45 protein-coding genes and 1 pseudogene (2 of these 46 only partly in view) are annotated in these 57,671 nt (G+C 61.5%); 16 read left to right on the top strand and 30 right to left on the bottom strand.

The window, feature by feature from the left end; translation table 11 throughout:
• Positions 1–2,654, top strand: partial view of an AAA family ATPase gene (locus HU806_RS05010; protein ID WP_186610322.1) — the 3' portion only. The gene continues 382 nt to the left of window position 1, outside the view; only the last 2,654 of its 3,036 coding nucleotides appear in the window; its start codon lies beyond the left edge, outside the window; its stop codon occupies positions 2,652–2,654.
• 613 nt (positions 2,655–3,267) lie between these two features.
• Here HU806_RS05010 and HU806_RS05005 read toward each other — a convergent pair.
• Positions 3,268–4,161, bottom strand: a complete 894-nt coding sequence (locus HU806_RS05005) for a LysR family transcriptional regulator (RefSeq protein ID WP_186610321.1) — start codon at positions 4,159–4,161, stop codon at positions 3,268–3,270.
• A gap of 94 nt (positions 4,162–4,255) precedes the next feature.
• Here HU806_RS05005 and HU806_RS05000 point away from each other — a divergent pair, with 94 nt between their 5' ends.
• Complete coding sequence (locus HU806_RS05000) at positions 4,256–5,422, top strand: MFS transporter (RefSeq protein WP_186610320.1); 1,167 nt, start codon at positions 4,256–4,258, stop codon at positions 5,420–5,422.
• A gap of 71 nt (positions 5,423–5,493) precedes the next feature.
• On the opposite strand, the gene HU806_RS04995 is transcribed toward HU806_RS05000, so the two are convergent.
• Entirely contained in the window at positions 5,494–7,347 is a 1,854-nt protein-coding gene (locus HU806_RS04995; protein WP_186610319.1) for an ABC transporter ATP-binding protein, read from the bottom strand.
• A gap of 74 nt (positions 7,348–7,421) precedes the next feature.
• Positions 7,422–7,553 (bottom strand): annotated as a pseudogene (locus HU806_RS04990) (N-acetyltransferase); the annotation flags it as partial.
• A 332-nt stretch (positions 7,554–7,885) separates the two neighbouring features.
• On the opposite strand from HU806_RS04990, the gene HU806_RS04985 reads away from it, so the two are divergent.
• Complete coding sequence (locus tag HU806_RS04985) at positions 7,886–8,632, top strand: molybdopterin-dependent oxidoreductase (RefSeq protein ID WP_186610318.1); 747 nt, start codon at positions 7,886–7,888, stop codon at positions 8,630–8,632.
• A 48-nt stretch (positions 8,633–8,680) separates the two neighbouring features.
• Here the strand turns inward: HU806_RS04985 and HU806_RS04980 are convergent, their stop codons facing one another.
• The 7 genes from HU806_RS04980 to HU806_RS04950 form a co-directional block, all read right to left on the bottom strand.
• Positions 8,681–9,820, bottom strand: coding sequence for an alkene reductase (locus HU806_RS04980; protein ID WP_186610317.1), 1,140 nt, complete (start codon positions 9,818–9,820; stop codon positions 8,681–8,683).
• Positions 9,821–9,942: 122 nt separating this feature from the next.
• Positions 9,943–10,626 (bottom strand): type 1 glutamine amidotransferase domain-containing protein, encoded by a 684-nt coding sequence (locus tag HU806_RS04975; protein ID WP_186610316.1) that lies wholly within the window; start codon positions 10,624–10,626, stop codon positions 9,943–9,945.
• Positions 10,627–10,838: 212 nt separating this feature from the next.
• Positions 10,839–11,441, bottom strand: coding sequence for a TetR/AcrR family transcriptional regulator (locus tag HU806_RS04970; protein WP_186610315.1), 603 nt, complete (start codon positions 11,439–11,441; stop codon positions 10,839–10,841).
• Positions 11,442–11,521: 80 nt separating this feature from the next.
• Positions 11,522–11,836: an antibiotic biosynthesis monooxygenase family protein gene (locus tag HU806_RS04965; protein ID WP_186610314.1), complete on the bottom strand. Its 315-nt coding sequence runs from the start codon at positions 11,834–11,836 to the stop codon at positions 11,522–11,524.
• Positions 11,837–11,870: 34 nt separating this feature from the next.
• The gene (locus HU806_RS04960) at positions 11,871–12,845 is read right to left on the bottom strand and encodes a zinc-dependent alcohol dehydrogenase family protein (RefSeq protein ID WP_186610313.1); all 975 of its coding nucleotides are present in this window, start codon (positions 12,843–12,845) and stop codon (positions 11,871–11,873) included.
• A 62-nt stretch (positions 12,846–12,907) separates the two neighbouring features.
• Positions 12,908–13,210 (bottom strand): ArsR/SmtB family transcription factor, encoded by a 303-nt coding sequence (locus tag HU806_RS04955; protein ID WP_186610312.1) that lies wholly within the window; start codon positions 13,208–13,210, stop codon positions 12,908–12,910.
• A 30-nt stretch (positions 13,211–13,240) separates the two neighbouring features.
• Complete coding sequence (locus HU806_RS04950; protein WP_186610311.1) at positions 13,241–14,248, bottom strand: NAD(P)-dependent oxidoreductase; 1,008 nt, start codon at positions 14,246–14,248, stop codon at positions 13,241–13,243.
• 110 nt (positions 14,249–14,358) lie between these two features.
• On the opposite strand from HU806_RS04950, the gene HU806_RS04945 reads away from it, so the two are divergent.
• Together HU806_RS04945 and HU806_RS04940 are read left to right on the top strand one after the other, a co-directional pair.
• Positions 14,359–14,970, top strand: coding sequence for a TetR/AcrR family transcriptional regulator (locus HU806_RS04945; RefSeq protein WP_346657149.1), 612 nt, complete (start codon positions 14,359–14,361; stop codon positions 14,968–14,970).
• 52 nt (positions 14,971–15,022) lie between these two features.
• Positions 15,023–16,234: an MFS transporter gene (locus HU806_RS04940; protein ID WP_186610310.1), complete on the top strand. Its 1,212-nt coding sequence runs from the start codon at positions 15,023–15,025 to the stop codon at positions 16,232–16,234.
• Between the two features lie 138 nt (positions 16,235–16,372).
• Here the strand turns inward: HU806_RS04940 and HU806_RS04935 are convergent, their stop codons facing one another.
• From HU806_RS04935 to HU806_RS04915, 5 genes are all read right to left on the bottom strand, one after another.
• Positions 16,373–17,695 (bottom strand): NTP/NDP exchange transporter, encoded by a 1,323-nt coding sequence (locus tag HU806_RS04935; protein ID WP_186610309.1) that lies wholly within the window; start codon positions 17,693–17,695, stop codon positions 16,373–16,375.
• A gap of 67 nt (positions 17,696–17,762) precedes the next feature.
• Positions 17,763–18,821 (bottom strand): oxidoreductase, encoded by a 1,059-nt coding sequence (locus HU806_RS04930; RefSeq protein WP_186610308.1) that lies wholly within the window; start codon positions 18,819–18,821, stop codon positions 17,763–17,765.
• Between the two features lie 45 nt (positions 18,822–18,866).
• On the bottom strand, positions 18,867–19,127 hold the full coding sequence (locus HU806_RS04925; RefSeq protein WP_186610307.1) for a DUF2790 domain-containing protein: 261 nt from the start codon (positions 19,125–19,127) through the stop codon (positions 18,867–18,869).
• A 162-nt stretch (positions 19,128–19,289) separates the two neighbouring features.
• Positions 19,290–20,663: a heavy metal sensor histidine kinase gene (locus HU806_RS04920; RefSeq protein WP_186610306.1), complete on the bottom strand. Its 1,374-nt coding sequence runs from the start codon at positions 20,661–20,663 to the stop codon at positions 19,290–19,292.
• Positions 20,663–21,364 carry a heavy metal response regulator transcription factor gene (locus HU806_RS04915; protein WP_186610305.1) on the bottom strand — a complete coding sequence of 234 codons (702 nt, stop codon included), beginning with the start codon at positions 21,362–21,364 and terminating at the stop codon, positions 20,663–20,665. Before HU806_RS04915 ends, HU806_RS04920 begins: the two co-directional genes overlap by 1 nt.
• 363 nt (positions 21,365–21,727) lie before the next feature.
• Between HU806_RS04915 and HU806_RS04910 the strand changes: the two genes are divergently transcribed.
• Positions 21,728–22,528 (top strand): SDR family oxidoreductase, encoded by an 801-nt coding sequence (locus HU806_RS04910; protein ID WP_186610304.1) that lies wholly within the window; start codon positions 21,728–21,730, stop codon positions 22,526–22,528.
• Here the strand turns inward: HU806_RS04910 and HU806_RS04905 are convergent.
• Genes HU806_RS04905 through HU806_RS04895 form a run of 3 tightly spaced genes read right to left on the bottom strand, consistent with a single transcriptional unit; the run spans position 22,504 to position 28,009 of the window.
• Positions 22,504–23,670: an alpha/beta hydrolase gene (locus HU806_RS04905; protein WP_186610303.1), complete on the bottom strand. Its 1,167-nt coding sequence runs from the start codon at positions 23,668–23,670 to the stop codon at positions 22,504–22,506. The genes HU806_RS04910 and HU806_RS04905 overlap by 25 nt on opposite strands.
• A gap of 47 nt (positions 23,671–23,717) precedes the next feature.
• Complete coding sequence (locus tag HU806_RS04900) at positions 23,718–26,849, bottom strand: efflux RND transporter permease subunit (RefSeq protein WP_186610302.1); 3,132 nt, start codon at positions 26,847–26,849, stop codon at positions 23,718–23,720.
• Positions 26,846–28,009, bottom strand: a complete 1,164-nt coding sequence (locus tag HU806_RS04895; protein WP_186610301.1) for an efflux RND transporter periplasmic adaptor subunit — start codon at positions 28,007–28,009, stop codon at positions 26,846–26,848. The genes HU806_RS04900 and HU806_RS04895 overlap by 4 nt, the downstream gene beginning before the upstream one ends.
• Before the next feature lie 179 nt (positions 28,010–28,188).
• On the opposite strand from HU806_RS04895, the gene HU806_RS04890 reads away from it, so the two are divergent.
• Genes HU806_RS04890 through HU806_RS04880 form a run of 3 tightly spaced genes read left to right on the top strand, consistent with a single transcriptional unit; the run spans position 28,189 to position 31,038 of the window.
• Complete coding sequence (locus HU806_RS04890) at positions 28,189–28,998, top strand: MipA/OmpV family protein (protein WP_238350114.1); 810 nt, start codon at positions 28,189–28,191, stop codon at positions 28,996–28,998.
• A complete protein-coding gene (locus tag HU806_RS04885) occupies positions 28,998–29,684 on the top strand; it encodes a response regulator transcription factor (protein WP_186610300.1) in 687 nt (228 codons plus the stop codon). The genes HU806_RS04890 and HU806_RS04885 overlap by 1 nt, the downstream gene beginning before the upstream one ends.
• The gene (locus HU806_RS04880; RefSeq protein WP_186610299.1) at positions 29,653–31,038 is read left to right on the top strand and encodes a sensor histidine kinase; all 1,386 of its coding nucleotides are present in this window, start codon (positions 29,653–29,655) and stop codon (positions 31,036–31,038) included. Before HU806_RS04885 ends, HU806_RS04880 begins: the two co-directional genes overlap by 32 nt.
• Positions 31,039–31,058: 20 nt before the next feature.
• On the opposite strand, the gene mgtA is transcribed toward HU806_RS04880, so the two are convergent.
• Together mgtA and HU806_RS04870 are read right to left on the bottom strand one after the other, a co-directional pair.
• On the bottom strand, positions 31,059–33,764 hold the full coding sequence (mgtA, locus tag HU806_RS04875; RefSeq protein ID WP_186610298.1) for a magnesium-translocating P-type ATPase: 2,706 nt from the start codon (positions 33,762–33,764) through the stop codon (positions 31,059–31,061).
• Positions 33,765–34,275: 511 nt separating this feature from the next.
• Positions 34,276–35,211: an MBL fold metallo-hydrolase gene (locus HU806_RS04870; RefSeq protein ID WP_186610297.1), complete on the bottom strand. Its 936-nt coding sequence runs from the start codon at positions 35,209–35,211 to the stop codon at positions 34,276–34,278.
• A gap of 265 nt (positions 35,212–35,476) precedes the next feature.
• Between HU806_RS04870 and HU806_RS04865 the strand changes: the two genes are divergently transcribed.
• Together HU806_RS04865 and HU806_RS04860 are read left to right on the top strand one after the other, a co-directional pair.
• The gene (locus HU806_RS04865; RefSeq protein WP_186610296.1) at positions 35,477–35,950 is read left to right on the top strand and encodes a (2Fe-2S)-binding protein; all 474 of its coding nucleotides are present in this window, start codon (positions 35,477–35,479) and stop codon (positions 35,948–35,950) included.
• 13 nt (positions 35,951–35,963) lie between these two features.
• Positions 35,964–38,204 (top strand): xanthine dehydrogenase family protein molybdopterin-binding subunit, encoded by a 2,241-nt coding sequence (locus HU806_RS04860; RefSeq protein WP_186610295.1) that lies wholly within the window; start codon positions 35,964–35,966, stop codon positions 38,202–38,204.
• An 87-nt stretch (positions 38,205–38,291) separates the two neighbouring features.
• On the opposite strand, the gene HU806_RS04855 is transcribed toward HU806_RS04860, so the two are convergent.
• Positions 38,292–39,812 carry a methyl-accepting chemotaxis protein gene (locus HU806_RS04855; RefSeq protein WP_186610294.1) on the bottom strand — a complete coding sequence of 507 codons (1,521 nt, stop codon included), beginning with the start codon at positions 39,810–39,812 and terminating at the stop codon, positions 38,292–38,294.
• A 167-nt stretch (positions 39,813–39,979) separates the two neighbouring features.
• Here HU806_RS04855 and HU806_RS04850 point away from each other — a divergent pair, with 167 nt between their 5' ends.
• The gene (locus HU806_RS04850; protein ID WP_186610293.1) at positions 39,980–41,128 is read left to right on the top strand and encodes a MalY/PatB family protein; all 1,149 of its coding nucleotides are present in this window, start codon (positions 39,980–39,982) and stop codon (positions 41,126–41,128) included.
• A gap of 129 nt (positions 41,129–41,257) precedes the next feature.
• On the opposite strand, the gene HU806_RS04845 is transcribed toward HU806_RS04850, so the two are convergent.
• Entirely contained in the window at positions 41,258–41,662 is a 405-nt protein-coding gene (locus HU806_RS04845; protein ID WP_186610292.1) for a VOC family protein, read from the bottom strand.
• A gap of 184 nt (positions 41,663–41,846) precedes the next feature.
• Between HU806_RS04845 and HU806_RS04840 the strand changes: the two genes are divergently transcribed.
• A complete protein-coding gene (locus HU806_RS04840) occupies positions 41,847–42,704 on the top strand; it encodes an SDR family oxidoreductase (RefSeq protein WP_186610291.1) in 858 nt (285 codons plus the stop codon).
• A gap of 58 nt (positions 42,705–42,762) precedes the next feature.
• On the opposite strand, the gene HU806_RS04835 is transcribed toward HU806_RS04840, so the two are convergent.
• The 3 genes from HU806_RS04835 to HU806_RS04825 are packed head-to-tail and all read right to left on the bottom strand — an operon-like array spanning position 42,763 to position 44,248.
• Complete coding sequence (locus HU806_RS04835) at positions 42,763–43,209, bottom strand: DUF421 domain-containing protein (protein WP_186610290.1); 447 nt, start codon at positions 43,207–43,209, stop codon at positions 42,763–42,765.
• A 7-nt stretch (positions 43,210–43,216) separates the two neighbouring features.
• Positions 43,217–43,735, bottom strand: coding sequence for a hypothetical protein (locus tag HU806_RS04830; protein ID WP_186610289.1), 519 nt, complete (start codon positions 43,733–43,735; stop codon positions 43,217–43,219).
• A 12-nt stretch (positions 43,736–43,747) separates the two neighbouring features.
• The gene (locus HU806_RS04825; protein WP_186610288.1) at positions 43,748–44,248 is read right to left on the bottom strand and encodes a CinA family protein; all 501 of its coding nucleotides are present in this window, start codon (positions 44,246–44,248) and stop codon (positions 43,748–43,750) included.
• Positions 44,249–44,416: 168 nt separating this feature from the next.
• Between HU806_RS04825 and HU806_RS04820 the strand changes: the two genes are divergently transcribed.
• Both HU806_RS04820 and HU806_RS04815 read left to right on the top strand, forming a co-directional pair.
• Positions 44,417–45,028 carry a Yip1 family protein gene (locus HU806_RS04820; protein WP_186610287.1) on the top strand — a complete coding sequence of 204 codons (612 nt, stop codon included), beginning with the start codon at positions 44,417–44,419 and terminating at the stop codon, positions 45,026–45,028.
• A gap of 154 nt (positions 45,029–45,182) precedes the next feature.
• Positions 45,183–49,325, top strand: a complete 4,143-nt coding sequence (locus HU806_RS04815; RefSeq protein ID WP_186610286.1) for a CheR family methyltransferase — start codon at positions 45,183–45,185, stop codon at positions 49,323–49,325.
• 182 nt (positions 49,326–49,507) lie between these two features.
• Here HU806_RS04815 and ligD read toward each other — a convergent pair whose 3' ends face one another.
• Genes ligD through HU806_RS04795 form a run of 4 tightly spaced genes read right to left on the bottom strand, consistent with a single transcriptional unit; the run spans position 49,508 to position 55,657 of the window.
• Complete coding sequence (gene ligD / locus HU806_RS04810) at positions 49,508–52,129, bottom strand: DNA ligase D (protein WP_186610285.1); 2,622 nt, start codon at positions 52,127–52,129, stop codon at positions 49,508–49,510.
• Positions 52,126–53,289: a carboxylate-amine ligase gene (locus tag HU806_RS04805; protein ID WP_186610284.1), complete on the bottom strand. Its 1,164-nt coding sequence runs from the start codon at positions 53,287–53,289 to the stop codon at positions 52,126–52,128. The genes ligD and HU806_RS04805 overlap by 4 nt, the downstream gene beginning before the upstream one ends.
• Positions 53,261–54,262: a N5-glutamine methyltransferase family protein gene (locus HU806_RS04800; RefSeq protein ID WP_186610283.1), complete on the bottom strand. Its 1,002-nt coding sequence runs from the start codon at positions 54,260–54,262 to the stop codon at positions 53,261–53,263. The genes HU806_RS04805 and HU806_RS04800 overlap by 29 nt, the downstream gene beginning before the upstream one ends.
• Before the next feature lie 9 nt (positions 54,263–54,271).
• Entirely contained in the window at positions 54,272–55,657 is a 1,386-nt protein-coding gene (locus tag HU806_RS04795; protein WP_186610282.1) for an iron-containing redox enzyme family protein, read from the bottom strand.
• Between the two features lie 256 nt (positions 55,658–55,913).
• On the opposite strand from HU806_RS04795, the gene HU806_RS04790 reads away from it, so the two are divergent.
• Positions 55,914–57,257 carry a cation:proton antiporter gene (locus tag HU806_RS04790; RefSeq protein WP_186610281.1) on the top strand — a complete coding sequence of 448 codons (1,344 nt, stop codon included), beginning with the start codon at positions 55,914–55,916 and terminating at the stop codon, positions 57,255–57,257.
• On the opposite strand, the gene HU806_RS04785 is transcribed toward HU806_RS04790, so the two are convergent.
• A protein-coding gene (locus tag HU806_RS04785; protein ID WP_186610280.1) for a hypothetical protein crosses the window boundary here: on the bottom strand, positions 57,254–57,671 show its 3' portion. It continues 119 nt past the right edge of the window; 418 of the gene's 537 nt are visible here — the last part of the coding sequence; its start codon lies off the right edge, out of view; its stop codon occupies positions 57,254–57,256. The genes HU806_RS04790 and HU806_RS04785 overlap by 4 nt on opposite strands.

Genomic DNA, 57,671 nt, shown 5'->3' with positions numbered 1-57,671 from the left:
TAGTCAAGGCAGATCCAAAGGTCGCGGGCTCCCAGTTGGAACGGTTGCCTATTGGTAAGGACGGCAGCCAGGTAAGCTCTGCTCTCGGTAGCATCCGGCGAGCGCTCACAGAGCAGCTCAAGCAAGCGAGAGCGTCGCTGGATTCGCTGGAAGCCGAGTTTGCCGAATGGCAAAGCCTGAGCCTTGACCGAGACCAAGCGGCTGTTCAAACCCAAGGGGCGCTTCGCAGCAGGGAAAGCATTGCCGAGTCGATATCGGACATTGCCCAACAGGCGCAAAGCTTCGACCAATTGCCTTCCGGCCTGCTCGTACCGCCACTGGGCCAAGATGGGTTGGAGACGGTGCATGATGCGCTGGAGCAACTGGTTCAAAACAAGCTCGAGCGATTTCGTGAACAGATCAAGGAATTGGCTGAGGTCGACGGGCTCATAGGCCGGTTTGCGTCTGAACAAGCTCGTTCAGAGCAGCTCAGTGCCGAGTTCATCTCCGCGACGCAGGAACTGAACCAGAAGAAAGAACATCGCTCGGCGGCCGTGGCAGCCCTTGAGCAGCTTCAACGAGATTTGGTCACCGCAGAAACTGAACGCGACACGATTGCTCAGCAACTCAATCGATACGTGAATGAGACCAACGCCAAGGAGACGGTTGAACAACGCCAGCAAATGCTGGAGACAACCGACGACGCCCTCACCGTCGCTGACTCGCACGCCTCTACGGCCCGCAGAGTGCACGAAGGACACGAGCAGCTCGGTGTTCAACATGACCTGATCAATGGACAGCGCAAGACGCTGCTGCAAATAGATGCCGACCTCCTCACGGCTCAAGAACTCCTGGGTCGCTGGGAGCTGACCCTTCAGCACGTTGCAGAAGTTACCGGCACCATCAGCGGCGAGGAAGCACATGAAGAGCGCCTTAGCGAACAGCTTAGTGTTGCGCTATCAGCCAGAGCGACCGCTGAGGAAGAAGATCAGGCAGCCAAGAGTCATCATGAAAGTCTGACATCTGCGGCTGACTCAATACGCCAAGCAGTTGCAGCCATCGCGGCCCACTTGCCTCCCGACCGCGGTGATTGCCCGCTGTGTGGCGAAGAGCATGGCGCGGTCGGATTACATGAGCGTGTCGCCAAGGCACTAGCGGCTATCGACCCAAATGTCGTCGAAGCCGAACGACGTGTAAAAAAGGCCGCTGATGTTCTGCGTGACTGTACAGAGGCAGTGACGAATGCTGAGGCCGAACTCAGAGCACGCAAGCACGGGATTACTCAACTGGAGTCACAGCAGGAATACCTGACAGCGGATATCGTCGAGATCAGCTCGAACAATCTGCTCGGCGGCGATACGGTTCCCTTGGCGAAAGAGTCCATCCGGCTTCGCGTTGATGCCAATGTCGCTTCGAAACTGCAACTGGACGAGAAACAACGCAACCTCGCGCCGCGGGTAAGCTCAGAAGTCTTTGAGCAAACCAGGAACGAATACGACTCCGCTATTCGTGCAGTTGACGCTGCGCGGCAGGCCCGCTCAGAAGCCAGTAGCAGGCTGGAGCAAGCGACTGCGGCATTGGCAGCGATCACCGCCGACGCCCCGCCAGCTCAATCCTTGGAAGATCTGTCCACCGCGCAGAACCAGAACGCCAATCAGCTCGTTGAGCTAGGTGCCAAGTTGATTGCCGAGCAGTCCGCCTTGGATCGTCAGCAGGCTCAGCTGACAGATGCCACAACCGCCGCAGCTGGTTTGGAAACACAGCTGTCTGAAGTGCAAGCCCGACTGGCTACGATCAGAGCGTCCTGGCGTCAGTTCTCATTTGCTGGCGATCCCACTGCCGCGGTTGCGAGCAGCCATGAGGCTCAGTTGCAGTCCATCAGTACTGAGCTTACCAGGCACTCGGAGACGCTTCAGACCATCAAGATCGAGATTGGCGCGTGGAGCAAGATAGAGCAGGCCCGTCTCGCTCAGGGCCTTCTCGATCGAAGGCGCGGCGAGCGGACGGAAAATGAGTTCTCGACTCACCTCAACCAACAGGTCGAGTCGAAGCGAACGGGCATGCAGCGCCTATCGCAATTGTCTGCAGCAATGGAGTCACTTAACCAGTCCCTTTCCTCGGAAATCGCGAACGTCCAGAAAAACGTTCAGGCAGTGATGCCTCGGTGGCAAGCACTGCTAAAACGCGTGGTCAGGGAGCAAAGGTTCACCGGGACGAACCTGAGTTTCCGAAGCTCCTATCAGAAGGCGCGTGCTGAAGTATCTGTGCCGCTCCACGGAGGGTTAGCCCCGGTACCCTCGATAGCCAGTGAGGCTCAACTGACGGATCTGCAACTGACGTTCCTGCTGTCAATGGCCTTGGAACATCAGTGGTCTCCGTGGCGCGGACTCCTCCTTGATGACCCCACACAGCATCACGACCTAGTGCATGCCGCGTCCGTCTTTGATGTGCTTCGCGACTACATCATCGATCATGGCTTCCAGGTGGTCATCGCCACCCACGATGCCCTTCAGGCCCGTTACTTCATGCGCAAACTGCAAAATGATGGGATCGAAGCACGCATATGGTCACTTGCTCCCACCCCTGAGGGCGTAACTGCGGTGGAAACCCCTTGGCCGGGTAGAAGCCAGATCACAATTGATGAGCAGTCACCACCAGCGCTCGACGATGTGTGAGCAGTAAAGAGGATCTGAATGCTGAAGCGGCCGTGCCGGGTGTTGATCCGGCACGGTCAAATACTCCCCACGCCGCCGGCGGCAATTCAGACTCGCTGCGGCCCAATCACTGCCTCCCAGCCTCCAAACTCATCAGCTACTACATCACAACATCGCGCAAAGTTCGCTCTGCCTTAACTAAATAATCTTTTCAAATCGATTGCTCCGGCTTCCGCTCCATAGGCATCATGGGATGAAACAACAATAAAAGAACGATATCCATGTCAGGCAAGCTTTGCTCCCGTCAAATCCAAAAAGGGTGATCATGAGGTGGCTAGCCATGTCATCGGTAAGGCGGAAAGTCGGCTGCTCAGTAAATTTCAGTCGTTTGGTTACTCTTGTGCTGGGTAGATGCTATGGCCAAGGATGGGTCTGACAACGGACGATCCACCACCGCTCTTTTGTCGTTCGATGCTGAGGTGGCTGCGTCAGGATTTGACCTGTATGACCCGGTGCGCATATTTGACGGCTCCCAGCTGGAAGATACGTATGTACATAGCCTGGCGTGTGCTGGGTAGCGTAGAACGTACCATTGCTGCGCAACTCGATTTTACTTACAACACTGGGCTACCGCTCACATCCGATGATGCTCCAGCAGAAAGTCAACAAACACCCGCACCCGCGCAGGCATTGCTGCGCCTCCAACGAAGACTGCATGAATCGGCTCACGATCTCCGGGATTCCAGCTATCCAGTAGCTGCACCAAATCGCCGCGCCGCAGATCCTCGGCCACGCTGAACTCGCCGATACGTGCGATGCCGGCGCCTACGCGTGCGAATTGCGCCAGCGCCTCTCCGCTGCTGCATTCAATGTTGCCGCTGACCTTCAGGGAAAATTCTTTGCCGTCGCGGGTGAACGGCCAGTTCGGTTCAGCGCGACGGAAATTGAAGCGCAAGCAGTTGTGCCGCAGCAGGTCTTCCGGTTCCATGGGTGTGCCATGGCGCTCTAAATACTCTGGCGACGCTACCACCACCTGGCCGGTGTCGCCGATCCTGCGCGCTGTCAGCGGGCTGTCGGGTAGATAGCCGAACCGCACCGCCACGTCGGCCTGGCCACCGAGAATATCGACCACTTCATCGCCTAGGGTAAGGTCGACGACGATGTTCGGATAGCGAGCGCTGAATGCTGCCACCAAGGGAACGATCGCCTGGCGCCCGTGGCCGAGGGCTGCACTGACCCGCAGACGGCCCTTTGGCACGCCCTGGTCGGCGATGGCGTCTTCGACCTCGGCCATGTCGGCCAGGATACGCCGGGCACCGCGCAGGTAAGCCTCGCCCTCGGCGGTGAAAGTGATCGCTCGAGTGGTGCGCAACAGCAACCGGGTGCCAAGACGATGTTCGGTACGCGCAATGATCCGACTGACCGCCGAAGGTGTCAGGCCCAATGCTCGGGCGGCGGCCGACAAGCTGCCCTCCTGCGCCACCGTGGCGAAAATCGTCATTTCACCTGATCTACCGTTGAAGTCCATTTGTGCTCCGTAGGCAAAGGTCTTTGCCAGAAATGCTATCTACCGCCTGAAAAGGCCGCATCGTAGCATTTGCTGCACAGATGAGGAGACTTCCATGCGTATCAATCCACCACTTGTCGCACTCGCCATCGGTGCCTTTGGCATCGGCGTGACCGAGTTTGCCCCCATGGGCATGTTGCCGGGCATCGCTGCGGATCTCGGCGTTTCCATTCCCGCCGCGGGTCTGTTGGTCAGTGCTTACGCCTTGGGCGTACTGCTCGGCGCGCCGCTGATGACCCTGACCACCGGGAGGATTCCGCGGCGCTACCTGCTGATCGGACTCATGGCGATTTTCACCGTGGGAAATCTGATGTCAGCCCTGGCGACCGATTACTACAGCCTGATGTTCGCCAGGGTGGTGACCTCACTGAACCACGGTGCCTTCTTTGGCGTTGGCTCTATCGTCGCTGCCAGCGTGGTCGCCCCACAGAAACGTGCCGGGGCGGTCGCGGCCATGTTCATGGGCCTGACCCTGGCGACCATCGGCGGTGTGCCGCTTGCCGCCTGGTTTGGCGAATTGTTTGGCTGGCGCAGCGCATTCTGGGGGATTACCGGCCTGGGCGTAGTGACTATGGCCGCGTTGTGGTTCGCCCTGCCCAACCTGCCGGCACCGCAAGGAAAAGGTGTGCTGGCCGAAATCCGGGTGCTGGGCCGTGGGCCGGTACTGGGAGCGTTGGCCCTGACCGTAGTCGGTTCAGGTGCGATGTTCACCGTTTTCACTTATATCGCCCCGATCCTGACCAGTGAGACTCATGCATCCACTACCTTTATCACTGCCATGCTGGTGCTGTTCGGTGTGGGGCTGACGCTGGGCAATATGTGGGGCGGCAAGGCCGCGGATCGCTCGATAGACCGCACCCTGATCGTTTCGCTGAGCGTGCTGATTCTCGTGCTGCTGGCGTTCACCGTGCTGATGCGCTGGCCACTGCCGGCCGCAGTTGCCATCTTGATCTGGGGCATCGCCAGTTTTGCCTTGGTGCCTCCATTGCAAATGCGCGTGATGGAAGCCGCCAAGGACGCACCGAATCTGGCCTCGGCAGTGAATATCGGTGCCTTCAACTTCGGCAACGCGATCGGTGCAGCGCTCGGCGGCGCGGTGATCAACGCGGGGTTGGGTTATCCAGCAATTTCGCTGGCCGGAGCGGCAATGGCGGGTCTGGGGTTGCTGATGGTGTTGGCTTTTGCCTGGCGTTCCAGGGTTGTTGCGGCTGAGGCGGTGTGACGAAACCAGCCCCCCTGCTCTGCTCTCTGCACAACACTTGGAGCGCGCGCTGAAGGTCGCTCCAGGCTGGGCTAATCCAAGCACTCAACCACCCCCTGATCCTCCCCCAGAAACCCGCCGCTCTGGTGGTGCCACAATCGCGCATAGGTGCCGTTCTTGCCGAGCAATTCGGCGTGGGTGCCTTGCTCGATGATCCGCCCTTCATCCATGACGATGAGCCTGTCCATCGCCGCGATCGTGGACAGCCGATGAGCGATGGCGATCACCGTCTTGCCCTTCATCATTTCATCCAGGCTTTCCTGGATGGCTACCTCGACTTCCGAATCCAGCGCGCTGGTGGCCTCGTCCAGCAGCAGGATCGGGGCATTTTTCAGCATCACTCGGGCAATGGCGATGCGCTGACGCTGGCCGCCCGAAAGCTTGATGCCACGCTCGCCCACCAGGGTGTCGTAACCGCTATGGCCTTGCTTGTCGCTCAGTTGATTGATGAAACCATCCGCCTGGGCGCTGGCCGCGGCACTGCGTATTTCCTCATCCGTGGCGTCGGGGCGACCGTAGGCAATGTTGTCGCGGATGGACCGGTGCAACAGGGACGTGTCCTGAGTGACCATACCGATGGCGCTGCGCAGACTGTCTTGGGTGACCTGCGCGATGTTTTGCCCGTCGATTCGAATCTCACCGCTGTCCACGTCGTAGAAGCGCAGCAGCAGGTTGATCAGCGTGGATTTGCCGGCACCGGAGCGACCTACCAGGCCGATCTTTTCACCTGCTCGGATGCTCAGGCTCAGGCCATCAAGCACCTGGCGTTCGCCGTTGTAATTGAAGCTGACGTGGTCGAAGGTCACCGCACCGCCGGTGGTCACCAGCACACCGGCGTCCGGCGCATCCTGAACCTTGGGGCCGCGCGTCAAGGTCTCCATGCCATCCTGCAGCGTGCCGATGTTTTCAAACAGCGAAGTCATCTGCCACATGATCCAGTGCGACATGCCATTGATGCGCAACGCCATGGCCGTAATCGCCGCCACGGCACCGGTTCCGACTTCGCCTTGATGCCATAGCCACAGCGCATAACCGCCCGAACCCATGATCAATGCGACGACCAAGGCTTGATTGACGATCTCGAACTGGCTGACCAAGCGCATCTGGCGAAAACCGGTTTGCTTGAAATCTTCCATGGCAGCGCGAGCGAAGTGTGCTTCGCGTTTGGAGTGGGAGAACAGCTTCACCGTGGTGATGTTGGTATAGGCGTCCGAGACCCGCCCGGTCATTGATGACCGCGCGTTGGCCTGCTCCTGCCCCACCTTCTCGAGGCGCGGCACGAAGTACCGCATGGCCAGGCCGAACAACGCCACCCAGGCAATGAAAGGCAGCATCAGCTTCAGGTCAAAGCCGCCGGCCAGGGCGATGATCGCGATGAAATACACGCCGATCCCGGGAACGATCTCGATGAGGGTGAACAGCACCTCGCGCACCGACAGCGCCGTTTGCATGACCTTGGTGGTGACCCGGCCGGAGAATTCATCCGAGAAGAACGAAAGGCTCTGCCGCAGCATCAGCCGATGAAAATCCCAGCGCAGCCGCAGCGGCAAATTGATCGCCAATACCTGGTGCTGCACCATCGTGCGCAACGCGACCAGCCCGATGCTGGTCACCAGCATGATGCCGATGCCCCACAACACCCGGCTCTCCTGCCCCGCCGCATCGCCGCCAGCCTGCCAGGTCGAAAGCAGGTCGACGACCTGTCCGAGAAACGAAAAAAGCCAGGCTTCGTAGATCGACACACCGGCACTGAGCAGCGCGAAGGCAAGGATATAACCGCGGGCGCCCCGCGTGCAGGCCCACAGGAACCGCGCCAGACCATCCGGTGGTGGCGGCACCTCGTCGGGCGGAAAAGGGTCGAGCCGTTGTTCAAATGCGTGAAGCATGGTGTCTCCATGACGATCCAATAAGGAGATTGGCAGCTAGAGATTGCTTTGAAGGGTTTGGATGGAGGGCAAGATTATCCGTTCAAAGATTTTTCCATGACGACTGTGCGCTCCGCGCCGTGAAACGCGTCGCGAACCTTGCGAAAACCCAGGGAGCAATAAAACGCTTCTGCCGTGATCGAGGAAGGGACTCGCAACCATTCAACGGAGTAGACCATGAAATATCTATCGTTTGGCAAGACTGGGCTCAGGGTTTCCCAAGTCGCCCTCGGCATCGGCAATTTTGGCACGGGCTGGAGACACCCAGGTGGTTGCATAATTCAGCCATCATCGATGGGCGTCTTCTCGCCCATTTAAGGCGGCGGTATTGGGCGGCGCATATGTCTCGCCTGCGCGTTTGACATGTTCCTGTCAGCCGACCGTCACCCTGAGGTCAGATCCTCTCCCCTAAAGTACTTCCTGGCAGCCCCTGCGGTGCCGCGACCAGGCCCCGTCGCTTTAGCTGAAACTCTTGCCATCAGCCGGAAGGAGAAACGCAATGAGCCATCCTGATGCGCACGTCAGCGCTCTCGAGCAATTTACCTGGCAATCGACACTCGACAGCAATCTGGACAGGAAAGGCCTGTTGCTCCGGCTGTTCGCCGAACAGCGATTCATGGCCGCGCAAGTGCGCGCCTGCAAGCTTGATCACAAGGATTACCTGCTTTCGCTGATTGATCCGGCATCGACGACGAACGACGACACTTGGCACTCATCAAGCGTCGATAGCCACCGAATGCGGAGCGTTATCACCGAAGCGGCAAGGAAAGCTCATTGGGGCACGCTCCCAAGACATGGTCGGGCGCAAGGCATCGCCGCCCACTATGACGCGCAAACCTGCATGGCGGTCGTACTCGATATCGAGGTGAGCGACGAAGGCCGCTTGATCATTCATGACGCGGTCGTGGTTGCGGACTTGGGTTGCTTGGCAAATTCTGGTCGCGTGCGCTCGCAGCTCGAAGGCGCTTGTCTGATGGGAATAGCGTTTGTAACGTCCTGCGATTTTGATCCGACCACCGGAGACGCCCGGGCTAAACCTGCCTATCGTACCCGCTGGCCACTGGTCTCTTGGCTGCCAGGACAGATCGCGGTGCACCTGATCAATCCCACCGGGGCTCGCGAAGCCGGCCAGCCCAGCCAGACCAGTTACGCACCTGTTGCCCGGGCCCTGTGCAATGCTATTTTGAGGGCTACGGGTAACGGGGCGGTCCGGATCCAGTCACTCGAAAGATCGAACGTAAATTAACTCGCAGTTCCGCCGGGCTTGATAGTCGGCCATGCGAAAAACCTTCGCTCAAACGGCTGCTTTGGCCGGGAAATATCGCGGGTAATCCGTGAACCCTTGTTCATCTCCGCCGTACAGCCCCGTGGTGTTCAGGGCATTCAACGGCCAGCCATTGGCGATGCGCCGTGGCAGGTCGGGGTTGGCGATAAATGGCCGACCGAACGCAACCAGATCGGCCATGCCTGACTCGATCAGGCGCGCCGCGCGGGGGGCGGTGTACAACCCGGCATAGATAATCCGTCCGGTGAAGGTACTTCTTACCTCACGGCGAAATGCTTCGGGCAGGTCCGGAGCGTTCGGCCAATCGGCTTCGGCGATGGACAGGTAGGCTACGCCCTCTTGCTCAAGCAACTTGATGGCTTCGATGTACGTCTGATGCGGGTCGTCCTCGACGAAGCCAATGTAGACGCGGTCTTCTTCGGTACTTGAGAACAGCGGCGAGAAGCGCACACCCAGGCGATCGGGGCCGACCACCGCGCTGACAGCTTGCACGACCTCACGCAAGAAACGCAGGCGATTGTGCAGCGAACCGCCGTATTCATCGGTGCGCAGGTTGGCATGGGCGGAAATGAACTGGTTGACCAGATAGCCGTTGGCCGAGTGGATTTCGACGCCATCGAACCCGGCGCTCAAGGCGTTGCGCGCGGCCTGGGCGTAGAGTTCGACCAGCGCCTTGATTTCGGCAACGCTCAGCTCCCGGGGGATGGACGGCTCGACCAGCGTGCCGAGGCCTGGACCGGTTTCGATAAACGCCTTGGCTTTCTGCGCCTGGACCGGCGACGGCGCGATGGGAGCGGCTTTGTCCGGTTGCAGTGCGTGATGGGACACGCGGCCGACATGCCACAGCTGGGCAAAGATCACCCCGCCTTCAGCGTGCACGGCCTCGGTCACGGTGCGCCAGCCATCGATCTGCGCTTGGCTGTGGATGCCCGGCGTCCAGGCATAGCCCTTGCCGCGGGGTTCGATCTGGGTGCCTTCGCTGATGATCAAGCCAGCGCTGGCACGCTGCTGGTAATAGCGCGCCATAAGGAGCGTCGGTACGTCGCCGGGCTGGCTACTGCGCTGGCGGGTAAGCGGCGGCATGACGATGCGGTTCTTCAGGGTGATAGCGCCCATTGAAGTGGGCTCGAACAGCGAGCGGTGTTCCATGATTCGATTCCTGGGTGCGTCAGTCTCGGCGGCTCGAAGACCGCCCGGGCTGGGTATCTGCAGTTGAGGTATTCGTCGAGGCCATGGGCCGAGCCTTCGCGGCCGCGGCCCTGGCCCCGTCTTCAGACGTTGTTGAGCAGGTCTATCAGGGCCGTCGCGGCTTCGCTTGAAGACCCCGGGTTCTGGCCGGTGATCAGCAGGCCGTCCCGAACCACGTAGGAAGACCAGTCAGCGCCTTTGGAATAAACGCCGCCGTTGGCCTTGAGCATGTCCTCCACCAGGAACGGCACTACGTCGGTCAGGCCCACCGCCTCTTCTTCGGAATTGGTAAAGCCAGCGACTTTTTTGCCCTGAACCAGCGGAGTGCCGTCAGGCTTCTTGACGTGGCGGAGCACGCCAGGTGCGTGGCACACCAACGCCGCGGGTTTGCCGGCGGATTGGAAGGATTCGATCAACTGGATCGAGACCGGATCCTCCGCCAGATCCCACAGCGGGCCATGACCACCCGGATAGAAGACAGCATCGAAATCGTCTGGCGAGACACTGTCCAGACGCACGGTGCTGGCGAGCAATGCGGTGGCCGCACGGTCAGCCTCGAAACGGCGAGTCAGCTCAGTCTGGAACGAAGGCTCGTTACTCTTCGGATCAAGCGGCGGCTGCCCACCTTTTGGCGAAGCCAGGACGATCTCAGCGTTGGCGTCCAGGAACGCGTAGTAAGGCGCCGCCAGTTCTTCGAGCCAGAAGCCGGTTTTACGGCCGGTGTCGCCAAGAGTGTCGTGGGAAGTCAGTACCATGAGGATTTTCATTTTTGGATCGTCCAATTTCAGATAGAGAGTTTATTAGACTGGTCGTCTAGTAGCTGGGCAGATCGGAAGTTGCTAGGCCGTCTCGACGTGTGGCTACCTTAATGACAATTAGACCAGTCGTCTAGTTGTCTTTTAGTTTTTTTTTGCGATCGTTTTACTGGAGGTTTTGGAGATGTATCGAGACCGCGAGGAACGCGGCCCGCCAACAAAGATCAGGAAAGGTTGAGAATCTGACGCGTCGTCGACATCGCCGTCTCAAAAGGCTGGACACTCTTGGTTATTTTCACCATGACACTGGCGCCGACCCACAATTGATAAAGGCTCTGCGCGACCGCATGGGGTTCCCCGGCGGTTTCCAGTGATCCTTGCGCGACGCCGGTCTCGATCGCCTGCGCAATGCGGTCGGTAATACCCGACGTACCTCGCTTGAGCACTGCGCGCATCGTCTCCGAAAGGTCGGCCACCTCCACGCCCAGTTTTACCGCCAGGCATTTACCCTGGCAGTCCTGGAACGATTGGGTTTGCTGCCAGATGTCCCAGTATTTCATCAGGCGCTGGGCCATGGTCAGGCCAGGCAACGCCAGGACTTCATCCAGCTCGGCCAGATAGGCCTCGAAATAGCTTTCCAGCAGCGCCTCGCCGAAAGCGTCCTTTGAACCGAAGTAATGGTAAAAAGACCCTTTCGGCACACCAGCGGTAGCCAGGATTTCGTTCAAGCCCACGGCGGAATATCCTTTCGCGGCCATGATTCGTTGGCCTACATCGAGGATTTCCTGGCGGACGTCGGTGGTTTCGCGGGTCTTTGGGCGGCTCATGGGCGGCATCTTATTCTTTACTAGACGATCAGTCTACCAGGGGCTCAAGTGCCCTCCTCCACTTGGCCCCGACAGGGCGATCAGGGGAAAGGCGCACGATCTGAAAACGCCGCCCCCTCAATATGGTAGACCGTCGGTTCTTCGGAAAAATATTCCTCCAAGCCCATCATGAACACCCGATGGTCTTCGCTCTCTTCAAAACCTGGCGTGTGGTCCTCAAGCGATTGCCATCGCACGATCAGGTTGAACTGCTCGGGCGTTTCAATCCCTTGCGCCAGCAAGTGGCCGCAGTAACCCTTTGCGCGGGTAAGCAAGGGAGCGACCTTGGCAAATGCACCTTTGAACGTTTCAATGCGTTCTTTGTGAACAGGCAGCAGAGCGATCTCGTAGATCATGGCGTTTCTCCAGACTGATTTGATGACTGCGCACTCATGGGATGAGCGATGGCTCGACTGCAATCGCGATTTTTCCCTGGAGACCGTTGTTGGGGCTCTCCAGCCGCGCATGGGCGAGCGCGAGGTCGGCAAGTGAATAGACGGCGCCGACGTGCGGGCGCAGCTGACCGCGCTCTATCAGGGTGCTCAACTCGTCCAGCTTGCCGCGGTTCTGTCGAGTGAAAACGAAGTGATAACTCGCGTTCTTGCCCCAGGCCTGGATGACGTTTTGTGGCTGGGCAATGTCCACGATGCTGACAACCCGGCCAAGTTGAGCGAGGGCGTCGGGGCTGCGCGATAATGTGTTGCCGCCGATGGTGTCAAACACCACATCGACGCCGCGGCCATTGGTTAGCCGATTGATTGCGTCGACGTAATCCTCCTTTTCGTAGTCGATGAGCACATCGGCCCCCATGCTTCGTGCAAATTCAAAGTTCGCTTCTCGCACCGTCGTGAAGACCCTCGCTCCAATGGCCTTCGCCAACTGGATCGCTACATGACCGACGCCTCCCGCGCCGCCGTGTATCAGAATGCTCTCGCCCACTTTGAGCGCTGCCCGCACGACCAGTGCTTCCCACGCCGTGCCGCCAACCAAAGTCAGGCTCGCCGCCTCAAGATGGCTCAGCGAGGCGGGCTTCTTGCCGACAATGCTTTCGGCAGCAACGTGGTACTCGGCATAACTTCCTGGCCCTTCAAATATTTGCGGGGTATACCAGACTTCGTCTCCTGGAACGAAGGCCGTCACACCCGGCCCGACGGCTTCGACGACGCCAGATACGTCGTGGCCGGTAATGGTCGGCAGCGGCACCAGGTCGGCGTAATCACCCCGTCGAACCTGGAAATCCAACGGGTTGATAGAGGTCGCGTGGACTCGGACCAAGACTTGTCCCGATTGGGGGACGGGCTTGGGTACGTCGCTGAGCTCGAACGATTCAGGGCCGCCAAATGATTTCAGGATCATCGCTTTCATGGGTGTTTCCTCGTATCGACAAAAAGGGATATCGAGATATCTCGATATATCGTGGTAAAAAATTACAGCTCTTTTCCAATGATCTCGGCCAGGGCGCTGATGGTTGCTTCATTCCGTTTGTAGTAAGTCCACTGACCGATGCGCCTGACCTCTACCAGGCCCACTCGTTGCAACGTGGCCAGGTAACCGGACACCGTTGATTGCGAGAGTCCGATGCCCTCTTGAATACTGCTGACGCAGACTCCCACCGTGAGAACGTCACCCTCATCCTGCGGAGGGAAGTTCTTTGCGGGATCCTTCAAGCCTTTCAAGATTTCAAGGCGGGTAGGATTCGAGAGGGCTTTGAATATTTCGATCAGTTCCATACGCCGAGGATATCGAGATTTTTCGATATGTCAATACACCTGCAACTGGCGCAACTCTCCGCCCTGTTCCTTGAGGCGCTCCAGATACACATCAGCGTTCAGCAATTGATAAGGGAAATGGAGCCCCGGTGAAGTCGGCGGCTGGCCGTCCAACCCAGTCAGTCGCTCCAGGAGCATAGCGACGCTGAGGCCGGTCAGTGGCGCCGTACCCGCAGGGTGAATCACGGCGTGACGTGTGCGCAGCGGCTCACCCTTAAGGCCTTCGCCCGCGAGTTCGATGATGATCTCGGTCGACATTGGCTTACCCTGGCGTCGGGTTGAACTCACGCCGATGCCAATGTTGAACTGGACGTTGGCGGCGCCCGTCGCGGCGGCGAGGCCGGCGACGTCGATGGACGAGAAACCAGCGGCTTCGATTTCCGTGCCATCTATTGCCTGGAACCTGCTCTTGGCATCTTCGCCTTCGCGCCAGATGAACACACCGTCACGCCGCGTCAGTGCCGCTGGCAGCATTTTATTCAGGTGTTCAAAATCGCTGGCGACGGTCGGGCCGCCGGTGTCCTGCTCGTCGACCAGCGCGTTTATGCTGATAGCGTTGATGCGGCTGAACGCCCGGCCAATGCTCAGCGCCGATACGGTCGTCGCGCCTGTCATCCACTCGTAACCGAGGACAATCGGCGATGCGTCAGGCGTGTGCATATACATTGCGATTTCCGGCGCGATCTCGAAGACTCCGGAGGAAATGCTGAGGTGCGGCACCCGCCGTTTTTGCGCATAACGCAATCCAACAAGCGCGTGGTCCATATAGAAAACCACGACGGCGCTGATCGGGCGATCGCCGAGCCCCAGGTCGTCGGCGGTGGAATCAATCACCACGCCCTGCGCCCCACTCATCTGCTCGGCGGCCCGCTGGGCCTTGGCAAGATCGCGACCGCCAATCAACAGCGGCACGTCGGGATGGATCGCGCGCAGGGCGCGGGCAGTATGATGGCCAATGGCGCCAGAGCCGCCCATGAATAAGATAGGATCAAGTGACATTGCGAATTCTCCTCGTTTCCTGAATTTCAACCTACTGTTAGTAGGTAAACTAGCACAACATCACGGACTTTCACCTACCATTGGTAGGTTTATTGATTTGGAACGACAGCGTGCAGAAAAAAAATGAGCCCTCCCCCACCGATTCATCGCCCCGTCGGCTTTCAAAAGCCGAACGGCGCAAGCAGTTGCTCGAAACCGCCTTGCTGATCGTGCGCGAGGAAAACGCAGACCGCTTGACCCTGGGGCATCTTGCCGTTCGCGCTGGCGTGTCCAAGCCGGTCGTGTACGATCATTTCGGCACCCGTTCGGGCTTGCTGATCGAGCTCTACAAGTGGATCGATACCGAGCGGGTCAGCGCTTTTCGTGAGGCGATGGCCAACACTGCGCGTAGCCCGCAGGAGACAGCTCAAGTCCTGGCCAGTGCCTACATCCAGTGCGCCGCGGACAAAACCGACGAATTTCATGCGGTGGGCGCTGCCCTGGCCGGCAGCGAAGAGAAGGCAGCGGTTTTTCAGGAACTGCTGGATAACTGCGTGCAGATGTTCGTGACCGTGCTCGAGCCTCACGCAACGTTGCCCGCCGTCGAGCTTGAGCGCTGCTGCGTTGGCCTGGTTGGTGCGGGAGAGGCGCTTTCCGGTGCATTGGTCAGGGGGCGACATGGCGAGAACGAAGTCATTGAAGCGTTCGCTTCGCTGATCCGGGGCGTTTTGGGTTCGAACTGAGCAAGGCCCCTTTCGTAGCAACAAGCTTGATCAATACCTCAAGGACGTATCCATGCGTAAGGATTACCTGGCTTTCTTCATTTCCCTGTTTCTGTCGAGGCTGGCGGATCAGATCCTGCTGTTCATCGTACCGCTGGTGGTGTTCCAGACCACCAACAGCGCTTCCTGGGCCGGATTGGCTTTTTTCGTCGAGTCGCTGCCGCGGTTCCTCGCGTTTCCGTTATGCGGAGCCCTGTGTGACAAGTACTCGCCGATCAAAATCCTGCACATCAGCCAGGTCTACCGAGCGCTGCTTTGCGTACTGGCGATGGCGCTCTATGGGGCCTTCGGTGGCATTGCTTGGCTTGTGGTGCTTTCAGGCGTGTGCGGCGTGCTGACGACCCAAGGCATCATGGCTCGCGAAGTACTGATGCCGCATATCTTCCAGCACTACAGCTACACCAAGACCTTGTCTTACTCCCAGATCGCCGACCAGACCGGACTGGTCCTTGGTCCCCTGGTGGCAGCATTGATGCTGCAAGTGTGGGCCTGGCATTGGGTGGTGCTGTGGATCGCCGGGCTGTTCCTCCTGGCGGACCTGAGCATGCGGGTGTGGCAACGCCTCAGCCGCATTACCCTGGAGACGTTCCAGCAGCATGAGGACATCTGGTTGCAACCGCTGCGGATCGCCTTCAGGCACATCGGCAATCTGGCGCAGCTGAAGAAAATCATCACCTTGGCGGTAGGCGTCAACCTGATCGTTGGCGTTACCTTGGCAACCTCGGCGGCCATGGTGATTGGCGAGTACAACGCCGGCAAGGACAACTATGCTGGCTTGCAGGCGGCGGGCGCCGTGACCACGATTGTGATCTTGTTTTTTCTCGCCCGAGTCGCCCTGCCACTGCGGGTCCTGGGTAGCGTCGGCTACTCAATGATCGCCGCTGGCGCCTTCATCAGTGCCCTGAGCCCGAACCTGTTCGGCTACGTCCTTGGGTTCCTGTTGATCGTCGGTTTCGACAAGATGTTCAACGTCTACATGCGCACGATCCGGCAACAGGTCATACCGCCTCAGGATTTCGGCAAGACCGTAGGCGTCATTACGTTGCTCAATAACCTGTCGCAGCCGCTGGCCGGTTTGCTGGTGGCGTTGCTGGCCTCGCCTTTGGGCACGCAGCAGGTGATCCTGATCCTGGCCGTGCTGACCACGTTCCTGGGGGGCGCCGCGCTGTGGTGGTTTGCCAGGCTACGAAGCCCATTGATGCTTGAGGCTGACCGGGAAGCCTGAGCGTGAGATCGGCTAAGCAAGCGCAGCGTCTTGCGGTCTGGCTTCCCGAATAAAACTGGTCGAGTGCCGGTTGATACACCGGGGATCCGGACGGGACACTCGTGAAAAGCGTAAGGGCGCGATGGATATTGATAATCTTCATGCCCTGGCCGAAATCGCCGCCAAGCGCAGCTCCCGGGAAGCGGCATAATCCGCCTGCCGGCCCAATTGCCAGCCCAGGTATCCCCACAGCAACGCGCAACACGCCCCCACCATCGCGGCCATACCGGCGCCCTGCCCCAGCATGTCGAGAAGACTCTTGGCCCAGCCACTCATGGCGTCGCCGGCACGATAGACCACGGTGTCGATGAAATTCTTGGCCTTGTATTTACTCTCGGCGTCCAACGGCGCAAAGAGCATTTCCCTGCCCGGGCGGACGAACGCGTATTCGCCGATGCGTCGGACGATCATCAATGTCGCAAGCAGCGCAAATCCAGGCGCCAATGCAAGACCGACGAAGCCGATGCACATGAGCAACGGCACGATAGCCAACAAAGCACGGATGCCCAGCTTCGGCGCGATTCGACCAGTGATGAACAGCTGGGACAGCAACGCGCCCGCCTGGACGATGATGTCGATGGTGCCAAAGATGCGGACTTGCGAGGTTCGGTCCGGGTAAAGCTCCGCCACCAGGCGTGCTTGCTCGAAATACAGGAACGTGCTGACCGTCGCCAACAGCACCACGAACCCGGCGATCCCCAGCAGGTAGGGTGACTGGAACACCGCCGTCAAACCACTGAACGGGTTGCCCTGCAATGGCTGGCGCGGGCTTTGCGTCGGCGCGGCGCCAGGTCGCCCAGCGCCGCCCGTTTCGCGCCATTTCATCAGCGCCCGCTTCAATACCAGCGTGACACCGAGCAGCAAGGCCGCCAGCAGCATCAAGCCTGACGCACCGATGGACTCGATGAACAGCGCACTCAGGGCCGGCCCCACCAGGCCGCCGATGCTGGCGCCCGCCGCGATGAAGGCGAATAAGCGCTTGGCCTGCTCGCTGTCGAAGACATCCGCCATCAAGCTCCAGGCCACCGACACCACGAACAGGTTGTAGACCGAAATCCAGACGTAAAAGACCCTGGCCAACCAGATGCTGTCCGGCTGGAACTGGAAGACCTCGACGAACATCAGCAGGTTGAAGCCGAAGAAGCCGTACACCCAATCGATGAGGCGCAGGCGCGGCACTCGGGCACTGAGCCAGGCGAATAAAGGAACGGCCACCAGCATGGCTACGAAAGTAGCGGTAAATAACCATTGCAGGTTCTCCACGCCTGCCGCGATGCCCATCGACTCGCGGATCGGACGCAGCATGAAGTAACCGGTAAAAAGGCAAAGGAACAGCAAGAACCCGCACACCGCCGCAAGCAACTCACCGTCGCGGGCATTCAGGGCGAGGCTCAGCCGATGCAGATAGGAAGACGTACGCATGGGAACTCCAAAAAACAGCTATGGACCAGAGGGATGGGCACGGAACGAGACCGTGCCCGAGGCGGCATCAGGGATAGATAACGCCGGTCAACCGTTCGGAGACCGCCCAAAGCCGCTCGGCATCCGCTACGTTGGTCGCCGCGACGGGCGTCTTGGCGAAGCCCAGCGGACCGCGTTTCTCCTCGTCCCCAGTCGGGCCGTAATAAGCGCCGCCCACGGTCTGCGGCGCCGTGGCGGCATACAGCGTGGGCAAAGCCCCTTGCGCGGCTGAGTGGTACACGTCGCGGTCCTTTGCCCAGCGCTGGCCGAACTCGCTGTTGAGGCCCGGACCACGCGCAATCAACTCGGTGACCGCAACGCCTGGGTGCGCGGCAATGCTGCGAACGCCCCAATTTTGGGCATCACTGCGCCGTTGCAACGCAAAGGACCAATGCAGGATCGCCAGTTTCGACTGCGCGTAAGACACATACGGGTCGTACTTCTGCTCGGCCTGAAGGTCATCAAAGTTCACCGTGCCGCGCGCCGCTGCAATGCTCGAAAGGCTCACCACACGGGGATCCTCGCTTTGACGCAAAAGCGGCACTAGCAGGCCGGTCAATGCGAAATGGCCCAGGTAATTGGTCGCCAACTGGAGTTCGTAACCGTCTGCCGAGGTGCCGCGTTCGGGCGGCGCCATAATGGCGGCATTGTTGATCAGCACGTCGAGGCGCGGCAGTTTCTGGTTAAGGCGCTGGGCCAGGCCGCGCACGGATGAAAGGTTAGCCAGGTCCACTGCCTCGAACTGCACCTTGGCGTCGGGCACCGCCTGTTGAATACGGGCGATGGCCTCCGCGCCGCGCTCTGGATTGCGCGCCGCGATAATCACCTCGGCACCGGCGCGCGCCAGCGCCAGCGCATCCTCATAACCCATGCCGCTGGTGCCGCCGGTGATCAGCACGATCCGACCCTTCTGGGATGGCATGTCGTCGGTCGACCAGTCGGGTTTCGGGGCAACTCGGGCCGAAGCCTCAATGCTCATGGCGCTAATCAGCGCGACGCCGGCGGCCAGCGCCCGGGCCAGTCTCATCAGCGGACTTGTGCGGGTTTTAGAGTCGATTGCGCAGAAGCTTGTTGTTGTATTCCACATGGTTGGGTGCTCGCAATTTAAAAGATTAACCGACACGGCCGGCGCTCACTGGATGGCGCACGCATCAGCCAGTTGCAGAAAACTCACCTGGCGGATTTCGCCGTGCGTATCCACATAGGTCATCTTTGCCGGCACCACTTCGCACACCGGCGATTGCGGCGCCTCGATACGAATGGCCTGGGCGACGTCCAGCGGCATGCCGTACTCGTAGGCCGGTGGTTGCGTTTGTTCTTTAGCGAACAGAGGTGAACCGCTCAGGGAAATGACCGCCAGCAGGCTGACGATCGATAGGTGCTGGATATTCATGATGGACTCCGCGACTGCCTTTACCGGGATGGTGGTAGCACTCTAGGAGGGGGACGCTGACGTCAAGGTGACTGGCGACTGACAGGAACATGTCAAACGCCGCAATGGACAACGGCGGCTCGTGCTGACCGCAACAGCGCCAAGCCGATCGGGTGGGGGCGGCTAACGCGCCGCCTGGCTCGTCAGGGAAAAACCGAAGGTATTGAGGCCGTTCTTGCTGTAGGCGAACACACGGCCGCCGTGCATGGAGGCCACCGCCCGCACGATGGAAAGCCCCAGGCCGTGGTGCGCATCACTTCGCGCCCTTGCGGCGTCGGCTCGGTAGAAGCGCTCGAACAAGCGCTCCAGGTGCACGTTGTCAATCGGTTCACCGGCGTTGGAAACGCTCACTTCAGCCTGCATGCCATGGCTGACCAGACTCACCGTGATGGTGCTGGTCGGCACCGCATAGCGCGCCGCGTTCTGAATCAAGTTGGCCAGGGAGCGATGGAACAGGCGTCGGTCGATGCACACCTGCATGTCGCCCTGGATCACCACGCTCAGCTGCTTGTCGTGCAGGACCGGCTCCAGGTACTCCACCGTCTTCGACGCCTCTTCATTCAGCGAGACATCGCTGAGTTCGGTTGCCCGTTGCCCACTTTCGGCACCTGCCAGGAACAGCATGTCGTTGACGATGGTGCCCATCCGTTCCAGCTCTTCGAGGTTGGACTGCAACAGATCCTGAAGCTCGTTGACGTCCCGCCCGTGGGCCAACGCGACCTGTGTCTGGCCGATCAGGTTGGTCAGCGGCGTTCGCAGCTCATGGGCGACGTTGGCGTTGAACCCTTCGAGCTGGCACCAGGCTGCTTCCTGGCGCGCCAGGGCACCATTGAATGACACGGCCAATTCCTGCAACTCCCCTGGCAGCGCTTCGGTGTCCAGTCGCTGCTTCGAATCCCCCGGCGGCAGGCTGTTGGCCTGGCGGCTCAGGCGCCTGACCGGCCCCAGGCCGAAACGCGCGATCCAGTAGCCCAGCAGCGCGACCAGCACGACGCCCAGCGCCGAGGTCAGTACCAAGGTCTTGGTGAAATTGTCCAGGGTCTTCATGAACGGCGTCGAATCGAGCCCGACGATAAAGCGCACCTCCGGTCGGCTGCCCATGGCCGCGATGGTCTCGACCATCAGCATCATGGGCCGGTCCCGGCCAGGTACCTCGACGGTGGAAAAACCATCCGGGCGCTTGGACCAATCCTGGCCGTCCGGCATCGCGCCGCCATAACTGTAGGCCGGGTTGTCGACCAGGACCCAATAACGCACCCGCTCGTCCGCGGGTGTCAGGCCATCGAGCTTCTGGCGCAAGCCGACCCAGAATTCCGGCGAATCATATTTCGCGAGCACGGGGTCGAGAACGGAGTGGCGCAGGGTCAGTTCGTTTTGCATCTGGTCTTCGAGCGATTGCTTCAAGGAACAGCGCAACAGCGTCGCGCTCACGGCGGTGATGAGCGTGACCGCGAGGGCAAACATCAGGGCAAGCCGCTTGGCTATCGATCCTTTCATCACTGCGCACCGACTTGCCTGTCGGCCTCACGACTCTCCAGCACATAGCCCATGCCCCGGACGGTGTGCAGCAGCTTGCGCGGATACGGCGCGTCAACCTTGGCGCGCACGCGCTTGATCGCGACCTCGACCACATTGGCGTCGCTGTCGAAATTCATGTCCCAGACCTGTTCGGCAATCATCAACTTGGAAAGAATTTCGCCCTGGTGCCGTGCCAGCAGGCTCAACAGGCAGAACTCCTTGGCCGTCAGGTCCAGCCGCAAGCCGCCACGCGTCACCTTGCGTGCTTGCAAGTCGACTTCCAGATCGTCGATGCGCAAGTGCGTCGGGTCGGCGCTGTCATCGGCGCGACGTCGGATCAACGCCTGGACGCGCGCTACCAGCTCGGCAAAGGAAAATGGTTTGGCCAGGTAGTCATCGGCGCCCTCTCGCAGCCCGCGGACACGATCGTCCACCGTGCCCCTGGCCGACAACATGATCACCGGGGTCTTCTTCTGCAGGCGCAGCCCTTGCAGCACGCCGTAGCCGTCCTTGCCTGGCAGCATCACGTCGAGGATCACCACGTCGTAATCCATCTCCAGCGCGTAATGCAGGCCATCGATGCCATTGGTGGCGACATCGACAATGTAGCCGAGCTCGCTCAAGCCGCGATGAACGTAGGAGGACGTCTTTTCTTCGTCCTCGACAATGAGCAGGCGCATCAAGTAATTCCTCTGCGAAAAAGGGGCAACCTACAGAGTCTAGACAGCAAAGGTGTCTGGAGGCTGACCGCTTCCTGACATTCCTGTCAGAAATGGCGCGGTGGCAATCATGAACCTACCAAAGCGCCACATCATAAGTGAGGTAGAGACGGTTGCTATCGCGTCCCCACGAAAAATCCGAGCGAGCCGGCGCCGGTTCTATGAGGCGCATCGCTGTCCCCCGCTGCGGAAAAATTCGTCTCGATCCTGCTGGAACAGTGGCCGCAGTAGCGGCTACCCGACGCAGCTCTTTTTCGCTGCCATACTCGTCAGCGGTGCCTGACACCGCCGTGCATTCATCAAACCAACACCTGGAGCCATTCCGTGCCAAACGCAACCGGACAGAACCCTGTGGCACTCATCAGCGGCGCTGGCAGCGAGATGGGCATCGGCATGGCGATTGCGCGCAGGCTCGGTGCCGCCGGCGCCAGGCTGATCGTCACTGCGAGCAGCGCCCGCATTACTCAACGGATCGATGAGTTGCGGGCGCAAGGGTTTGAGGTTGAGGGGCGAGCCCTGGACCTCACGGATGAAACCCAGGTGCGCGAGTTCGGACTGTGGGCTGAATCGGTGTGGGGCCGGATCGATATCCTGGTGAACAACGCCGGTATGGCCATGCAAGGAAGCCCGGAGTCTTTTGCCGACGTGGCGTCCATGGACCTGGCTGCGTGGAACTTGTCGCTGGCTCGAAACCTGACGACCGCGTTCCTGCTCACCCGAGCCGTCCTGCCTGGCATGCAGGCACGTCATTACGGACGGATCGTCAACATCAGCTCGACCACCGGCACTCGCTGCAGCAATCCCGGCGAAGCAGCCTACAGCGCCGCGAAGGCGGCGATGGTCGGCATGAGCATGGGCCTCGCGCTTGAAGTGGCCCAACAGGGCATCACCGTAAACAGCGTCGCGCCCGGCTGGATCGCGACAGGGTCGAGTTCTTCCGCAGAAGCCAACGCCGCACGCTACACGCCGATGGGCCGGGCCGGACGTCCGGAGGAAGTCGCCGCGCTGGTTGCCTTCCTGGCCTCTGCGGAGGCCAGCTACATCACCGGTGAAACCATGGTGGTGGATGGCGGTAATTGCCTGGTCGAGAACAAGGCGTCCTACTCAGCCACCGCCAACACCTGACGAATCACCCCCGATTGCCACTGGAAGTAAGGGTTGTAGGTCAGCCGCGCATGGATTTTACCGGGCTCGCTGTAACCCCAATCCGAATACCAGACCTCTTCCCCCGCTTCGCACCGGGCCACTTCGTCGGCGTTGCGGCTGTTGCGGCAGAACCGCAGCGTACCGGAACGACCGTAGAGCGGGTTCGTTGGCGAGAACAGAATGCCCATGTGGGAAAACTGGCTGATTCGTTCGTCGGCGATGCGGTCGGTACGCGTCAGGACGCGTGGATCGTGGGGCACGCCGCTGTTGTAGGCCGGCGCCGCCTGCCCATACCAGATCAACCGGCTGGAGGAATGGGTAAATCGGTGTTTGAACAGTTCCCGCACGTAGCGCACGTCGACCACTGAATCCTGCTCAGTCAGGACAATGGCCACGGGACGGCCGAAGTCTTGGTGTTCGATGAGCCGACGAACCGCGACGCTGCTGCGGTAGAACTGGGCGAAGCCGTTGGTGGGGACGTTGTGATATCGCACCGCCGATTGTTGGGGCCGAGTATTGTCGGGGGCCAATATCCAGGTCTTGAAATGCGCCAGCCAAGGCGTGGCCCAGTCGTAGGATTCGCTTGATCGAAAGGCCGGTGAAAACAGCACGAGGCCCCTGATATCCGGGTCGTTGATGGCATATGCCAGCGCAAGATTGGCGCCGGTTGAGAAACCGCCCAGGTAGACGTCCGCAAACTCCTTGCGCAGCAGCGCGACTTGCTCTTCGACCAACTGTTGCCACTGTTCCAACTGCACATCGATCAAGTCAGCCGGCTGGGTGCCGTGCCCCGGCAACAACGCAACGCGCACAACGAAGCCTTGCGCCGCGAGATCCTGGGCGACGTCGACGAACGACCAAGGTGAATCCCCCAGTCCATGCAGCAGGAGAATAGCTTTGCTGGACGGTGCATCGGGGCGCACTTCGTAAGGCGCGTTCCAAGCCAGTTCATCGCTGCGGTTGGCGGTCTGGAACACCCGTCGCTCCGCGATCCATGCCCGTGACGCCTGCGTGTAATCCTCAAAGGTCGCAGGCTCCGTCCGGGCGTCGGCCGCGCTGGGTTGCCGGGCACACCCTGCCATCAGCGCCAGGCACGCCACGGTGGCGGCGACGCCCAGCATGAGCGGACGCCACGACGGAAAAACAGTGCTGGTCTTTGCTGGAACCTTCAACGCTCACTCCCCGCTTCGTTGCCCAAACCGTTCGCCTCGTCACGTAGCCCCCCTTGCGAGAGAGCGCCATGGATGCGCTTGTACAACCACTGCGCGCCATCGTCCACGTAGGAAAACACCACGGGGATGACCAACAGGCTCAGCACGGTCGAGGTGACCAGCCCGCCGACCACCACGATCGCCATCGGCGCGCGAAAGCTCGGGTCGGTTCCCCAGCCCAGTGCGATGGGCATCATGCCTGCGCCCATCGCGATTGTCGTCATGATGATCGGTCGTGCACGCTTGGCGCAGGCATCCAGGATCGCTTCGTGGCGACCCAGGCCGTGGTCCCGACGGGCCATGATGATGTAGTCGATCAGCAGGATCGAGTTCTTCGTCGCAATGCCCATCAGCATGATCAAGCCGATCATCGAGGGCATCGATAAGGTCGAGCCGGTGATGAACAGCGCCAGGAACGCGCCGGGCACCGAGAGCACCAGGGCGACGAGGATAGTCACCGGTTGCATGAAGTCTTTCAGCAGCAGGACCAGCACCATGTAGATGCACAGCACTCCGGTCAGCATCGCTACGCCAAACCCCGAGGCTAGCTCGCCCATCGCTTCTGCATCGCCGACGGACGTCTGCACCAAACCTGGCGGTAGCTCGCGCAAACTCGGCAGGCCGAGCACGGCTTGCTCGATGTCGCCCAGCGCCTGGCCATTCGTCTCGATCTCGATGTTGACGTTGCGCATGCGGTCGAATCGTTCGATTTGCGCCGGGCCGCTGGCGATTTCCAGCGTTGCGACATTCTCCAGCGCGACCGGACCACGGGCACCGGGCACCGGCAGCCGCTTCAGCGTCTCGAAGTCCTGGCGAGCGGCATCGGTCAGCCGCACGACGACCGGCACCTGCCGTTCGCTGAAATTGAGCTTGGCCAGTTCCTGGTCGTAGTCGCCCAACGTTGCAACGCGCAGCGTATCGGCGATTGCGTTCGAGGTGACGCCCAGGTCGGCGGCCCTGGCGAAATCGGGCCGAACCACCAGCTCGGGGCGCATCAGGCTGGCGGTCGAAATAACGCCGCCGACGCCAGGCACCCCACGCAATTCACGTTCGACCTTCTGCGCATGCCGGGTGAGCAAGGCGCCGTCCTCGCCAGCAAGCACCAGTACATAGTTTTCCGAATCACCCATGCCGACTTTGACGCGTACGCCAGGCAAAACCGTGAGTGTTTCGCGCAGCTGGTTTTCGATCTGCTGTTTGGTCAGGCCCGGCCGATCGTCGCGGTGAGTCAGGTTCAGCGTCAGCACCGCCGTGCGGACATTGGCGAGTCCGCTGCCGGCCGGCGCCATCGGGTCAGCGCCGGCCCTGCCATCGCCCACGGCGGTGTAGACCTGCTTGACGTGTGGGTTCTGCCCGACAAGCTCCCGCGCCTGTTCCGCCAGCAGCAACGTATCGCCCAGCTTGCTGCCGGGCGCAAGCGTGAGGGTCACTTGGGTCTGCCAGTCGTCCTCCGGCGGAATGAAGGTGCCCGGCAACAGCGCCGCGAGCATCAGCCCCGCAGCGAAAAAAACCACAGCGCCGAGGCTGGTCACGGCACGATGGCGCAGGCACCAGCCTGCCCAGGATAAATACCTGTCCAGCCACCAGGCCGGTCTGCGCTCAGGCTTCTGCGGCGCCCGCAGCAGGTAGGCCGCCATCATCGGCGTCAGCAGACGGGCAACGACAAGGGAGAAAAACACCGCTGTTGCCGCCGTCCAACCGAACTGGACGAAGAACCTGCCGACCGTGCCGCTCATGAATGCCGTGGGCAGGAACACTGCGATCAGCGTAAACGCCGTGGCGATTACCGCCAGCCCGATTTCGTCGGCGGCGTCCATGGCTGCCTGATAGGGTTTCTTGCCCATCTGCAAATGTCGCCCGATGTTCTCAACCTCGACGATGGCGTCGTCCACCAGCACGCCAATCACCAGCGACAGCGACAGCAGCGTGACGATGTTGAGGGTGAAGCCCATCCAATGCATCACCGCAAAAGTCGGTATCGCCGACAATGGCAACGCGACTGCCGTGACGAAGGTCGCTCGCCAATCCGGCAGGAACAGGAACACCACCAGCACCGCCAGCGCTGCCCCTTCGTAAAGCAGGTGCATGGAGCCCTGGTAATTCTCGACCACCGGATCGACCAGGTTGAAAGCTTGGGCGATGGTGATTTCAGGGTGCCGCGCCTTGAGTGTGTCGAGGGCGGCGCGCACCCCTTCGTCGACCTCTATTTCTCCGGCGCCTTTTGCCCGGAGGATTTCGAAGCCGACCACCGGCTCGCCGTTCAGGAAGGCCGCAGAACGGCGCTCGCCGACGGTGTCGGACACCGTGGCAACCTGGTCGAGCCGGATGCGCCGGCCGTCGCTCAAGGTCACATCAAGCAAGGCGATTTCTTCGGCCGACTGCACCGTGGCAAGGGTGCGCACCGTTTGCTCGGTCCCGCCCAGGTCGACACGACCGCCCGAGGCTTCCTGTTGGATCTGGCGCAGTTGCCGCGAAATGTCCAACGCCGTGGTGTTCAGCGCCAGCAGGCGCGCCGGGTCGAGGTCGATGCGAATTTCCCGGGTCACCCCGCCGACACGATTGACCGCCCCCACGCCAGGCACCGCCAGCAAGGTCTTGCTGAGGGTGTTGTCGACAAACCAGGACAGCGCTTCATCGTCCATGCGCGTGGCCGCCACCGTGTAGGTCAGGATCGGCGAGCCGGCGAGCTCGTTCTTCTGGATCACTGGGTCGCGCAGGTCGGCGGGCAGGTCCGCGCGTACCCGGGAGACGGCGTCGCGTACATCATCCAGCGCTTCCTGCGTGGGCTTCTCGAGGCGGAACTCGACCGTGATAACGGCGTTGCCGTCGGTCAAGGTGCTCTGGATATGCTTGACGCCCTGCACCGTCGCCAGCGAATCCTCGATCTTGCGCGCCACATCGTTTTCCAGTTGTTCGGGGGAAGCGCCGGGCAGCTCCACCGAAACGGTGACCATGGGCAGGTCGACATCGGGGAAGTTCTGGACCTTCATCTTCCAGAAGCCCATCAAGCCAGCGAAGGTCAGCAAGAGGAACAACAGGACGGACGGCGTCGGATTGCGGATCGACCAGGACGATAGGTTAAGGCTCATTGCGCGCTCCCGCGTGTCAGGCTGTATGCCGGATGGCTGGCTGGGTTGCTGCTCGGATGGCTGCGCGACTGGACCACTCGGACGAGGTCTCCCTCGGCGAGAAAACCGGCGCCGGCCTCGACCACGGCCGCCGTGCCGTCAATACCGCCGATGATCTCGACGCGATCGCCGACGCGGCGTCCCACCGTCACTTTGACCCGGCTCACCTTGAACTCCGGTCCGATCTGCAGGACGTAACTGAAACCGTCATGCTGCAGCACCGCGCTCTGGGGCAGCGTCAGCATCCGCTCGGCGCCGACCTCGAACTCGCCGAGCGCGAACATCCCGGCCCGCGCCGCGGTGCCCGCCGGGAGGTCGACATAGACCAAACCGTTGCGTAGCTGCATGTCCACCGTCGGCGCGACCCTGCGCACCCTGCCCTCGATAGCCTCGCCGTTGGCCGCGATCACCCGCACCAACTGGCCGGGAGTGAATCTACCCAGATCCGCTGCGGCGACTTCAGCGCGCCATTCGAGCCGACCGTCGCGAATCAGCCGGAACAGTTCCTGGCCGGCGGGCAGCACCGCGCCCACCGTGGCACTACGTGCCGAAATCACCCCGTCGTCGGGCGCCATGACCTGAGTCTGGGCCAGGCGCAGATGTTGCAGCCGCTCCAGCGCCCTGGCCGCGTCCAGCCTCGCCCGCGCCGTGTGTTCGGCCGTCACGTGCAGATGAACCTGCTGCTTGGATAACGCCCCGCTCGATTGCAGTTCCCGGGCGCGCTGGGCATTGCCCTGTGCTTCGGCGAGTGTCGCCTGCGCTTCGGCGGTGGCGGCGCGACGCTGCGCAAGTTCGGCGGCGACCGTTTCCGCAGCGAATGTGGCGAGCACCTGGCCGCGCCGGACCTCATCGCCGACGTTCACCTTGACCTCGGCCAACCGCAAGCCATCGGCTTCGGTGCCGACGCTCGCTTCCTGCCACGCCATGACGTTGCCATACGCCCGGACACGGGTCGGCTGCATCGCCGATTGGAGCTGGGTGACGGCCACCGTGAGCGCAGGCCTGGCCGGAACTTCGGCGCTATCGGGTCCCGCGTCAGGCGAAACGGTCATCATCACGACGACGATGGCGCAGGCCAGGGTCACGACAAACAGAACGACATGCCGTGTTTTTCTTTTCATGGGGATCGTATTCCTGCGCAAGAGGCCGCGTGATTGCTTGAGGCGGCCACTATCCGACAGGGAACCTTTCGGAACTCTTACCAGCGAAAAGGTTGTAATCCAGACCCAACGGTAAGTGTCCAGTAAGAAGAAGTTTTCAACGATAGGGGCGCTTTCATCCTATTGATCTGGAGACCGTCATGCGTTCCATGCCCTTGCCCACCTCAAAAAATTCAATCGCGACACGGCTGACTGCGGCCACCTCTGTGTTTGTGCTGGGGTTGTGCGTGTCAATGGCCGCCAGCGCCGACGAGCCGGAAGGTTCCCAATGGGGGCTTGGCGTGGGTGCGGTCAGCAGCCAGCAGCCGTACAAGGGCATCGACCGGGACAGCGAAGTCCTGCCGCTGATCTACTTTGAAAATGAATATGTGCGGGTATTCGGCCCTACCGCCGAAATCAAGTTGCCGGGCCTGGACCTCAGCGAGACCCAACAGCTTGAATTCAGCATCGTCGGCGAGTACGACTTCAGCGGCTATGACGACGATGACGCGCGGATTCTCGATGGCATGAGTGACCGCGACGGTGGTTTCTGGGCAGGCGCCAAGGTGAAATGGCGCAACGAGGTGGCCGATGTCAGCGCCGAGTGGCTGGCCGACGTATCAGGCAACAGCAAGGGCCAGCGCTTTGCCCTGGGACTGGAAAGGTCCTGGAAAATTGGCGAGCACATCATGCTCACGCCACGCCTGGCGGCCCTATGGCAGGACGATAAATACGTCGACTACTACTTCGGCGTTCGCGAAAGTGAAGCTCGCGCCGATCGGGCGGCCTATGATGCGAAGTCCGGTATCAATACCGAATTCGGCGTTCGTGGAAATTATATGTTCGATGATCATCACTCCGTATTCCTGGACCTAAAGGCGACGCGCCTGTCCGATGAAATCAAGGACAGCCCGCTGGTGGACCGATCAACCGAGAACAGCGCGCTGTTCGGCTACTTGTACCGTTTCTGATGAGCCGCATTCTGCTGGTCGAGGACCATGAACGCCTGGCGCACCTGGTGAGCAAAGGCTTGTCGAGCGCCGGGATCGCCGTCGACGTCATCAGCCGCATCGATGCTGCGTGGGCGGCCATCCAGCAGGTGCCTTACCAGGCGCTGATCCTCGATCGGGGCTTGCCGGACGGCGATGGGCTGGTCCTGCTGCAGCGTTTGCGCACCGCCGGGCTGGGCCTGCCGTGCCTGGTCCTGACGGCGCGGGACGCGCTGCATGATCGGGTCGAAGGTCTCGACGCCGGGGCGGATGATTATTTGCCCAAGCCGTTCGCCATGGACGAAATGGTTGCCCGCGTACGGGCATTGCTGCGTCGCCCGGCGGAACACCGGCCATTGGCACCCGCCCACGGCGACCTCAGCGTGCAACCCGACATGGGCATCATGTGCAGCACCGAAGGTAGCGTGCCGCTGGCGCCTGCGGAAATGCAGATCATGCTGTTGCTGCTGCGCAAACCCGGCGAAATCGTCCGTCGCAGCGCCATCGAGGCGGCCGCGTGGGGCCTGAGCGAAGCCGTGACGCCGAACGCCCTGGACGTGGCCCTGCATCGTATCCGCCGAAAGCTGCTGGCGATCGGTTCCGATCAACGCATAGTCAATTTGAGAGGCCTGGGTTATGCCCTTCGTCAGGACGGCTTGGCGCAATAGCATCAGCTTCCAGGTACTGCTCGCCTACGTTGCGGGCGTGGGATTGAGCATTTTGCTGATTGCCCTCGGCGTGTTCGCACTGGTCACTTCCAGGAGCGATATCCTGCTGAGTACCGACGTCGCCGAGCGCACCCATGAACTGTCCGGCAAGCTGCTGTTCGACGCCACCGGCCGGCCCACCGGGTTCGACAACAGTGAGGGTGACCGGGTCTGGACCTTCAAGAGCCTGGGGGACGAAATCGGCTACCGCGTCCTGGATTCGGACGCAAACGTTGTCCAGACGTCCACTGACGCGGCGTTCTGGTCGTCCGCTGCAACGGAGCATCCGACGAAGCAATCGCGGTTCAAATTCGAGCGAGAAGGCATCCTGATGTACGCCGCCACCGCCCCGCTGGAACATGACGGCAAGATCTGGTATCTGCAATTCGCCGCCAGCGAGCGGCTGATGGAACTGCTGCATGAAGGGTTCGCCTGGCCGTTCATGGGCGCCGGTATCGTCCTGTTCAGCCTGGTGTTGCTTTTCGTCTTCGGCGCCTGCGCCTATTTCACATTGGGCTACGCGCTCAAGCCCTTGCGGGAGGTCTCGGAATCAGCGGCGGCCATTTCCCCGCGCTCCTTGCACTCGCGGCTGGAGGTCAAGACCGTGCCGTCCGAGGTGGCGCCGCTGGTGACCAGTTTCAACAGTGCGCTTGAGCGCCTGGCGCACGGCTACCGCGTCCAGCAGGAATTCCTGGCGACCGCGGCACACGAGCTCAAGACCCCCCTGGCGTTGATCCGCGCCCAGATCGAATTGATGGAGCCCAGCAAGGGCCGCGACTCGTTGCTCGACGATGCCCGGCACATGACCCGCCAGGTCCAGCAACTGTTGCTGCTGGCCGAGACGAGCGAAGCGCACAACTACAGCTTCGCCGCAGTGGATGTCATGGAGGTTGCCCGGGAAGCCGCCCATTATCTGCAACGCATGGCCGACGCGGCGCACGTGCGCGTCGTCCTGGCGGGCCAGGTTGATGCGCCGGCGTCCTGGCAGGCCGACCGCAGCGCCCTTTTCACCCTGCTGAAAAACCTTCTGGAAAACGCCATCCAGCACGCCCCTGCCGAAACCGAAATACGCGTTGAGCTGAGCGCAGATACGTTGACCCTGCGCGATTGGGGCCCCGGGGTCGAACAAGGCCAACTGGCGCAGATATTCACCCGTTTCTGGCGCGGCGCTCATCGACGCGACCACGGCGCGGGATTGGGCCTGACGATCTGCCAGGAAATCGCCCAGGCCCACGGATGGACACTCGTCGCGCGCAGGGCCGAGCCGGGGTTGTTGTTTTGTCTGTCCCGGCCCGCCCCTGAGCAACCCGCCTGAGCGCATGCGCTCAGGTTTGCTCACTGCCAACCAAACCTGCGGATATAAAAACCTTTCACCGCCTGCGTCAGCGCCATGTACGCCAGCAAGATCACTGGCAAGAACACGAAGTACAGTGATGGCAATGCCTGCAACTTGAAGTAATGCGCCCAGGGCCCCATCGGCAGGAAGATGCCCACGGCCATGATCAGCCCCGTCATCACCATCAGCGGCATGGCCGCACGGCTTTGCAGGAACGGAACTCTCGGCGTGCGGATCATGTGCACGATCAGCGTTTGCGTCAGCAGCCCCACCACGAACCAGCCGGATTGGAACAGCGTTTGATGGCCCGCAGTGTTGGCGCCGAAGACGTACCACATCAAGGCGAACGTGGTGATGTCGAAAATCGAGCTGATCGGTCCAAAGAACAGCATGAAGCGCCCAATCTCGGCGGGTTCCCAGCGTTGCGGTTTGCTCAGCATCTGCGCGTCGACATTATCGAAAGGAATGGCGATCTGGGAGAGGTCGTAGAGCAGGTTCTGGATCAGCAGATGCATTGGCAACATCGGCAGGAACGGGATGAAGGCGCTAGCGACCAGCACCGAGAACACGTTGCCGAAGTTGGAGCTGGCGGTCATCTTGATGTACTTGAGCATATTGGCGAACGTACGCCGGCCTTCGAGCACGCCCTCCTCCAGGACCATCAGGCTCTTTTCCAGGAGAATGATGTCCGCCGCCTCCTTGGCGATGTCGACCGCGCTGTCCACCGAGATACCGATATCGGCCGTGCGCAGCGCTGGCGCATCATTGATACCGTCGCCCATGAAGCCGACCACATGGCCGTTGGCCTTGAGCCGGCGCACGATGCGTTCTTTGTGGGAAGGCGTCAGCCTGGCAAAGACGTTCGTGGTTTCCACCGCTTGGCTCAATTCGGCGTCGCTCATGCCCTCGATGTCGTTGCCCACCAGCAGGCCCTGTTGTTCCAGCCCGACCTCGCGGCAGATCTTCGCGGTGACCAACTCGTTATCGCCGGTCAGCACCTTGACCGTCACGCCATGGGCCTTCAATGCCTTGAGGGCCGGAGCCGTGCTTTCCTTTGGCGGGTCGAGGAAGGCTACGTAGCCGATCAACGTCAGATTGCGCTCATCCGTCAGGCTGTAGATCTCGCGGCCGGGCGCCATCGGCTGCGCGGCCACCGCCACCACCCGCAAGCCTTCTTCGTTGAGCGCGGCAGTGACCTGGCGGATCCGTGCCAGCAGTTCCGGGGTCAAGGCATCATTGACGTCGCCATGGCGCACGCTGTCGCACACCGACAGGATCTCTTCCACCGCACCTTTGCAGATCAGCAGATGAGGCTGTTCCAGCTCGGCCACCACCACCGACATGCGCCGACGCTCGAAGTCGAAGGGGATCTCATCGACCTTGCGAAATGCGGTGCCGACCTTCAGCGCGCGGTGAACCTCCACATGTTCCAGCACCGCCACGTCCAGCAGGTTTTTCAAACCGGTCTGGTGGTAGCTGTTGAGGTAGGCCATTTCCAGTACGTCATCGGATTCTTCACCCCAGACGTCGACATGCCGCGCCAAAAATATCCGGTCCTGGGTCAAGGTGCCGGTCTTGTCGGTGCACAACACGTCCATGGCGCCGAAGTTCTGGATCGCGTCCAGGCGCTTGACGATGACTTTCTTGCGGGACAGGAAAACCGCGCCCTTGGCCAGGGTCGAAGTGACGATCATCGGCAGCATTTCCGGGGTCAGGCCCACCGCAATCGACAAGGCGAACAGCAGCGCTTCGGTCCAATCGCCTTTGGTAAAGCCATTGATGAACAACACCAGTGGCGCCATCACGAACATGAAACGGATCAACAGCCAGCTGACCTTGTTGACGCCCTGCTGGAACGAGGTTGGCGCCCGATCCGTAGCGCTGGCCCGCTGGGCCAGGGCGCCGAAATAGGTGCGGTTGCCCGTGGTCAGGATCACCGCGGTGGCCGCGCCAGAAACCACGTTGGTCCCCATGAACAGGATATTTTCCAGGTCCAGCGGATTGCGGGTCGTGGTGTCCTGCTGACGGGGGAATTTCTCCACCGGCATCGATTCGCCGGTCATGGCCGCCTGGCTGACAAACAGGTCCTTGGCGCTGAGCACCCGGCAGTCGGCCGGGATCATGTCCCCGGCCGACAACACGATCAGGTCGCCCGGCACCAGCTGCTTGATGGGCAACTCGGCTCGCCTGGCTTCATCACGACGCAGCACCGTGGCGGTGTTGCTCACCATGGCTTGCAAGGCGTCAGCAGCCTTGTTCGACTTTGCCTCCTGCCAGAAGCGCAACAGCGTCGAGAGCACAACCATGGCGAAAATCACCGTGGCGGCCTTCATGTCTTCGGTCAGCCAGGAGATTACCGCCAGTAACGTCAGCAGCAGATTGAAGGGGTTCTTGTAGCAATGCCACACGTGCGTCCACCACGGCAGCGGTTGCTCGTGCTCAACTTCATTGAGGCCGTACTGCATACGCAGCGCGTCGGCCTCCCGGGCGTTCAATCCGTCGACGTGACTGCCCAGCGCACCCAGCAACTGCACGGTGCCGCTGTTGGCCGCCCTCGCCAGGGTTTGCGCCAGGGCCGACGGCACTTCGCGACTGACGCTGGCGTCCGCCACGCTCTCCAGCATTGCCAGGCGGCGGAAATGCCGGGCAATGTGCCGGGTCCGCAGGAAACCGGCGAAGAACTCTTTCAACAGGGTGAGGCTCATGGTGTGACTCCTGCGCGAGGAAACCTGCGTGCAGATACGGCCGTCTTGCACCGCGCCCGATAAAAAGGCGCAGTCAGCCTGGCCCGCCCACCGAGAAGGCAGGCGTGTCCGTAGCATCCCGAGGTAAATCGGGTGCTGGTCAGCGTCGTTGAGAGAGGATCGGGGCACAGCCAGGACTGGCCGCTGCCGGGATGTCGCTGCTCGCTTTTTGGCGAGATAACGGCATCGGAAGAATGCGCGTTACCTTGCCAAGTAAATGCCGGTTACCGAGACCGGCCGACAACTGTCACTCGAACAAGTACCCACTGAGGGTCTCCGCTATTGATGAAAACGCGCGAAGCTTACGCCTGGGATACGAGGCGAGTAAATCGCCGGAAAGGGCTGCGCAGGGGAAATAACAAACTTGTTCAGGGACGGTTCAGGCAAGGCATTGCGGCAGGAGAGCATCAGGAGCGCTCAGCTGGCCGAGCGCTCCTGTGCGCGGCCCCTGGCGCCCAGGCCCAGCCTATTATCAATAATCCCAGAACCCTGCTATCCAGCGAAAAGCGTCACCATCGACTGCCACCCGGCCCACGGAGGGAAACGGCAGATGGGTTGCCACTAACAGCTCACCGCTCGCCGCAGCCTCTTGAAGCAGACGCACACGAACACGAACTGACTCTTCAGGGTCGTGTTCAAAACCGTTGTGCCAGTCGGGATGATCGAAAGCCACCGGAAACAGCGCGTCGCCGGCAAACGTCAACTTTTCATTGCCAGATCTTACGTAGACTACGCTGTGCCCGGGGGTATGGCCGCCGGTGCATTTGACGACAACCCCGGTCGCCACTTCGCGCTCCCGATCAAAGGGGTGCAGTTTGTCGCGGTAGGCTTCCATAAACTGCTGGGCGGTTGCACGCAGGACGTCCGGCACCGGCGAAGGCATGGCCGTGCGCGAAAAGTCGGGCTCTGCCCAGAACTCGACCTCGGTCGCGCAAACGTGGATCCGCACGTCGGGACGCAAGCGGTTCTTCACGTCATCGACGAGCAGCCCGCCTATATGGTCCATGTGCATGTGGGTGATCACCACGTCGGTGATGGACGACAGCTCAATCCCGGCAGCCTCCAATCGCTTGGGGAATTGCCCGGCCCGCGGAAAGCCGGGAAACTGGCCGCCCAGCCCGGCATCGACCAGCACCGTTTGTTCGCCGCTGCGCACCACCAGGACGTTCAACGCCCAATCGAACGCGTCCGGGCCCAGGTACATGTCCTTGAACCAGGCTTTGCGGGAGGCCGGGTCGGCGTTGGTGGACATCGTCGTGGTCGGCAGCGGTAGCACGCCATCACTGACAACCAGCACATCAATGTCACCGACCTTGAGTGCGTAGCGCGAAGGAACCAATTCCTCTATTGCTGTTTGCCCCCGGGGTGCCGGGTCCGTTTGCGCAGTGTTTTGCAGATGCATCGTCATGATTGCTCTCCCGTCGTCAGGTGGGGCGAAAGCGTTTTCCGAAACACCAGAACAACGAATCGCCTGGATAACGAGTGTGCATCGCCCTGCGCCGCGCTCGGTATCGTACGTGCGTATAGCGCGCCGACACCTTGGCTTGGTCATTCCAAACGAAAGGACCGGCGTTTTTGCAAGATTGGGCAATCATCGGACCGGATCGTGCAAGCTATCCCAGCCGATGCTTTCTATAGTAATCGGTGCCAAACCTTCTGGAGCTGGTCCGACAATGAGCGCCCTCAATATCAATGGCCGTGAGCACACGGTAGACGTAGACCCCGGTACCCCGATTCTTTGGGCCTTGCGCGACACGCTCGGCATGACCGGTACCAAATTCGGCTGCGGTGCGGCCTTGTGTGGCGCCTGCACCGTTCACCTGGACGGCCAGGCCATTCGGTCCTGCGTGACGCCGATCGCCGCGGCGGTTGGCAAGAAGATCACCACCATTGAAGCGGCGACCGATGGCAGCGACCCGGTGGGCAGCGCCGTGCATGAGGCCTGGGTCAAGCACGACGTGGCGCAATGCGGTTACTGCCAGAGCGGCCAGATCATGAGCGCCACCGCGTTCCTCAAGGCCCAGCCCAAGGGCAAGCAACCTACGCCGGCCGAGATCGATTCGGCCATGGCCGGCAATATCTGCCGCTGCGGCACTTACGCCCGCATCCGCGCCGCAGTGGCCGATGCCGCCAAAGCCCTCGCCTGACAGGAGCTAGCCCATGCTGAACGAGATTTTTCCAAATGAGCTGCCGCGCGCGCTGCAACACCTGCTTGATCGCGACGGGACTGAAGGCCTAGCCACCCTGCCCCGGCGCAGCTTTCTCAAGATCGTCGGCATCGGCGGCCTGGCCTTGGGCGCGTTCCCGCACCTCGCCTTGGCGCAACAGGCCAATGGCGCGAGCGAAGGACCGCTCAAGCCCACTCAGCAACCTTCGGCCTTCGTACAGATCGCGCCCAACGGCGAAGTCACCGTGACGATCAATCGCCTGGAGTTCGGCCAGGGTGTGCAGACTGGCTTGCCAATGATCCTCGCCGAAGAACTCGACGCCGACTGGAACCTGGTGCGCACGCGCAACGGCAGCAACGATGCGGCCTACATGGACCCGGCGTTTGGCATCCACCTCACCGGCGGCTCCAATTCGATCAAGAACAGCTACACCCAGTACCGCGAACTGGGCGCCCGCGCGCGCGCCATGTTGCTCGCCGCCGCAGCCGCGCGCTGGAATGTCGACGTCGCGAGCTTGACCACGCAAAACGGCACGGTGCTGGGCCCTGGCGGCCGCAAGGCGACCTACGGCGAGCTGGCCGAAGCCGCCATGGCGATGCCCGTGCCGGAGAAAGTCACGCTCAAGGATCCCAAGGATTTCCGCATCATCGGCCAGGCCACGACCCGCCTCGATGCCAAGGTCAAGAGCAGCGGCCAGCAGGATTTCGGCATCGACGTGCATCTGCCGGGACAACTGACTGCCGTGGTCGCTCGCCCGCCGGTGTTCGGTGCCAGGATCGCGTCGCTGGACGACAGCGCCGCGCGCGCAACCAAAGGCGTGAAAGCCGTGCTGCGCGTGCCGCTGGACGGCGGAGCCGAAGGCGTTGCCGTGGTCGCCGACGGTTACTGGCAGGCGAAACTTGCACGTGATGCGCTGAAGGTCGAATGGGACGTGGCGAAAGTCGAAAAAGTCGACACGGAAAAACAACTGGCCCAGTACCGGGAGCTGGCCGGCCAACCCGGCGCGCTCCATTTCGATGCCGACATGACACCTCTCGCCTCGGCGCCACATCGGTTGGAGGCTGAGTTTGTATTCCCCTACCTGGCCCACGCCCCAATGGAGCCGTTGAACTGCACCGTTCAGCTATCCGAAGGCCGCGCCCAGTTGTGGGTTGGCACCCAGTTCCCAGGCGGCGACGCCGCGGCAGCGGCGAAGGTGCTGAATCTCAAGCCCGAGCAAGTCCAGGTACATGTACAGACGGCGGGCGGCGGTTTCGGTCGTCGTGGCGTGCCGACCAATGATTTTGCAGTGCAGGCTTGTGAAGTGGCCAAGGCCGCGCGCGCTGCTGGGCTTGATGCGCCAATCCGCACCTTGTGGAGCCGCGAGGACGATATCAAGGGCGGCTACTACCGTCCGATGCATCTGCACCGCGCGCGCATCGGCTTCGATGACAGCGGCAAGGTGTTGGCGTGGGATCACGCCCTGGTCGGGCAGTCCATCCTCGTTGGCACCCCGTTCGCGGGGCAGATAAAGAACGGCATCGACCCCACCGCGACCGAAGGCATGCGTGATCCATATCCCTTGCCAATGCGACTGACCGTGCATCATCCCAAGCTCAACGTGCCGGTGCTGTGGTGGCGCAGCGTGGGTTCTACTCATACTGCGTTCGTGATGGAGACGCTGATTGACGAAATCGCCCGTACGACGAAACAGGACCCGGTGGCATACCGGATGAAGCTGTTCGGCGACCAGAACCCCCGCCATCGCGCCGCGCTGCAACTGGCGGTGGACAAGAGCGAGTACGGCAAACGCCAGCTACCGGCCGGCCAGGCCTGGGGCGTGGCGGTGCACGAGTCGTTCAGTTCGGTGGTGGCCTACGTGGTGGAAGCCTCGGTGCAGGATGGTCGTCCCGTGCTGCACAACGTGACGGCGGGCGTGCACTGCAATCTGGTGGTCAACCCGCGCAGTGTCGAGGCCCAGGTACAAGGCGCAGCCCTGATGGGCCTGTCGATGTGCTTGCCCGGTGGCGCGATCACGCTCAAGGATGGCGTCGTGCAACAGAGCAATTTCGCCGACTTCAGCGTGCCGCGCATTACCGACATGCCGCAGATCGCGGTCCACATCGTCCCCAGCGCAGAGCCGCCGACCGGAATGGGCGAGCCCGGCCTGCCCGCCTTGGCCCCGGCATTTGCCAACGCCATTGCGAGCCTGACCGGGAAACCGCTGCGGCAGTTGCCGTTCAACCTGGCGTAGTCGCAAGCAAGTGACAACCCGTGGCGAGGGAGCAAGCTCCCTCGCCACGTTGGGTAATGGCGTTTGGGCGATACATTTGTATCGACGTTATTTTCGCCCAAGCTGCCCGTCTGTCCCATGAAACGCCTGCCCCAGCGCCGCCAGTCGCTCCGCCAAGGGCGGCAGGCATTGGCTGCTGCGGGTCAGCACGCCGATGTTGTCGGCGTTGCGCTCGGCCACGGCCTGCACGGTTTGCAGCCGCTCATTGATGCCCATTGACGCCGCGGACTGTTGCTGGGTCGTGCTGGCGATCAGATCGTTGAAATGGTTGATCACCGCGATGTCTTCCACGACGGCATGCAGCAGCTGGGAGGCCTGCTGGCTGGCGGACACGCAACGCTCGACCCCTTCGCGACTGTCTTGCATGGCGATGGCGGCCTGGCGGCTGCCCTGTTGCAGCTTGGCGATGATCTGCTGGATTTCCGTGGTGGATGTCGAGGTCCGTTGTGACAGCGTCCGGACCTCGTCGGCCACCACGGCAAATCCGCGCCCCTGCTCCCCGGCGCGGGCCGCCTCGATGGCGGCGTTGAGGGCCAGCAGGTTGGTTTGCTCGGCGATGCTGTTGATCACGTCCAGCACCTGGCCGATCTGCTGCGCCTGCTCGGCCAGCAGTTGCACGGTTTCATTGGTCAGGTTGATGCGCCCCGCCAACTCGAGAATATCTTCGCGGGTCTGGTCAACGGTGGTGCGCCCCCGGTTGACTTGCTCGTTGGCCTGTCCGGCGCGTTGCAGCGTCTGGCCGACATGGCCGGTAATATTTTCCATGGCCTGCATCAACTGGCCGATCGCGCCGCTCATCTGTGCCACTTCGTCCAACTGGTGCCGGGCACCGTTTTCCAGGGTCTGGCCGACCTGGGACAAGTCCTGGCCGAGGTCCGATAGCTGACGGGTATCGCGCACCACGCCGTCCACCAGGTGGGTCACTTGCTCGAGGAAATGGTCGAAACGCTCGCCGGACGAGACTTTCACGCCCTGGTTGCGTTGTGTACCGGGGTCACGGCTCAACTGCGCAGCGGCGGCCAGCACCTTGTCGAGCACGTCCTGGTTGTCCGTTGCATCGGCCAGGCTCTGGTTCGCCAGGTAGATCAGAATCACGCTTTCGACAACGACATAAAAGGCATGGACGAAAATCATCGTCCATCCACCGTGGGCATCCATCACGAATACCGGGTATCCAAGATGCTGGAGCCAATGGAAACCGACATGGTGGATGGCAATGGTGGCGGCGGCCACGACGATCGGCAGCCAGTCGCGATAGAACGTCAACACCGCCAGCAGCACGAAGATGCCGAAGTGGAACTCGATCACGCCGCGGGTCTGGTTGATGTGCAGCGCCGCCATGACCATCAGCGCCATGGCGATGATGCAGCGCATGGCACGGGTGCCGCCAAGGCCGCGGTAGAGCAGCGTGGCCAGCAGGCACGTCGGTGCACCGATCAGCAATGCCTGGGTCAAGGTCGAATGAAGAAATGCCAGGCCCAGCGAATACAAGAGCGTGAGCCAGAGCAGCCCGAGCATGATGCGATCGGCTTTGCGGTAGTGATCGTTAAAGCGCAGGGGCGATTTCATCGGGGCTGTCCTTGTCATGAACGGGTGTCCATCGTCGGCGTATCGACGTCTCGGGACGAAACTGTAGCGCATTGCAACCAATTAATGGCAATTAGCTACCAACCTTTTTGTTCAGCTTCTTTGCTTTATGATGGCGCGATTCCGAATCCCTGACTGATGGAACCACCATGACTTTCGATTTCGACCTGGTGTTCGAACGCCACGGCACCGGCAGCACCAAATGGAGCCGCTATCCAGCCGAGGTATTGCCGATGTGGGTGGCCGATATGGATTTCGCCGCGCCGCCAGTGGTCATCGATGCGCTGCGCAAGCGTCTTGAGCACCCGATGCTCGGCTACAGCGTGGCCCAGGACAACCTGCGCGCCGCCATCGCGGCGGATCTGTGGAGCAAATACGCCTGGCGCGTCGAGCCGCAGCAGATCCTGTTCCTGCCGGGGGTCGAGCCGGGCTTCAACATGGCGTTGCACGCGCTGGTCGAGCCGCAGCAGCACGTTGTGGTGCAGGTGCCCAACTACCCCCCGCTGCGTCACGCGCCGGGCCATTGGCACCTGAACAAGGTGGAGCTGGCGTTCACTCCGGTCGATGGCGAGTTCCATACGCCCCTGGCCGAACTGCGCGACGCCTTGCGCGGCGGCGGTGCGCTGTTGCTGAGCAACCCGCACAACCCGCTGGGCAAGGTGTTTGGGCGCGAAGAACTCAAGGCCGTGGCGGACATCTGCCTGGAGCAGGACGCCTGGATCATCTCCGATGAAATCCATGCCGAGCTGTGCTTCGATGGCCGCGTGCACATCCCCACCGCGTCCCTCAGCCCGGAAATTGCCGAGCGGACCATCACGCTGATGTCGGCCAGCAAGGCCTACAACATCGCAGGGCTGAAGACTTCGTTCGCGATCATCCAGAATGCCAAGCTGCGCGAGCGCGTCAACGGCGCCAGGGCCGGCATGGTCGACAGCGTCAACGCCCTGGGCCTCGAGGCGACCCGTGCCGCCTACAGCGAAGCGGGCCCGTGGCTCGACGCGTTGAAAGGCTACTTGCAGGCCAACCGCGATTATCTGGTCGAGGCGGTCAAGACTCGCCTTCCGGGCATCACCATGACCGTGCCCCAGGGTACTTACCTGGCGTGGCTGGACTGCTCCGCGCTGGGGCTGGACGATCCGCAAGGGTTTTTCCTGAAGGATGCCAAGGTTGGACTGAGCGCCGGGCTGGATTTTGCTGACGACGCGGGACAATTCGTGCGCCTGAACTTCGGTTGCCCGCGGGGGCTGCTGGAAGAAGGAATCGCACGGATGGAGCGCAGCCTCAAGGCCAGGGGCTGATCAGATCGTCCCGTGGCGAGGGAGCTTGCTCCCGCTCGGTTGCGTAGCGACCGCAAGATCTTGGGGCTGCTTCGCACCCCAGCGGGAGCAAGCTCCCTCGCCACGAGAGCGGATCACTTTAGACCGGGGTCAGTCATGCATATCCGGCGTATGCACGAAGCACAGTTTGTTTCCCTCCGGATCCCGGCAATAGGCGCCGTAGTAATCCTTTGAATATTGCGGCCTTAGGCCCGGGGCGCCTTCGTCGAAGCCGCCCATGTCAATCGCCGTCTCCCAGGCGTCGCGTACGGCCTGCTGCGAGTCGGCGGCGAAGCTGACTTGCATGCCGTTGCCCCACGTGGCTGGCAGGCCATTGATGGGCACCTGGACGAACACCTGCGGCCAATGTTTGCCGGGCTGATGCCAGCCTTCCCCGGGCGGGCCCGAATCGTCTTCGCTGGGCATGCGCTCCAATCCCAGGCAACCGAGGATGGCATCATAAAACGCGACCATTTTAGTCAGGTCACGTGCACCGATTTGTATGTGACTGAACATGCCCTTCTCCTTTCAAGCCGTATCCCGTTTGGAGAATACGGCGTCGCCTGTGTTCACCGATAGCCCCTGGGTAGTCGACGAAACGCCTCTGCCACGCTCATCGATTGTTGGGGAAATCCGACCGAACTCTGGTCAAAAACCCGCAGTCCACCCTCCATCGCAACCACTTGGATGGAGAACGACAATGGCCAACTACCCAACCCCACCTTTCCCAAAACAAAGCCAACCCGTGCCCGGCAGCCAACAGAAGATGGACCCGTACCCGGACTGCGGCGAACAGAGCTACAAAGGTTCCGGGCGCCTGGCGAACAAGATCGCCCTGATCACTGGCGCCGACAGCGGCATCGGGCGCGCCGTGGCGATTGCCTTCGCCCGAGAAGGCGCGGACGTAGCGATTTCCTACCTCAATGAACATGAGGATGCCAAGGAGACCGCACGCTGGGTCGAAGATGCCGGCCGCCAGTGCCTGTTGCTGCCCGGTGACCTGGCAGATAAGGGGCAATGCCGCAAGGTCGTCGATGAGACCGTGGCGCGCTTCGGGCGCATCGACGTCCTCGTCAACAATGCCGCGTTCCAGATGACCCACGAGACCCTGGAAGAGATCCCGGACGAAGAATGGGTGCGCACGTTCGATATCAACATCACGGCGATGTTCAGGATCTGCCAGGCCGCCGTGCCGCACATGAAGGCCGGGGGTTCGATCATCAATACCACCTCGGTCAACTCCGACATGCCCAAGCCGACGCTGCTGGCCTACGCCACCACCAAGGGCGCCATTGCCAACTTCACCGGTGGCCTGGCGCAAATGCTCGGGTCCAAGGGCATCAGGGTCAACAGCGTCGCGCCAGGACCGATCTGGACGCCACTGATTGTCGCCACCATGCCCGAAGAAGAGGTGCAGAATTTCGGTTCCCAGACACCGCTGGGGCGTCCTGGCCAGCCGGTGGAAGTGGCGCCGATTTTCGTGCTGCTGGCGTCGGATGAGTCCAGCTACATCTCCGGCTCGCGGTATGCGGTGACGGGCGGCAAGCCGATCCTCTAAAGCCCGGCTGCCTCCTGTGGCGAGGGAGCTTGCTCCCTCGCCACTAAAGCGCTCAGGCTCACTCCTCCTTGGCAATCACCGAAATCTTGCCGTTGCGCTCGATAATCGCAAACTTGATCTGCTCCAGGGTCTCGATGCCCTGGCTCGAACGTGCCGCCTCCATGATGTCCGCCTCCACCAGCCGGGCGTGGCGCATGCGCCCCTGAAGGATGCGGCCGTCCTCGACGATGATCGTCGGCCCACCGTCGATCAGCCGCGACACCCAATTGGAGCGCAGCTTGAGCAACGAAAATCCGACATCGATGGCGATCAGCGTGACGATGACCATGAACGCGTTGGTCAGCGAGAAATCGTCCCCCAGCAGCGCCTGCTGGGTAGCCTCGCCAATGATCATCAACAGGACGAAATCGAAGGTGGTGATCTCCGCCAACGAACGTCGGCCGGCGATCTTGAACAACACCATCAATACCGCATACATAGCGGCCGCTCGCAGTACCGAATCCATACGTCACCTAAGGGAAGATGAATTGATTGAAGCTCACTGTCGCCCCGCCAGGAATAACGATGCGGCTGTGATAAGTCCCGAGGCCTTCGCTGAGCAATGACAGGTGCAGGTTGGCCTGCCCTTGGCCATCCGCCTGGATCCAGAGCTTTACACCCTGCCCGGCAGCAGCTGAGCGTATGGGCTGCGGTTGCACGCTCTGGACATCGAACGCATCCAGCCAATCGCCTCCGAGTTCGACTTCCAGCACCGCGTTGGGCGCGCCTTTGAGACGCAGGACCATCGGATTGGTCGAGCCGTTGCGATGGAACGCCTCGTATTCGACGGCAATTGTGCCGTCGGCGCTTTGCAGTTCGCGGCTGCTCAACGGCCCGCGGGAAAACAGCCCGAGCAAAGTCAGGATGACCAACAGCACCAATATGTACCAGCCCACCCGCTCGAACCGCCAGACCTTGTGCTGGAACACCATGTCTTCGCGCACGGGAAATTCGCGGCTACGGTGGTCGTCCTGCTCCCATTGATCGGTCATGGGCGCACTCTCCTAGCGGCGTTCGCCCGCCACGGCACGTTGGTGGTAATTGGGCAACTGCTGCAAGACGTACTCGCTGGCCTGCAGTTGCACCTGGTGACGGTCGCCGAAGAAGCGTTCCTGGCGACTGAACAGCGCGCGCTGGCCGTTCACTTGGAACGCCCAGGCAAAGCAGATCGTGCCGGCGGGTATGCTGTCCTTGTCGTCCGGCCCGAGCAGGCCCGTGGTGGCGACGGCGACGTTGGCGTTGGCGTCGTGCAGCGCGCCAAGGGCCATCTCCTCGGCGACTTCGCGACTGGTGAGATTGAAGGTGTCGATGGTGCGCGGCTTGACGCCGAGCAAGCGCTGCTTGGCCTCGGGGGAATAGACCACATAGCCGCTTTCGATCAGCGAACCGCTGCCCGGCACTTCGGCCAGGAGCGTGACGATCAGCCCAGCGGTGCAGGACTCGGCGGTGGTCAGGCGCAGCTCATGCTCGCGCATGTAATCAACCAGGGATTGGGCAACAGTCATGGCATACAGTCCTTCATGGATGCTGTTGGGTTGACCCCTGCCGTTTTGAATCATTCCCTTTATCGCCCCGCCTCCCCGACCGGGCAAATAAATGAAACCCCTGCCCAATCCTGTACCTCATAACGGTATGAGCCTCACGCAGAGGCTGTCCCTGATCAGGAGGTCGTCATGTCTGTACTTTTCGTCAAACTGTTCACCCATCCCGAGTTCGCTTGGGTGGACATTCGCGAGCAGGAACAGGCTCATCCACACCACTACCTGGCCCATCTGCTGTTGCTCGCACTGATTCCGGCGGTGTGCCTGTTCATCGGCACCACTTGGACCGGTTGGAGCCTGGCCGAGAACGAAACGGTGAGGCTGAGTCGCGCCAGTGCATTGCAGTTATGCGCGCTGTTGTACCTGACCATTGTCGTTGGCGTCACGTTGATGGGGCTGTTCATCCGCTGGATGTCGCGCACGTTCGAAGCTCGCCCCTCGATCAACCAGTGCATCGGATTCGCGGCCTACACCGCTACGCCGTATTTCCTCGCCGGGATCTGCGGACTCTATCCCAGCCGTTGGCTGGCCGTGGCGGTGCTGCTGGCGGCGTCGGCCTATTCAACGTTCTTGCTGTTCGTCGGGCTGCCGAAATTCATGAACCTGAAGAAGGAACAAGGCCTTTTGTACTCGGCCAGCGTCTGGGGTGTCGGCCTGCTGGTGCTGGTGACGATCATGGTGGAAATGATCCTGCTGTGGTTCAACTACTTGCAGCCGGAGTACCTTCGCGTGCCGGTAGGCTGATCCGCCTTGAAGGCGCACAATGCCTGAAGGGGCGGTTTTGCAGGCGTCTGTTTTCGCAATCTTCGCGCAACCCGACTATCCTGCGAGTTTTTGTATCAATGAAATCGAGTCGGCAGCGCCGGACCGCCCCGCCGCCCTTTAAGGCCAAACTTATATGTCATCTCCTAGCAAACGCTCTCCCAACGTGCCACAACGACGAGAGCTGAGCCCCAGCGAATTGGACTTCCCCGTAGTGGGAATCGGCGCATCCGCGGGGGGATTGCAGGCCATCAAGCAATTTTTCGAACACATGCCCAAGGACAACGGCATGGCGTTTGTCATCGTCTTGCACCTGGCACCTGATCATCAAAGCATTGCCGACAAGATCATCCAGGAATCCACTCGGATGACAGTGCTTCAGGTCACCGAGGCGGTGCCGATCGAGAAAAATTGCGTCTACGTGATTTCCCCAGGCCATCAGTTGCTGATGAATGACGGGTACTTGAACGTCACACCGGTGCAACGCCATGGCGGGCACGTGGCAATCGATCTGTTCTTTCGTGACCTGGCCGACGTGCATAAGGAACGGGCATTCTGCCTGATCTTGTCGGGGACCGGCTCCGACGGCGCGGTGGGGTTGTCGCGTATCAAGGAGCAAGGTGGTGTGACCATTGCCCAGGCTCCCCAAGATGCCGAGTTTGATGGCATGCCCCAAGCCGCTATCGACACCCAGATGGTCGATCTGGTGTTGCCCGTGGTGGAAATGCCACAAAAGCTCCTGGAAATATGGCGGAACTCCCAGGCCATTCGCCTGCCGACCGCCAACGACCCCGAGATCCACGCCCAACCACCGACCACCGAACGCGAGTTGCTCATCGCCGAACAGTCGCTGCAGGACATCCTGGTGCAATTGCGGTCCGGCACCGGCCACGATTTCAAGCACTACAAGCGGGCCACCGTACTGCGCCGCATCGAGCGGCGCATGCAGGTCACGGCCCAGCCGGACCTGAGCGCCTATTACAGCTATCTGACAAACCATCCGGAAGAAACCAAGGCCCTGCTGGGCGACCTGCTGATTGGCGTGACCAATTTCTTTCGCGACCGCGATGCGTTCGAGGCCCTGGAACGGGACGTCTTGCCCCTGCTGCTGCAACCGGTCGAGCCGGCCAGTGCGCCGCCCGAGGAAATACGCGTCTGGTCGGCCGGCTGCTCCACCGGTGAAGAAGCCTATACCCTGGCGATGCTGGTCAGCGATCAACTGCAACACGAGAACAGCGCGGCCAAACTGCAGATCTTCGCCACCGACATTGATGAGCGCGCCATAGCCGTCGGGCGTAACGGCGGCTACCCGGAAGCGATCATTACCGATGTGCCGCCGACGCGCTTGCGCCAGTACTTCATGAAGGACGGCGCGTCTTATCGGGTGCGCAAGGAAATCCGCGAGCGCGTGCTGTTCGCCAAGCACAGCCTGCTGTCGGATCCGCCCTTCTCCCAGATCGACCTGATCGTCTGCCGGAACCTGCTGATCTATCTCGACCGCGAGGTGCAACGCGAAATCCTGCAGATGTTCCACTTTGCCTTGCGACCGGGCGGCTACCTGTTCCTCGGCTCTTCGGAATCGGCCGATGCCTGCCACGAACTGTTCAGCCCCGTGGACAAGCGCAACCGGATCTTCCGGGCCAAGTACGGCACCGCCAGCAGCCGCCGCACGCCGACCATGCCCCGTGGCGGCTACGTGCGCAGCACCGCCTCGCCGGCCGCGCCGCTGGCACCGGTGGTGCGGAAAGTGTCATTTTCCGATATCCACCTGCGCGCCATCGAGCACGCCGCCCCTCCCAGCATGATTGTCGATGCCAACGCTGACATCCTGCACATGTCCGAAAGCGCCGGTCGTTTCCTGCGCCATGTAGGCGGCGAGCTGTCGCGCAATTTGCTGACCTTGGTCAACCCGCAACTGCGCCTGGAGATCCGCACCGCGCTGTTCCAGGTCCACCAGAACGGCCAGCCGGTCAAGTCCCGCCAGGTCAACCTGGAGCGGGACGGACGACGCTTCCTGGTGGATTTGCTGGTGCAGCCTTATCGCGACGACCAGTCCGACGGCGAGTTCGTACTGGTGCTGTTCGAGGAGGAGGAAGTCGATCCCGTCCTGCAGGCCGATGCCATCACCAGCCAGACTGAAAACCAGGTATTGGCGACCCTCGAGCGCGAGCTGCAGCGGACGAAAGTGCACCTGCAGGACACGATCGAGCAGGCTGAGGTATCCAGCGAGGAACTCAAGGCCTCCAACGAGGAAATGCAGGCCATCAACGAGGAGCTGCGCTCGGCCACCGAAGAGCTGGAAACCAGCAAGGAAGAGCTGCAGTCGATCAATGAAGAACTGTTGACGGTCAACTACGAGCTCAAGACCAAGGTCGAAGAAACCGACAAGATCAACGATTACCTCACCAACCTGATCGCCTCCACGGACATCGCCACGGTATTCGTCGACCGCAGCATGCGTATCAAATGGTTTACACCGAGGGCCACGGATATTTTCAGCATGCTGCCGGTGGACACCGGCCGCTCGCTGTTGGACATCACTCATCGCCTGGACTACCCGGGCATGGCCGCCGACGCCACCCAGGTGTTCGAGTCGTTGAACATGATCGAGCGCGAGGTCAGCAGCAACGACAGTCGCTGGTACATCGCCCGACTGTTGCCGTACCGCTCCAGCGAGGACCATATCGACGGCACCGTGCTGACCTTCATCGATATCACCAAGCGCAGGTTAGCTGAGGAGGAGCTGCGCATAGGAGAAGAGCGCATGCGCCTGGTCGCCGAAAGCACCCGGGACTACGCCATCATCCTGCTGGATGAGCATGGTGTGATCACCAGTTGGAACACCGGGGCGGAGTTGATCTTCGGCCACACCAAGGCTGAAGCCGAAGGGGCCTATTACGATTTTCTCTTCACCCCTGACGACCGCGCCCTTGGCGCTCCGGAAACCGAACTGAGCACCGCCCGCCTCAACGGCCGCTGCGAAGATGAGCGCTGGCACCAACGCAAGGACGGCAGCCGTTTTTATTGCAGCGGCGAAGTCACGCTGCTCAAAGGCGACCATTTGCAGGGCTACGTGAAAATCGCCCGTGACCTCACCGGCCACAAGCGCTTGCACGAGGAGCAGACCCAGCGGCTGATGGAAACCCAGAACACCAGCCACCTGAAAGATGAATTTTTCGCGGTGATGTCCCACGAGCTCAAGCACCCGCTGAACCTGATCCAGCTCAACGCCGAATTGCTCCGGCGCCTGCCGGTGACCAAGACCGTCAGCGCGGCGGCCAAGGCCGTCAACACAATCTGCGACGCGGTCACCAGCCAGGCGCGGATCATCGACGACCTGCTGGACGTGGCGCGGGTGCGCACCGGCAAGCTCAAGCTCAAGCGCCAGGCAGTCAACCTTGCCCGCGTGCTGCAAGACATCTACACCGTGGTGATCAACGACAACCACCCGAACAAGGTCACCCTGGAATTACCCGAAGGCCCCGGCAACGAGCTGATCATCAACGCCGACCCGACCCGGTTGGAGCAGATCATCTGGAACCTGGTAAACAACGCGCTGAAATTCACCCCCAGCGGTGGTCGCGTGCAACTCGTCGCCAGCCACGACGGCCACATGGCGCGCCTGGACGTGAAGGACTCGGGCGTGGGCATTGCGGCGGAGCATCTGGGCGAAGTGTTCGACCTGTTTGGCCAGGCCGAGACCCAGCACGCCACGCATCAACGCGAAGGGCTCGGTATCGGTCTGTCCCTGGTACGGCAGTTGACCGAAGCCCATGGCGGCAGTGTCGAAGTCAAATCCGAAGGGCTGGGCAAAGGCTGCACGTTCACCATTCGCCTGCCGTTGAGCAACGCCGTGATGGTCCCCGAACCGCAAGCCTGCGAGGAGCAATCCGGACGCTTGAGCGGCATGACGGTGCTGCTGGTGGATGACTCACCCGAGGTGCTCGATACCCTCAAGCTCCTGTTGGAGATGGAAGACGCCCACGTCCTCGCTTTCGACCAGCCGCAGGAAGCCTTGGAAGCAGCCAGGGACGCCCGTTTCGACGTAGTGATTTCGGACTTGGGCATGCCCGTGATGAACGGCCATGAATTGATGGCGGCGTTGCGGCAGTTGCCCCACGTCAAACATATCCCCGCCATTGCCCTGACCGGCTACGGCGCGTCCATCGACCTGAAAAAATCCAAGCAATCGGGCTTCGACCAGCACATCGGCAAGCCGGTGTCCTATGACGAGCTGATCGACACGATCGAGCAGTTGCGGCGTTCGCAGATCTATTAGAGGGTAGCTGGAGGCTAAAGGTGCTTGGTGGCTGGAACGGCTCTTGGGCGAGGGAGCTTGCTCCCGCTGGGCCGGTCCGACGCCTCGGGCGCAGCAGCCCCAAGTACTTTGCGGTCGCTGCGCAACCGAGCGGGAGCAAGCTCCCTCGCCACAAAAGCAAACCGACCGCGAACACATAGGGGCTATTCAGCGGTTTTTTTCATGCCGATCCGCCGGCGCATCTCGGCGGTGATGCTCTGGCGGGTTTTCTTCAGATCCGCCCACGGCTCATGCCCGATCTCTGCCAGACGCTCGTGGACGTTGTGCACGTTCCATAAGTTGGCGCCCTTGAGTTCGGCCATTTCCTCGCGGTAGATCGGCACCGACACCGGCAGCCCCTCGCGGGTCCGAGCAGCGTAGGCGCAGATGGTGGTGGCGCCGAGGCCGTTGCGCAGGTAATCGATGAAGATCCGCCCTACCCGGTTTTTCGGCCCTGAAACCGCCGAGAAACGATCAGGCAACAGCTTGGCCATGTGACTGACGATGGCGTGACTGAAACCCTTGACCTCGTCCCAGCCGAGTTTACGCGTGAGTGGCACCACCACGTGGATGCCCTTGCCGCCGCTGGTCTTGAGAAACGCCTTCAGGCCCAGCTCATCGAGCACCGACAAGGTCAACTGTGTGGCTTCCACCATGCTTTTCCACGGCAATGCCGGGTCTGGGTCGAGGTCGAGGACAAAGCGATCTGGCTTGTCCAGGTCGATGGACGTTGCGTTCCAGGTGTGCAATTCCACGGTGCTCATCTGTACCGCGCCAATCAGCGCTTCGGCGTTATTGATGATCATCACTGGTTGCCCGGTCAGGTCCTCGTCCAGGCTGGTGATGCCCGGAATGCCCAAGCGCTCGGGGTTCTTCTGGAAAAACAGCTCGCCGGCAATGCCATCCGGCGCCCGTACCAACGCCACGGGACGGTCGGCCAGCTCCGGCAGGATGAAGTCGGCGACGCTGGCGTAATACTCGGCCAGCTGCATTTTTGTCGTGCCGCTGGTCGCATCGATGATCCGGTCCGGATGGGTAATGCGCACCTTGCCCTCCAAGGCCGGCGCCTGGGTGGTCTTGGCCTTGGCTTTTGCCTTGGCGGGTGCCGGTTCCGCTTCGTCCTTGGCTGCGGTTTTTTTCCTCGCGGCTTTTTCGACCGGTTTCGGCAGCTCCTGGGTAATTGCCTTCGCCGGCTTGTCGTTGCGCAAACCGTGAAACACCGCGTGGCGCACCGAACCTTCCTTGGTCATTTCGGCAAACGCCACTTCGGCCAGCAACTCGGGCTTGAGCCAGTGCACGCCCTTGGCGTCGTAGCCGGTGGGCGGGTTGACCACGGCAGCTTTTTTTGTCTCCAGGGGCAGCAACTGCTCGTAGATGCTTTTCAGCGTGGTTTCGTTGAACCCGGTGCCAACCTTCCCGGCGTAGCGCAACTCCCCGCTGTCGACGTCATGCAGGCCCAACAAGAGCGCGCCAAACGCGCTGCGGGCGCCCTTGGGGTCGCTGAAACCGACCACGACGAATTCCTGGCGATTCTTGCACTTGAGCTTGATCCAGTCGTTGCTGCGGCGCGACACATACGCACTGCCCTGACGCTTGCCGATCAACCCTTCCATCTGCATCTGGCAGGCACTGTTGAGCAACGCCTCGGGGGTTTCCTCGAAGGCATCGGAGAAGCGCAGCAGCGGATCTTCGTTGGGCTCGAGCACGGCGGCCAGCGCGGCCCGGCGCTCTTGCACCGGGACTTTGCGCAAATCCATGCCATTGAGGTACGGCAAATCGAACAGGTAATAAGCGATCTTGCCGCTGCTGCCGGCGTCGAAGGCGTTTTGCAGGGCCTGGAAGTCCGGCACGCCTTGCTCATTGGCGACGACCATTTCGCCGTCGAGCCAAGCCGATTCCAATCCCAGCCCGGCCAAGGCCGCGGCCTGTTTCGGCAGTTTGTGGGTCCAGTCGTGGCCGTTGCGCGTGATCAAGCGCACATCGCCGTTGTCGATGCGCGCCATGACCCGGTAGCCGTCAAACTTGATCTCATAGAGCCAATCACCACTGGGCGCGCTTTCCACCAAGGTCGCCAGTTCCGGCTTGAGGGTCTCGGGGATCGGGCCGGCCACCGCGCCGCTGAGGGTGGTCTTCGCGCTTTTTTTCGGGGGCTTCGGTTTGGCGGCTTTTTCCGGCTGCTTCACGGCTTTGGCCGCGGCGGCCTTGCCCCGGCGCTTAGGCACGATGGTGCGATCGCTGAGCACGCTGTCCGGCTCGGCCTCGACCACGTCGTACTCGCTTTCCGGCCGAGCTGCGTCGTCCTGGTGCTTGATCAGGAACCATTGTTCCTGCTTCCCCGGCATGTGGGTGCGCACCAGGTTCCACAGGCCGGCGAGTTTTTCCCCGCGCAGTTCGAACTTGAGCCGGCCCTTTTCGTAGGCTTCGTGCACATCGCCCTGTGGGATCCACACGCCACGGTCCCAGACGATCACCTCGCCGGCACCGTAGTGTCCCTCCGGGATGCTGCCCTCGAATGTGGCGTAGTCGATTGGGTGGTCCTCGACGTGTACGGCCAGGCGCTTGACCTTCGGGTCCAGGGACGGCCCCTTGGGCACCGCCCAGCTCTTGAGCGCGCCGTCCAGTTCCAGGCGAAAGTCGTAATGCAGTCGCGTGGCGTCGTGTTTCTGGATGCAGTACTGCAGCGCGTGGGCGGTTTTCGCCGACTTGCGCGAGCGCTTCGCCGCCGGCTCCGGGGTGGCGGCGAAATCGCGCATGCGGTTGTAATCATCAAGGGTTTTGCTGGTCATGGGCCACCTGCAACTTGCGCAAGGGTGGGATCGGCCACGGGCATGCCCGCGGTTTCCGACAGCAGTTGATCAACGACCCGGCTCAGGGCCTGTTCAATCGAGTCCCCCAGTAGCAAGCCTTGTTCATAGAGCACAACCTGACGATCGGCGCTGGTGCCTTCCTGGATGATCCGGCGGGCTTGCTTGAAAACGTCCTGCACGCCCAGCGCCGTCGCGGTGTCGGCAAAGGTCTGCTCGGCCAGGTTCAGCCATTCGCCGATAAGCATGGGTTGATCCTGCCCTTCAACGATGAACTCCGCGAGGATGCCGTGGCGCTTGGCCCGGTAGCGGTTTTCCTTGAGGATCCAGTGGGACATCAGGCTGTAGCCGGCCCCCGGTTTGGGCTGGGCAATGGCATGGGCCACCATCAGGCGAAACAGCGATACCAGACACAAGACATCGTCGATTCGCGGGCAGGCATCGCAGATGCGCAGCTCAAGGGTCGGATACCGCGACGAAGGCCTGAGCACCCACCAGCAGTCGCTGGGCTGGCGAATGGAACCGGTGCGCGTGAGCATGTCGACGTAGCCATTGAATGCCGGCTCGTCTTCGAAAAACTCCGGTATACCCATTCGTGGCCATTCATCGCAGGCCACTTGGCGATAACTGCTGAAGCCGCTGTAGGCGCCGTTCCAGAACGGCGAAGAGGCACTCAATGCCAACAGCATCGGCAGCCAGGGCAGGACTTCGTTCATGATCCGGACCCGGTCTCGACCGGTCGGCACCTCTACGTGTACGTGCAGGCCCGACAACACACTGCGTCGCGCCACCCGCTGGTAATCGTCGAACAGTTGCTGGAAATGCAACTCATCGGTGGGCTGCAAGCCAACGGTGGTCATCGGATGAGACCCGGCGCTCAACAATCCCAGGCCATGGGGTGCGAGGCGTCGCGTCAGGCCGCTACGCACCTGGGCCAGGTAATCGGCCGCCTCGGCCAGGCTCTGGAAGATCGGCGATGCCATCTCCACCTGGCTCAGGAACATCTCGTGGGCAAAATGTTCGCCCAGCTCCTCCCGGCATGCAGCAACCGCTGCCGCGGGCGGCTGGTCGGGCATGCGCCGGGTTTGCAGGTCGGTGATGAAATATTCCTCTTCAATGCCGAACTTCAGACGCCTGTTCATCGATGTTCCCTCCGATACCCGCACCCGTGCGGGTGACAACCAACGCCACCACGGCGATCCTCTCCACGTCCTGGTAACCCGGGGTCAGCAATTCCTCGCCGAAGACGTCCGGGTCCAATTCCCTGTAGGTCCAGCCGAACTCGGCCGAGTCGCGCCACGCGCCCAGGGCTTCGAGGAACGGATCGCGGCCATCGACCATCGCCACACCGGTATAGAGCACCAACGAACCGCCAGGCGTCAGCCGGGGCAACGCCTGCTCGACGATGCGCAGCGACAACCCGGCGCCCAGTGTTCCGCCGCCGTGGCGGTAGGCACGCTCGGCCGGGTCGGCCATGTAAGGCGGATTGGCGACGATCAGGTCGAATCTGCCTTCCACGTCTTGCAGCACATCACTGTGGGCAATCTCGACGTTCGCGACCTCAGCCAGCGCCGCGTTGACCGCGCACAGGCGCAAGGCCAAGGGATTGATGTCCACCGCCAGGACCTGAGCCTCGCGCCGGGCACGGGCAATCACCATCGCCCCGACGCCGGCACCGCAGCCAATGTCCACGGCCCGATGCACCGCGCTGAAGTTCTGTTGCAGATGAGTGTGGATCAGTTGGGCAAAACGGTAGCTGTCCGGGCCAAAGAAAACCGCGTCGGTAGCCTGCGTAGGAAACGGCGAATGAGCGAACAACATGCCGTCCAGGCTCGACCAGCGCACGCGGCTGTAGAGCTGGCCATCGCGCGCTTCGAGCACTTGGGCGTCCTGCAATTGGCGCTGTTCGTCGGCAGAGATCAGCCCCGGCGCAAACGGCCGCGACCAACCGAACACGTCCCTCAAGGTCTTCGAACGCTCGTTACCGGGCCGTTGGTTGACCCGTTCGTGGGTCAACGGTGTCGGGGTGATAAAACGGTAGCCGTCGGCATGCAGGCGGCGACCCAGTTGCAACAGCGCCAGGTCAGGTTCGGACAGGCGATCTTCCTGATTCATGCAGGGCTCCTAACGAAGGGCGGATTTGAGTTCGATGAAGCGGCGGGTCGCCAGCAACCCGGCCGGATGGCTGTGGCAGCGGGCCGAAAGCCAGGGCGCGAGGATCTGCATCTGCTCGTCGGGCGCCTTGCCCCGCAGCGCTTGCTGCAAGTTCTGCACATCTGGATCCTGCGCTGGCGTCGCTGGCTCATGGGCCGCGCCATGACTGCGACGGGCTCCGGGGCGACCACGCTCGTCCAGCCAGTCGCCGGCGATCCAATCGTGCAGCAGCTGTTTCTCATAGGGGCTGAACACCCCGAACATCGCGGCGCCGGCGCCTTCGATGAGGGTCCAGAACCGGCTGTTTTGCGGGTCTTCGTGACGCCGTATCCAGCCTTTGCCTTGCATGGCCTTCAGGAAGCCCTCCAGTTGCCCAGGTTCCGCGAGCCATTGATTGACGGTCTTGCCGTCGAATTTGCAGTAGTCGGAATGCATGTGCTGGCCGAACGGGCGCTTGCGCTCGAGCATGTCAAGCAGTTCGCGTTCCAGGTCAAACGACTCGATGACCGCACGACTGCCCTGGCCCAGATCATTGAGGCGATAACCCCGGGTGACCCGGCGCCAGAACGATTCGCGGTTCGCCTCCATTGGCATCAACTGCATCAGCGACTGCACGGCTTTGTGGGCGTGGCCGGTGCTGGCGTTATCGATGGTCACGTGCAGGGTGAAATAATACGGGTCAATGTCGAGTTCGCTCAGCTCGTAGGCGCTGATCAACAGGTGCAGGGGCAGTTGTTCGTAGCCCAGGTTATAACCAATGACTTCGGGCAGATAATCATCGCCGGCGTAGCCGAGGGCCAGTTGCATCGCGCCTTGCAGGTAGCGATCGTCATCGATGTCGGGCAGGTCCGGCAGGCCGTGCTCGGCGAGCAATTTGCGGTAGAGCACCACATGGTTCTGTGCGGGCACGCCGTCACCGAGTTCTTCCAGATAGGTGCACAACAGCCCCTCGAAACGGTGGTCATGCCAGTGCTTGAGCACACCGTACAACCAGGCGCCGTCCACCAGTTTGGTCGGCGCCACGGCCTGGAGGAAATACAAGGCGTGGGCCTTGCTGGTGAAGAACTCCCGACGGCCGCCGTTTTTCCGACGTTCCAGGTAATCGGCATATTGCCGGGCCACGTCGGCGCTGTGCTGCTCGACCCAGGCAAGCAACGCCGCAGGGTCGTCAGGCATTTCCTGAGGCAGTGCGCCGGCCTGTTCGAGGCAGGGTTGCAGGAAGGCCTGGGCGACCGCCTGTTTATCAGCATCGTCGGGGCCCTGCAGCAACCGCTCGTAGCATTGGCGCACGTTACCGACAGTGGGGAATGGCTGCGCGTCGGCAGGCCGGGATTGAAGGGGTGTCAGCGCAGTCATAAGGGCCTCTTGGGTTCTCGGCAGGACGCTGGATCAGTACGTCTCTTCCTTTGCAGAGCCCTGTGCGGGGGAAAAAATTCCCCACAATCGAAAAGCGGCCGGATAAACGGAACCGCCCTCAGAAACGCGGAACCCTCGCTTCGCTCCGGCCCTCGAACCTTAGGCAACACTCAACGCCTCTATGTCGCGAGGTGGCCTTTGCCACAGGGAATCGTAGTCATTGGCGCCCGGCATAGCGTTATCCCAAGGAGCAACCATGATCTTCACCGTGTGGGTGGCCGTGCTCGGAGCCGTGTTGCTGACCCTGGCCCTGACATCGTCCTACCTTCGCTGGATGCCGGTGACCACCTCGGCGGTGTGCCTGGCGCTGGGTGTCGCCATCGGGCCGGCGGGGCTCGGACTGCTGAGGCTGGATGTCGATGATTCCTCGGTCTGGATGGAGCACCTGACCGAAGTCGCCGTGGTGTTCTCGCTGTTTGTCAGCGGTCTCAAGCTTCGCCTGCCGCTGAAGAACCGCAGCTGGCGTGTGGCCTATGGTCTCGCCGGTCCGGTGATGATCCTGACCATCGCCGGTTTGTGCCTGGTCCTGCACTATCTGTTTGGCCTGGGCTGGGGTATTTCGCTATTGATCGGCGCAATGCTGGCTCCCACCGATCCGGTGCTGGCGGCCCTGGTACAGGTGAACGATGCCCGCGACGATGACCGCGTGCGCTTCGGCCTGTCCGGAGAAGCCGGACTGAACGACGGCACCGCGTTTCCCTTTGTCATTCTTGGCTTGCTGATGCTGCGCGAACCCGACGGCGGCTTTCTCGCTGAATGGGCTTTGCGCAATGTCTTGTGGGCCGTGCCGGCGGGCTTGCTGATTGGCTATTGGCTGGGGCGCGGCATCGGTCGATTGACCTTGTCGATGCGCATCAAGAACGCCGACAGCACCTTATCGCCCAATGACTACCTGGCCCTGGCCTTGATCGCCCTCGCCTACGTCGCGGCGGAAGCCGTCCAGGGCTACGGCTTTCTTTCCGTTTTCGCCGCTGGCCTGGGGCTGCGTCAGGCCGAGGTCGACTCCGGCGATCAAGACGCGCCACCGGCCGAGCACCTGGTACAAGCGGTGGTCGGACACGAAACGGTCGATCCCGAGCAGGCGGTGGTGGGCGACGCGCAGGGGTTGGACGACGGCCAGGTGGCAGCCGGTGTGATGATGAGCGACATGCTGGCGTTCGGCAGTCTGGTGGAGCGGTCCATGGAGGTCTTCCTGGTGACGCTCTTGGGGGTCGTGCTCGCCAGCCACTGGGATTGGCGCGCCTTGATCGTCGGCGGACTGCTGTTCGTGGTGATACGCCCGTTGAGCGTGCTGGCGATGCCTTGGGGGCGTTTATTGAAAGGACCGCAACGGCTGTTGATCGGCTGGTTCGGTATCCGTGGCATCGGCAGTCTGTTCTACCTGTTCTATGCCTTGAACCATGATTTGCAGCCGGAGGTCGCGGCGCTGTGCATCGACCTCACGTTGTCGGTGGTAGCGCTGAGCATCCTGGTGCACGGGGTCAGCACCCAGCCCGCGCTGGCCTGGTATGAGCGCCATAAAGCGAAGCCCGACGACTAGCCACCGGGATCGCTGACCTGGATATACACCGAGTACACCCCCAGCAGCACCCAGAACGCGGCAAAAATCCAAGGCGTGCGCAACGAGAACAGCAGCGACTTGCGATAGCCCTTGTGCGTGGACTCGCGCTCGCTGAACAGCGGCGATTCATCGTAGGCCAGGCCCATCAGTGGTTCACTGCGCAGCAGTTCGCTTTGCTTGAAATGCCAATGATCGATGATTTCGTAGGCGGCGCGGATGCCCGGCCAGGCATTGAGCGAACTGAGGAAACCCAGCAGCGCCAGGAATGGCGGCACGATCAGCGTGAACAGCTTGCCCCACTCCGGATTCAGGTTGGCCATGCAGGAGGCGAAGGCGATCACCAAAAACGACTGGGCGGTCAGGTAGGCATCGGTTCGATTGGCCAGGATGCTG

The sequence above is a fragment of the Pseudomonas sp. SWRI154 genome, assembly GCF_014268645.1.
GTDB classification, from domain to species: Bacteria; Pseudomonadota; Gammaproteobacteria; order Pseudomonadales; family Pseudomonadaceae; genus Aquipseudomonas; species Aquipseudomonas marvdashtae.
Note: the sequence above shows the minus strand (reverse complement) of the source record. Positions and strands in the feature narration are given on the sequence as shown.

What these genes read in the sequence shown, in the direction of transcription:
- HU806_RS05005 (WP_186610321.1), bottom strand. Translation starts at nt 4,161, where the DNA reads ATGGACTTCAACGGTAGATCAGGTGAAATGACGATTTTCGCCACGGTG.
- HU806_RS05000 (WP_186610320.1), top strand. Translation starts at nt 4,256, where the DNA reads ATGCGTATCAATCCACCACTTGTCGCACTCGCCATCGGTGCCTTTGGC.
- HU806_RS04995 (WP_186610319.1), bottom strand. Translation starts at nt 7,347, where the DNA reads ATGCTTCACGCATTTGAACAACGGCTCGACCCTTTTCCGCCCGACGAG.
- HU806_RS04985 (WP_186610318.1), top strand. Translation starts at nt 7,886, where the DNA reads ATGAGCCATCCTGATGCGCACGTCAGCGCTCTCGAGCAATTTACCTGG.
- HU806_RS04980 (WP_186610317.1), bottom strand. Translation starts at nt 9,820, where the DNA reads ATGGAACACCGCTCGCTGTTCGAGCCCACTTCAATGGGCGCTATCACC.
- HU806_RS04975 (WP_186610316.1), bottom strand. Translation starts at nt 10,626, where the DNA reads ATGAAAATCCTCATGGTACTGACTTCCCACGACACTCTTGGCGACACC.
- HU806_RS04970 (WP_186610315.1), bottom strand. Translation starts at nt 11,441, where the DNA reads ATGAGCCGCCCAAAGACCCGCGAAACCACCGACGTCCGCCAGGAAATC.
- HU806_RS04965 (WP_186610314.1), bottom strand. Translation starts at nt 11,836, where the DNA reads ATGATCTACGAGATCGCTCTGCTGCCTGTTCACAAAGAACGCATTGAA.
- HU806_RS04960 (WP_186610313.1), bottom strand. Translation starts at nt 12,845, where the DNA reads ATGAAAGCGATGATCCTGAAATCATTTGGCGGCCCTGAATCGTTCGAG.
- HU806_RS04955 (WP_186610312.1), bottom strand. Translation starts at nt 13,210, where the DNA reads ATGGAACTGATCGAAATATTCAAAGCCCTCTCGAATCCTACCCGCCTT.
- HU806_RS04950 (WP_186610311.1), bottom strand. Translation starts at nt 14,248, where the DNA reads ATGTCACTTGATCCTATCTTATTCATGGGCGGCTCTGGCGCCATTGGC.
- HU806_RS04940 (WP_186610310.1), top strand. Translation starts at nt 15,023, where the DNA reads ATGCGTAAGGATTACCTGGCTTTCTTCATTTCCCTGTTTCTGTCGAGG.
- HU806_RS04935 (WP_186610309.1), bottom strand. Translation starts at nt 17,695, where the DNA reads ATGCGTACGTCTTCCTATCTGCATCGGCTGAGCCTCGCCCTGAATGCC.
- HU806_RS04930 (WP_186610308.1), bottom strand. Translation starts at nt 18,821, where the DNA reads ATGTGGAATACAACAACAAGCTTCTGCGCAATCGACTCTAAAACCCGC.
- HU806_RS04925 (WP_186610307.1), bottom strand. Translation starts at nt 19,127, where the DNA reads ATGAATATCCAGCACCTATCGATCGTCAGCCTGCTGGCGGTCATTTCC.
- HU806_RS04920 (WP_186610306.1), bottom strand. Translation starts at nt 20,663, where the DNA reads ATGAAAGGATCGATAGCCAAGCGGCTTGCCCTGATGTTTGCCCTCGCG.
- HU806_RS04915 (WP_186610305.1), bottom strand. Translation starts at nt 21,364, where the DNA reads ATGCGCCTGCTCATTGTCGAGGACGAAGAAAAGACGTCCTCCTACGTT.
- HU806_RS04905 (WP_186610303.1), bottom strand. Translation starts at nt 23,670, where the DNA reads ATGCTGGGCGTCGCCGCCACCGTGGCGTGCCTGGCGCTGATGGCAGGG.
- HU806_RS04900 (WP_186610302.1), bottom strand. Translation starts at nt 26,849, where the DNA reads ATGAGCCTTAACCTATCGTCCTGGTCGATCCGCAATCCGACGCCGTCC.
- HU806_RS04895 (WP_186610301.1), bottom strand. Translation starts at nt 28,009, where the DNA reads ATGAAAAGAAAAACACGGCATGTCGTTCTGTTTGTCGTGACCCTGGCC.
- HU806_RS04890 (WP_238350114.1), top strand. Translation starts at nt 28,189, where the DNA reads ATGCGTTCCATGCCCTTGCCCACCTCAAAAAATTCAATCGCGACACGG.
- HU806_RS04885 (WP_186610300.1), top strand. Translation starts at nt 28,998, where the DNA reads ATGAGCCGCATTCTGCTGGTCGAGGACCATGAACGCCTGGCGCACCTG.
- HU806_RS04880 (WP_186610299.1), top strand. Translation starts at nt 29,653, where the DNA reads ATGCCCTTCGTCAGGACGGCTTGGCGCAATAGCATCAGCTTCCAGGTA.
- mgtA (WP_186610298.1), bottom strand. Translation starts at nt 33,764, where the DNA reads ATGAGCCTCACCCTGTTGAAAGAGTTCTTCGCCGGTTTCCTGCGGACC.
- HU806_RS04870 (WP_186610297.1), bottom strand. Translation starts at nt 35,211, where the DNA reads ATGACGATGCATCTGCAAAACACTGCGCAAACGGACCCGGCACCCCGG.
- HU806_RS04865 (WP_186610296.1), top strand. Translation starts at nt 35,477, where the DNA reads ATGAGCGCCCTCAATATCAATGGCCGTGAGCACACGGTAGACGTAGAC.
- HU806_RS04860 (WP_186610295.1), top strand. Translation starts at nt 35,964, where the DNA reads ATGCTGAACGAGATTTTTCCAAATGAGCTGCCGCGCGCGCTGCAACAC.
- HU806_RS04855 (WP_186610294.1), bottom strand. Translation starts at nt 39,812, where the DNA reads ATGAAATCGCCCCTGCGCTTTAACGATCACTACCGCAAAGCCGATCGC.
- HU806_RS04850 (WP_186610293.1), top strand. Translation starts at nt 39,980, where the DNA reads ATGACTTTCGATTTCGACCTGGTGTTCGAACGCCACGGCACCGGCAGC.
- HU806_RS04845 (WP_186610292.1), bottom strand. Translation starts at nt 41,662, where the DNA reads ATGTTCAGTCACATACAAATCGGTGCACGTGACCTGACTAAAATGGTC.
- HU806_RS04840 (WP_186610291.1), top strand. Translation starts at nt 41,847, where the DNA reads ATGGCCAACTACCCAACCCCACCTTTCCCAAAACAAAGCCAACCCGTG.
- HU806_RS04835 (WP_186610290.1), bottom strand. Translation starts at nt 43,209, where the DNA reads ATGGATTCGGTACTGCGAGCGGCCGCTATGTATGCGGTATTGATGGTG.
- HU806_RS04830 (WP_186610289.1), bottom strand. Translation starts at nt 43,735, where the DNA reads ATGACCGATCAATGGGAGCAGGACGACCACCGTAGCCGCGAATTTCCC.
- HU806_RS04825 (WP_186610288.1), bottom strand. Translation starts at nt 44,248, where the DNA reads ATGACTGTTGCCCAATCCCTGGTTGATTACATGCGCGAGCATGAGCTG.
- HU806_RS04820 (WP_186610287.1), top strand. Translation starts at nt 44,417, where the DNA reads ATGTCTGTACTTTTCGTCAAACTGTTCACCCATCCCGAGTTCGCTTGG.
- HU806_RS04815 (WP_186610286.1), top strand. Translation starts at nt 45,183, where the DNA reads ATGTCATCTCCTAGCAAACGCTCTCCCAACGTGCCACAACGACGAGAG.
- ligD (WP_186610285.1), bottom strand. Translation starts at nt 52,129, where the DNA reads ATGACCAGCAAAACCCTTGATGATTACAACCGCATGCGCGATTTCGCC.
- HU806_RS04805 (WP_186610284.1), bottom strand. Translation starts at nt 53,289, where the DNA reads ATGAACAGGCGTCTGAAGTTCGGCATTGAAGAGGAATATTTCATCACC.
- HU806_RS04800 (WP_186610283.1), bottom strand. Translation starts at nt 54,262, where the DNA reads ATGAATCAGGAAGATCGCCTGTCCGAACCTGACCTGGCGCTGTTGCAA.
- HU806_RS04795 (WP_186610282.1), bottom strand. Translation starts at nt 55,657, where the DNA reads ATGACTGCGCTGACACCCCTTCAATCCCGGCCTGCCGACGCGCAGCCA.
- HU806_RS04790 (WP_186610281.1), top strand. Translation starts at nt 55,914, where the DNA reads ATGATCTTCACCGTGTGGGTGGCCGTGCTCGGAGCCGTGTTGCTGACC.